We start from the raw sequence: 57,671 nt of genomic DNA on the forward strand, positions 1-57,671 counted from the left end.
TGCGGGAAGGGACGTTCAAGAGCGCGCGCGTCCGCGCCTTCGGCCTCGACGGCAGCCCGTTCGGCGCGGACCCGGCGCGCCGGTCGCAGGTCGTCGTGCACGACTGGGCGGCGCCGCAGGACTTCGTGATCGAGCTCGTCGCGGACGATCCGGACAGCCGCGTCCTCGTCGCGCAGATCGCGCCGGCGGAGACGCTGGCGGCGACGGTGGCCAGCGCGCTGGGCCGGCTCGACCGGTCGAGCGGCGCGGCGCGGCAGCTGGCGCGGGACGAGGCGCTCTCGATCCCGCGGCTGAGGCTCGACCTCGAGGGGCGCTTCGGCGAGCTCACGGGTCGGCCCCTGCTCGGCGAGGCGGTGCGCGGCAAGCGCTTCGACGAGGCGAAGCAGCGGGTGCAGTTCCACCTGAACGAGGGCGGCGCCGGGGCGACGTCGGAGGCGGTGATGGGCTCGTACGGCCTGCCGCCGCCCCGGTCGTTCGAGGTGACGGCGCCGTTCCTGGTCCTGCTCCAGCGGCGTGGGGCGAGCGCGCCCTACCTGGCGGCGTGGGTGGAGAGCACCGCCTGGATGGAGGTGCTCGGCGAGGTGGCCCCGCCGGCGGCGCCGCCGGCGGGGTGGGGACCGCCGGCGGGGTGGGGACCGCCGTCGGGGTGGGGGCCGCCGCCGGGCTTCGGGCCCCCGCCCTCCGGCGCCACGTGACGGCGCGGCCTCAAGCCGCCTTGCGGGCCTCCTCGGCCTCGAGCTCGCGGACGATCGGGAGGACCTTCTTGCCGAAGTGCTCCACGTCCTCGAGGTAGTGCAGGAACCCGCCGAGCACGAGGTCCACGCCGACCGCCTTGTACGCCGCGATCCGCCGCGCGATCTGCTCGGGCGTGCCGACGAGCCCCGTGCGGAACCCGTCGTTGTACTGCACGAGGTCCTCGAAATTCGAGTTCGCCCACATGCCCTCGCGCTCCGGCGACGCCCTGCCCGCCTGCCGCACGGCGTCGCCGAAGCCGTTCACCGCCTCGACGTCCGCGTGCGCGATGATGTCGCGCAGCACCTGCCGCGCCTCCTCCTCGGTGTCCCGGGCGATGATGAAGGCGTTCAGCCCGAACTTCACGCGCCGCCCCTCGCGCGCCGCGAGCTCCCGGATCTCCTCCACCTGGGCGCGGACCCCCTCGATGGAGTTGCCGTTCATGAAGTACCAGTCCGACACCCGCGCCGCCATCTGCCGCGCCGCCTTCGAGTTCCCGCCCTGGAAGATCTCGGGGTGCGGCTTCTGCACGGGCTTCGGCTTCAGCGTGAAGTCGTTGATCCGGTAGAAGTCGCCCCGGAGCGAGAAATGGTCCTCGGACCAGATGCCGCGCAGCGCCCGGATGAACTCCTCCGAGCGCCGGTATCGCTCGTCGTGCTCGAGCCACGGCTCGCCGAGGGCCGTGAACTCCCCCTTGAACCAGCCGCTCACCACGTTGACCGCGAACCGCCCGCCCGACAGATCGTCCGCCGTCGCCCCGAGCTTCGCGAGCACGCCGGGGTGCCACAGCCCCGGGTGCACCGCCGCGATCACCCGCAGCCGCTCGGTCGCGAGCAGCAGCGCGAGGCTGAACGACGTCGACTCGTGCTGGTACTCGGCGCCGTAGCTCGCCATGTACCGCACCTGGCTCAGCGCGTACTCGAACCCGCTCTCCTCCGCGAGCCGCGCGAGCTTGCGGTTGTAATCGACGCCCCAGTGCGTGCGCTGCTCGATCTTGCTCACCACCAGGCCCCCGCTGACGTTCGGCACCCAGTACGCGAACTTCACCGGGGCGCGCCCGGAGGGCGCGGCGGACGCGACCGACGCCGTCGACGTTATCGACGCGATGTTACCGTGATCACTCATGATTTCGTTCCTCCATGCGCCCTCGCGCGCGCTCACTCGCCGCCGGCCTCGAACAGCTCGAGCGGCAGCCCGACGAGCGATCGGGGTCTTTGCCCGCTCCTTACGAATAGAAGCTCGGCTCCGGAATCGCGCCGTTCAGCGCGTAGGCGCCGAGCTCGCGCGACTTGTAATCGACGGGGTCGTGCAGCGTATGGGTGCGCAGGTTCCGCCAGAACCGATCCATCCCGGCGCCGGCGCTCGTCGCGCTCGCCCCCATCACCTCGAACATCCCGTTCGTGATCGCGAGCCCGGCGCGCGTCGTCGCCACCTTCGCCGAGGCCACGGCGATCGCGCACGCGCCGCGCTGCTCCAGGCTCAGCCGGTCGCCCTCGCTCCAGGCCGCCTGGAACGCCGCCCCGGCGCGATCGGCGAGCAGCCGCGCCGACTCGAGGTCGAGCCACATGTCGCCATAACGAAGGAGGATGTACGGATCCTCGATCGCGGGCGCCCCCTTCGCCCCGCCCCACGGGCGCCGCCGCGTGCGCGTGGTGTGCCGGGCCTGCTCGAGGGCCCCCTCGGCGATGCCGAGGTACACGTTCGCGAGCGTGAGCTGGGCGAGGCAGGGGCGCAGCGAGGCGAACGGCGATCCGAGCGGCCCCGGCGTCGTGAGCAGCTCGTCCTCGCGCACCTCCACGTCGTCGAGCTCGACGGTCCCGCTGTCGGTCTGCCGCTGACCCATGTTGTCCCAGTCGCCGAGCACGCGGATCCCTGGCCTGCCGGTCGGGACGGCGGCGACCACGAGCTTCGACGTGGCCTCGTCGATCGCGGACACGATGAGCATGTCCGAGTCGCCGGCCCCGGAGCAGAAGCTCTTGGCGCCGCGCACGACGAGGGACTCTCCGCGGCGCTCGAGGCGCGCGCGCGTATCGAGCGGGTTCAGCGCATTCCCCCAGAACCAGCGCTTCTCGACGGTCTCGGCCTGCAGCCGGCTCGCCTGGTCGGCGCTCCCGAAGAGCCGCAGCGTGGCGAGCATCAGGTGATGAAAGCCGAACACGTGGGCAATGGCGCTGTCCGCGCGCGCGATGCGCCGCACGACCTCGAGCACGACCGGCCAGGGCGCCCCGAGGCCTCCCTGGGACGCCGGCACGGAGAGCGAGAGCAGCCCGCTCCGCCGCAGCCGATCGCGCTCCTCCTTGGGCGTCCCGCCGCGTTTGTCCCGCTCCACGGCGGTCGCGGCGAAGTCGCGCGACAGCTCGTCGGCGACCTCCAGCGCGTCGACCGGCGCCTGATGAGCCGTTGTCTTGCTGAGTTGAGCCACTTCGCCCGGCATGTCTCGGCCTCGATGGATAAGAAACGCGGCGGACGCGCGCGGCGCGGTCTGACGCTCTGGCGCGGAGGTGTTGGCACGAGGCGTGCCAGCGCACGTCCAGCGCGCCCCTGGTCCGCAAAGGCAGGATGTCTGTCCGGGGAGTGCTGCTGGAGCAGCAGCGCGCGTGCAGTCGTTGCTGCTGGAGCAGCAACGTCGGCGCCGGTGGTGCGCGCAGTGGCCGCGACGCCCGCCGAAATCGCGGCGCGCTCGCCGCGGGCGCGCCGCGCCGCGGGCGTGGAACGTGCATTCGGTCGAGCGACCAGCGCGCGACCAACACGCGACCGACGTCTCTGGCCGGCGCGGTCAGCCCGGCGACTCACGGGCGAGGAGCCCATCCACGCATGAACATCTTCTGGTTTCTTCCCACGCACGGCGACGGCCGTTATCTCGGCACGTCCGAGGGGGCGCGCCCCGTCTCGCTCTCCTACCTTCGTCAGATCGCCCAGGCCGCTGACGACCTCGGCTATTACGGCGTGCTGCTGCCCACGGGGCGGTCGTGCGAGGACGCGTGGGCGGTCGCGTCGGCCATGATCCCGCTCACCCGGGACCTCCGGTTCCTCGTCGCGCTGCGGCCGGGCATCGTCTCGCCCACGTGGGCTGCCCGCATGGCGTCCACCGTCGATCGCCTGTCGGGCGGCCGCCTGCTGCTCAACGTCGTCACCGGCGGCGATCCCGCCGAGGCCGAGGGCGACGGCGTCTTCCTCGGGCACGACGAGCGTTACGCCGTGACCGACGAGTTCCTCACCATCTGGCGCCGCGTCATGGCCGGCGAGACGGTCGATTTCGCGGGCGAGCACCTCCGCGTGAAGGGGGCGAAGCTCCTGTATCCGCCGATCCAGGCGCCGCACCCGCCGCTCTACCTCGGCGGGTCGTCGCCCGCGGCGCACGCGCTGGCCGCGCGCCACCTCGACGTCTACCTGACCTGGGGCGAGCCGCCGGCCGCCGTGGCCGAGAAGATCGCGGACGTGCGCCGCCGCGCGGCCGCCGAGGGGCGCACCGTGCGCTTCGGCATCCGCCTGCACGTCATCGTCCGCGAGACCGCCGAGGCCGCGTGGGCGGCCGCGAACGACCTCATCCGGCACCTCGACGACCGCGCCATCGCCGCCGCGCAGCAGGCCTTCGCGCGCTTCGACTCCGAGGGCCAGCGGCGCATGGCCGCGCTGCACAACGGGCGGCGCGAGGCGCTCGAGATCAGCCCGAACCTCTGGGCCGGCGTCGGCCTCGTGCGCGGCGGGGCCGGCACGGCGCTCGTGGGCGATCCGGACACGGTCGCGCTCCGCATGCGCGAGTACGCCGAGCTCGGGATCGAGACGTTCATCCTCTCGGGGTATCCGCACCTCGAGGAGGCCTACCGCTTCGCCGAGCTGCTGTTTCCGCGGCTCTCCGTCGGGCGCAAGGGGCCCGAGGCCCGCACGAACCTCACCGGCCCCTTCGGCGAGGTGATCGCCAACGACATCCTCCCCCAGCGATCGCAGAGCTGAGCGCGAGGGCGGCGCGGTCAGCCGTGCGCGGCCGGGAGGCCTCTGCCCGCCGCGCTCACGTCTCCGCTCCTCATCGAGCCCACGTCTCCGCTCCTCATCGAGCCCACGTCTCCGCTCCTCATCGAGCTCACGTCTCCGCTCCTCATCGAGCCCACGTCTCCGCTCCTCATCGAGCCCACGTCTCCGCTCCTCATCGAGCCCACGTCTCCGCGGACTGGGGGCTCCGACGTGGGCGTCGCGATCTCGCCCGACTGGAGCAGGCGCGCGCGCACCGTCTCGCGGGTGACGCCGAGCACCCGCGCCGTCTGCCCCAGGTTGCGCTCGCAGCGGCGGTACACCGTGCGCGTGACGATCTCCTCGATCCGCTCGTAGGCGTTCGGCACCTCGCTGTCGAAGAGCGCCGCGACGGTGCTCTCGAGGGCCGCCATCAGCCCCTCGACGTTGCCCTGCTGGCCGGACAGCGCGGCCAGCGGCGCCCTCGGCTGCGAGCTCGTGAAGCGCAGATCGCCCCTCGTCACGCGGCCCCCGCGGCAGACGAGGTACGCCTGGTGGATCACGTGATCGAGCTCCCGGATGTTCCCTGGCCACCCGTGCGCGAGCAGGGGCTCCGCCGCGGACGCGGCGAGCACGGCTGGCGTCGTCCCCAGCCGGCGCGCGCACGTCGCGAGGAAATGGCGCGCGAGCGGGATGATGTCACCCGGCCGCTCCCGCAGCGGCGGCACCGCGATCGCGGCGCTGTTCAGCCGGGAGAACAGATCCTCGCGGAACCCGCCGGCGGCGACCACGCTCTCGAGCGGGACGCTCGTCGCGGCCACGACGCGCACGTCGATCGGCACCGCGTGGCGCGACCCCGGCCGGACCACCGCGCGCTCCTGCAGCACGCGCAGCAGCTTGGTCTGCAGGCCGAGCGGCAGGTCCCCGATCTCGTCGAGGAAGAGCGTGCCGCCGTCGGCGAGCTCGAGCAGCCCGCGCTTGAGGGCGAGGGTGCCCGAGAAGGCGAGCTGCTCGTGGCCGAAGAGCTCGCTCTCCGCGCGCGACGCCGCGAGCGCCGCGCAGCTGACCGCGATGAACGGCTGCCCGTGGCGCGGGCTGAGCTCGTGCACGTGCCGCGCCAGGATCTCCTTCCCGGTCCCGGTCTCGCCCCGGAGCAGCACGGGCGCGTCGCCCTGCGCGAGCTGCTTCACGCGCTGGAGCAGCCGTTGCGATTTCGGGTCTTCGAAGACGAGGGCCCTGGCGCGCTCGGTGGGAGGCGTCGTCGAGTCCGGGGTGGGGAGCGTGAGCAAGCGCATGGGTCATTCCTCGGGGCGCCAGGGGACGGCTGGCGGGTGTCCTGTGACGGAATCGAAGGGCGCCGCGCGCGGCCCTCCCCCCACGGCCGGATCTCAGGCGGCCGCCTCGCGCGGGGGGAGCGCGAGTCCGGCGCGGAGCACGCTGTCGACGAAGGGCGCGACGACCTCTTCCAGCTTGCCCCCGAGCTCGTCATCGATCTCGAGCAGCCCGTCCTCGCCGAGGCGGAGCGCCTTGTCGAGGAGGAACAGCCCTGCGAGCACGTGCCGCGCGCCGAGCGACTGGAGCACCGGGCGGAGCCCGTAGTCGATGGCGAGCACGTGGGCGATCGTCCCGCCGGTCGCGAGCGGCAGCACCGCCTTCCCGGCGAGCCCGAACTGCGGCAGGAGGTCGAGGAACGCCTTGAGCGCTCCCGTGTACGAGGCCTTGTAGACGGGGGTCGCGATCACGACCCCATCGGCCTCGGCGACGACCCGCGCCGCCTGGGCGACAGCCGGGGAGTCGACCCGCCCGAAGAGGACATCCTCTGCCGGCAGGTCGCGGACGTGGACGGTGGTGACCCGAAACCCGTCGCGCTCGAGCCGAGCCGCGATGCGGGCCGCGAGCGCGGCGGTCTTCGAACGTGCGGTGACGCTTCCCGTGATGATGGCAATGCCTGACATGCAAGCGTCATAACAAAGCCGACGGCGTTCGTCTACTATAACGGATGCTTCCGGCGTCATGGCGGACGCGGCCGGGCCGGCCGCGCCTGCGGCCGGGCTCCCCGGGAGCCTGTTGTCCCGGGGTAGGCGCGCGGCGCCGAGGGGAGCGCACCTCCGGTCGCCCTGCGCCCGCAGGCCGAGCGAACCTACTTCGAAAATACTACTTCCAAAGAAGCCCACGTGCCGTTCCGCGCTGATCGGATCGTGGTGCATGGCGTCCTGTCTCCTGGATGTCGCGAGCAGGCACGTCCTTCACGCAATCGTCCTCGGAACCACCTTGTGCGTGGCGGAGGCTACACAGGCCAGCTCGGGCCCATCACGGCGCCTGTGCCGCGTGGGGCAGCGCACCCTACACCGGCCAGCTCGGACCTACCGCAGCGCCTCGGCCGTTGCGGGCAGCGCGCCGGCGCTGGCGCGGCCGGCCTCGCGGGGGCTGTCGCCGTGCCAGAAAAGGGAGCAGGGCGCCGGTCGGGGGGAACCGGCGCCCTGCTCTGGAGGTAGTCGTGGGGTGGGCGGTCAGCTTACGAGCCCGAGAGGCGAGCAATGCGGAGGATATCTTTCTGGCTCGTCGTGATCCGTGAGAGGGGCTCCCCCTGCGCTCCGCCTTCCGCCTTCCGTCTTCCGTCTTCCGTCTTTCGTCTTTCGTCTTCCGTCTTCCGTCTTCCGTCTCTCGTCTTTCGTCTGGCCTCCACGTCTTTCGTGATCGTGATCGTGATCGTGATCGTGATCGTGCTCGCTCCTTCCGTCTCATGCTCCCTGTGTTCGGGTCAGATCGATCACGATCACGATCACGATCACGAGAGACGAGAGACGAGAGACGAAAGGTGAGAGAGAGACGAGGGACGAAAGACGAGGGACGAAAGACGAGGGACGAAAGACGAGGGACGAAGGACGAGGGACGAAAGACGAAACACCGGGGCGGGATGAACCGTGCCGGGAGCTCTTTCCGGGCTCCTGATGCCCGCTACCTCGTCGCTAGAGCAAGATCGGGTCGCAATTCGTGAAGTTGAACACCGTCATCGTGATGAACGACCCGGGTGATTCGAAGATCGAATCCGGATTGTGGCGCTGCGCATAGAAGAGATCAAGCTTGTACACGTTCCCGACCACGAGATCGAGCTCCTCGGCCCTCGTGCTGATCGCGTAGGCTTCTCCGACGGTGTCGTGGATCCCGCCGAAGTCCACGGCGAGCTTGCCGTCGATGAACACCCACAGATCGCCGCTGCCGGCGAACACGAGATAATCGTACTTCTCGTACCTGAACTCCATGTGGAGCTCGTACGTGAAGTAGTAATTGTGTCCTTCGGAGCCTTCTGCAAAACCCTTGCCGTCGGCGGGGAAGAACTCCTCATCGCTGTAGAGGCCCTTCCCGAACTCGTTCAGCTCGACGGGGAGCGTGTACTGGAACGACTTGTTCACGCCCTCGACGTCGTGAAACCACTGGTAGAACTGCTCTTCGCCCGCCGTCTGATTCTCGACGCCGCCCGGGTTGTACTCCGGGTTGTAGATCGGCTTCCTGGTGTCGTCGTCGATCTCGTCGAGGACGATTCTCCTGGTGACCTGCTGCCCGTTCGGGAAGGACCCGAAGTCCGGATGCGGGTCGGGTTCGCCAGGTCCCCTGAAATCGCGGATGATCCCCGTGATCTTTGGCGCGCAGATCTCCCCTCCGCCCGCGCCGCCGGAGCCGCCCGCGCCGCCCGCGGCCACGACGGGCTCGCTCCCGCTCACGATGGTGGCGGTCTCGGCCGCACACCCCATGAGCGCGAGCGCGCCCGCCGCGAGGAGGCTCACGCGCGCGCGCGGCGAGCCGCGGCGGCGCCGCGCCTCGCGCGGGGCCATGGCCGCCGACGCTCGCGTCATGCCTCCTGGATGCCGCCGAGCCCGCCGCTCCTTCTCGCCATCACGCGCGGTCGCGTGGTCCTTCATGGGGCCGCGCTCGCGAGCCGGCGGACCCGCTCGGCGTGGGGGCTCGACGGGAACCGGGCGAGGAACGCCTCCGCGCGCGTCCGCGCCTCGTCGGCGCGCCCGAGCCGCGCGAGCACCTGGATCGCGAGGAACTCCCTCTCCGCCACGAGCTGGCCGCGCGGGAACTCGGTCCGGTGCTGGTTCACCGCGGCGAGCGCCGCGGCCGGGTCCTGCGCGAGCGCCGCCCGGGCCTGCTCCAGGAGCTTGGCCTCCCGCCCGACATCGCCCTCGGGCGCCGCCGTCTCCGCCGGCGCAGCAGGCCGGGTGTTCCGCGGCGGCTGCCGGGACGGCTCGGGCGCGCGCGCGGGCTCCTCCGGCGGCGGCGCCGCCGCCGGCGGCGCCGCCGGTTCCGGAGAGCCCACGACGTCGCGCGCGCTCGCGAGCAGGCGCGACGCCGGCAGGTGCTCGAGCGCGGCCGGCTCCGCGGCCGAGGCGGCGCTGCCCTGCGTTCCCCGGATCACGCCGTAGATCGCCATCCCGCCGAGCCCGATGCCCGCCGCGAGGAAGATGCCCTTGACCCACATCGGGAGCATCGACCCTGTGCCCGCCGCCGTGGGCGGACCGAGCGGCCCCACCCGCGCCGCGGTGCGCGTGAACTCGGCGGGCGTCATCGTCCGCGGGCGCGACGCGACGCGGAGGAGCTCGCGAGCCCCCTCCGGGGCGCCCCCGCCGGCCTCGATCCATCGCTTCGGATCGCTCATGTTCCCCCCCGACGCGTTTGCTCAGCCTGGTTCTTCTTCAGCAGCATGGCGAACTCTTTGCGTGCCGCGTGCAGGCGCGAGTAGACGGTCCCGACGGGGACACCGACCAGGGTCGCGATCTCGCTGCAGGGCATCTCCTCGATCTCGAACATCACGAACACCGCCCGCCGGTCGATATCCATCGCCTCGAGGATGGCCTCGAGCTGCAGCTTCGCCTGCTCATGGGAGGTGAGCTCTTCCGGACCCCGCCCGGAGTCCGGGACGTCGTCCACCACCTCGCCGAGCCGCTCGCGCCGCGTGTGCGCGCGGCGGCGGTGGGCCGCGGCGACACGCCGGCAGATCGCGAAGAGCCAGGTCGTAATCGGGCAGGCCCAGTCGAACGACGAGAGCCTCCGCTGGACGACGATGAAGACGTCCTGGAACGCGTCCTCGAGGTCCGGTTGATGGATGCCGAACCGTTGCAAGGTGGCCCAGACGAAGCCGCCGTGCTCGGCATGTAGGGCGACGAGGTCGGTCGGCGGCCGCCGGGCGCCGCCGATGACCTCCGCGTGCAAGCATTGCTCCACGGATCGTTGAATGCTGGCGGCGCCGGTTTCCTTCATCAAAAAGTGACCCCCATGCCCCCGAAGATGGAGCCCGCGACCGGCGGCGGCGAGAACAGCGGATCCGACGGCTTGCCCTCCTGGATCCAGTTGTACCGTTTGGGGATGATGAGGTCGATCCCGGTCTCGAGCCGGAGCGGACCCACGACGCGCACGGCGCAGCGAGCCCCCACCGCGCCGGCGCGCCAGCGGCGCGCACCGGGGTCGCGCGGCTTGAAGGCCGTGGCGTTGTCGTCGGATCCGTACACGACGGTGTGGAGGGCGCCCAGGAACCCCCGGCCGCACACGCCGAGCACCACCGACGGGCCGTGGATCGCCTCCACACACCCGCCGAGCCAGGCCGCGGTCATGCCGGAGCCGAGACTCTGGGTCGGCCCGCGCTGCTCCGGGAGCCACATCATGCCCGCCGACAGCGTGACGGGCGGCAGGAACCACCACCCGCGCGACAGGAACGACCACCCGCGCGGCAGGAACGTCCACTCGCCCGAGACGGCGACGCCGGGCGCGACGTCAGGCAGAACACCGTAGACGGCGAGCCCGCGCACGATGGCCGCGCCCGCGGGCGGCAGGTGCTCGGGCTTTGTCCCCCGCGGGGGCTCGGCCGCGGGCCGGCGGGGGAACGGCGTTTCCCGGGGGCGCGCCCGAGGCGCCGGGCGCGGCGGCTGCTCGGCCGGCGCTGACGGGGGCGCCGGGCGCGGCGGCTGCTCGGCCGGCGCCGGCTCGGGCGCGGCGGGCGGGGAGAGCGCGGCCTCGGGGTCGATCGTCAGGGCGATCGCCAGCGCCGCCGCGTCGGCGATCCCCGCGCAGGTCATCGTGCGGTCGGTGAGGAGGCGCACGCTGGGCGGGGCGCCTTCACACGTGGTCCGGATCTGGACCGACCAGGCGCCGGGCTGCCCCTGCACCACCGTCTCGATCGAGGGACCGCTGCCCGCCGTCACGAGGTCCCGCCCGAGCCGCCGCGCGATGTCGGCCCGGATCTGGGACGCCGTGGGGCAGTGCTCCACCGCGCCTTCCAGGCGCACCCACGACAGATCCACGGTCCCGAAGTCACACGCCGCGCGCGCCGCGGCGGGCGACAGCGCCATGCACGCGCAGACGAGGGCGATCAGGAGACGAGCGGCCCGCGCGCTCACCATCGGCGGCAGCGCCCACGGCTCGCGCGCGACGGAGCGAGCGGGGGGGGTGCGTCGCGTCATGACGTAGAAAATGTTAGAACCATTGCAATTCGGAGCGAGACGTCCGTGTATACCTGCTGCCGCGCAAAATTACAGCACTTCCCGTGCGGGCAAGCGCTCCTGGTGTGGCGTGGAGGGCGGCCCGCGATGACGGTGGTGCACCTCGGCATCGATCTCGGATGGGTGGAGGGCGGCCCGCAATATTACGGAGGGGCGGGCGCTCGTGGGGCGGCGCTGCGCGTGGCAGCGATGCGGTCGCCGCGCCGTGAGCTGGGGTGGACAAAGCGGCGAAGGCCGCCTGGCGTCGAGCCGGCGGCCTTCGCGGGCGCTTCGGCTGCGCTGGATCAGGCGCCTTCGCGCGCGAGCACCGGGGCCGCGGGGGCCGGCACCGACGACGGGGGCGCCTTCTCGACGGCGTGGACGCCGCCCTCGCCGAGCGAGTAAGCCTCCTCGCCGTGGAGGGCGCCGTCGAGGCCCTCGTACTCCGTCTCCTCGTCGACCCGGAAGCCCATGACCGCGTTGATCACCTTCACGAGGACGAACGTCACCACCGCCGCGTAGGCGCCCGCGGCGAGGATCCCGATCACCTGCTCGGTGAGCAGCGCCGAGTTGCCCGCGAGCAGGCCGTCCTGGCCCGCGGGGTTCCACACCTTGGAGGCGAACACGCCGGTGAGCAGGGCGCCGAGCATCCCGCCCACGCCGTGGATGCCGAACGCGTCGAGGCTGTCGTCATACCCCGCCTTGCCCTTGAGCATGACGGCGCCGTAACACACCGCGCCCGCCGCGAGCCCGATGGCGATGGACGCCATCGGCCCGACGAAGCCCGCGGCCGGCGTGATCGCGACCAGGCCCGCGACGAGCCCCGACGCGACGCCGAGCGACGACGGCTTGCCGTAGCGCGCGGCCTCGATCCCGGCCCAGGCGAGCGCGCCGACCGCGGCCGCGATGTGCGTGTTCGCGAACGCCACCGCCGCGAGCCCGTTCGCCCCGAGCGAGGAGCCCGCGTTGAAGCCGAACCAGCCGAACCACAACATGCCGGCGCCGAGCAGCGTCATGGTGAGGTTGTGCGGGACGATCTTGCGCTCCGGGTAGCCCTTGCGCTTGCCGATCGTGATCGCGATGACGAGCGCGCTCGCGCCCGAGGCGAGGTGCACGACGGTGCCGCCGGCGAAGTCGAGCGCGCCGCGCTTGGCGAGCCAGCCGCCCGGCCCCCAGACCCAGTGGCAGACCGGGCTGTAGACCACGAGCGACCAGAGCAGCGTGAACACCACGTAGGACGAGAACTTGATGCGCTCCGCGTACGCGCCGGAGATCAGCGCCGGCGTGATGATCGCGAACATCATCTGGAAGACCATGAACAGGAGGTGCGGCACCGTCGTCCCGCTGCGCGGATCGATGCCAACACCGTTCAGGAACGCGTAATCGAGGCCGCCAATCAACCCGCCCTTGGTTTCGGCGAACGCCATCGAGTAGCCGAGCGTCACCCACGCCACGGTCACTAGACCCATGGCCATGAAGCTGTGCATGAAGGTGCTGAGCGTGTTCTTCGTTCGGACCATGCCCCCGTAAAACAGGGCAAGCGCCGGCGTCATCAGCAGGACCATCGCTGATGAGACCAGGACCCATGTGGTGTCCGCGGCGTTGATTTCGTTCACTGGTTGGCCTCCTCGAGCGCGAGGGTAAGAGGAGGTAGTTTTCTGGAATGTTTCGTCGAGATGTACTTCACGACCTCGCGAAACAGCCCACCATCGCAGTGAATCAGACCACCACCACGCGCCGCGTCGGAGCGCCCTGCGTACAGCGTTCCCGAAATCCTCCGCCGCCGGTTCGCCGCTGCCGGCAGCTCAGCGATCGGTCAGCCGCGCGCGCTGCGCGTCGATCCAGGCGCGCGCCTCGGCTTCCGTGTTGAAGAACTCCGCGATGAACTCGGAGCGCAGCGGGCTCGAGCTCTTGACCGCGGTCGCGATGAGCTTCGTCAGGCTGCGGATCTCGAGGCTGCCCCCGAACGCCGCCAGCGCGGTGACGGCGTGCTGCTTCTCCCATTCCCCGGCCCACTTCCGCGCTTCCGCCCCGAACCCCCCGGCGTCCTTCAGATCGAAGAGCCAGAAGCCCCTGCCGTGCGCGGCGAGCGTGTCCTCCATCGCCTTGCACATCCGCTGCACGTCCCTGAGCTGCGTCTCCCCGGCGCGCTTCACGAAGACGATATCCCCTTCGACACGCACAACGTTCTTCTCGGCCGAGTCGTCCTTTTGCGTCATGCGGCTCCGTCGTCCTCCGATTGACCGTGTGAGTGAATTATTCTACGAGAACGGAGGTCTCCTGGGAAGCCCCATGATCCCGCCGCGGGCCGGTGTCGACGCCGCGCGCGCCTGCGGTCGTGTCGCCGGGAGAGCGCCCGTGCGCGACCATGTGGTCGAAAGGGACTGTGAGTCGGCGCCTGCCGGTTCGACTACTGGTTCGATCGGAGGAAGCGCAGGCAGTGACCGAGCCCGTCCTTGAGGCTGGTGAACGTCGTCACATCGCCGAGATCGATGCCGAGGTGCACCACCGTCTGCGCGATCTGGGCCCTGAAGCCCGTGATGACGCAGTAGGTCCCGAGCAGCTGGGCGGCGCGGATCATCTGGATGAAATGCGACGCGGTCGCGGTGTCGACCGTGGCGACGCCCGTGACGTCGATCACGACGCAGCGGGCGCCCGTGCTCGCGATGCGCGCGAGCAGCGTCTCGGTCATCTGCGCCGACCGCTTGCCGTCGATCGGCCCGACGACGGGGAGCGTGAGCACGTCCTTCCACACCTCGATGATCGGCGTCGACAGCTCGTCGATGGTCATCCGCTGGGACTCGACGGTGGCGACCTTCTCCTCGAGCTCGCGCGTCACCTGCTGCAGCACCGCGATGTGCCGCTCGTTCTCGGCCCGCGACTGCACGAGCTCCTGGATGAAGAGCGACAGGGTCGACTCGATGAGCGAGAACGCGTCTTCTTCGCCCTCCTGCTCGATCTGCAGGTTGTCGGGCGCGAAGTCGCCGACGGCGACGTGGGACAGGAGCTTGACGAGCTTCTGGATCCTGCTCGGGGATATCGGGATGAAATCTGGCTCGGCGGTCACGTTCCCTCCGCGCCTCCGTCTCGTGCGCTCGACGCACGAGACGACGCACCGCACACTGTACTAGAAGCGCAAGGCAGTTCCCATCCCAACCGTGCCGACATCAGCGGGCGAGCTGGGGCGTGGCCCTCGGCGTGGGTGCAGCGCGGAGCTCGCGGCGCATGCGGCGTCGCGCGGCGCGCACGAAGCTGGGCGTGGGCCCGCCGGCGCTGGTCTGCGCGGCGGGGCTCGAAGGTGAGACATCCTGCGCGCGCGGCCGCGCCGGTGCGCCGCGCTGCGGCCTCGGTCGCGAGCGCGCGCGGAGGTGGCCTGATCGGTATCAGAGCTCCACGCGGAGGGATCGCAGCCCGCGGAACCCGAGGTTTGCGTTCCAGTCGAGCTCCTGCGGGACGAGCCGCATGTCGGGCATGCGGTCGAGCAGCGTGGTGAACGCCATCTGCACCTGCACGCGCACGATGGTGGAGCCGATGCACAGGTGGGCTCCTTGCCCGAAGGCCAGGTGCTTGTTCTCCGTGCGGCCGATGTCCAGCCGATCCGGGTCGGGGAACTGCGCCGGATCCCGGTTGGCGGCGCCGACGACCGGCAGGACGACCGAGCCGCGCTGGATCAGGTGTCCCTTGAGCTCGAAGTCCTCCTTCGCCGTGCGCGCGATGAACTGGATCGGGTTATCGTACCGGAGGAACTCCTCGACCGCGGACGCGACGAGCGCCGGGTTCGCCTTCAGCCGCTCCAGCTGGTCCGGGTGCTCGAACAGCGCCAAGAAGCCGTTCCCGATCAGGTAACGGGCCGACTCCAGCCCGGCGAAGAGGAGGAGGATGCACTGCGCGGCGATGTCGTCGTCCGAGAACCGGAGCTCGCCGTCGCGCGCGTTGAGCAGCCGGCCGATGATGGTGTCGCGCGGCTTCTGCCTCGTGTCCTCGACGAGGCGGCGGAGGTAATCGAGCAGCTCGAACGCGCTCTGCTTGGTGCGCCGGACCATCGCCAGCGTCACCTCGCTGGACCCGAACAGGTGCGCGATGTCGTCGGCCCACGTGATCAGCTGCTGGTAGTCCTCCCTGGGCGCGCCGAGCAGGTCCGCGATCAGGAGCGCGGGCAGCGGGTACGCCACGTCCTTGAGGATATCCATCGATCCGCTGCCCGCGACGGGCTCGAGCAGCCCGTCGAGGAGCTCTTGGACGCGCGGGCGCAGGACCTCGGGCGTGAACGGCATGATGCCCTTGCCGAGCAGCCGTCGATACGCCGCGTGGTGGGGCGGATCGAAGAAGGCCACCCACTTGGAGAAGACGTCGATCATGGACGTGAACTCCTTCTTCTCCTCGTCCGAGAGCCTGCTCACCGGGACCGCGGCCCGCCGCGACGACAGGCGCTTGTCGGTGAGCAAGGGGAGCACGTCCGCGTAACGCGTCACGATCCAGGCCCCGCCATACATCTCCGTGAAGAAGATGGGCTGCTCCGCGAGCAGCTCGCGGTAGATGGGGTAGGGGTCCGAGATGATGTCGAGGTTGTTGAAATGGAACGACCGGAGATCGAAATTCTTCATGGCTATTCCCTCCCGAGACAAAGTCGTGTGCGCGACGGGCCGCAGCTGCGCGCCCGTGTGTCGCCGGCGAACGGCGCGCGAGTGGGGGCGCCGGCGCGTCCGCCGCCCGGCGGCGTCGATCGACGCGAGGGCCCGCAGGACCGCGGGCGCGCTCTCCCCGGGCTCTGGCCGCTCGCGGCGTTCGTCAGGCAGCGCCTAGGCGCGTATGGCCATGCGCCTGGGATCGGGCTCCCCCTCCTCGATGGGGAGCGCCGGATCGCGCGACCACTCGTACCACGAGCCGAGATAGACCTTCACGTCCTCGAACCCGGCCTCCTTGAGGGCGACGTAGGTGTTCGAGGCCCTGACCCCGCCGAGGCAGTAGAGGATGATCTTCGAGCCGGGGTGGACGCCCACCTCGCTGCAGATCGTCAGCACCTCTTCCCGCCGTCGGATCCTTGCGATCCCTCCGGCCCGGGTCATCAGGCGGCGCCAGTCGAGCCATACGGCGCCGGGGATCCGGCCCTTGCGAGGGCACGGGACGACGTCCTGCGGCGAGGCCGTCTCTCCCATCCACTCATCGTACTGCCGCACATCCAGCTTCACGACGCCGGGGTCGCTCAAGGAGGCGAGCAGATCGTCCGCGGTGGCCAGGATGGAAGGATTTATCCTGAATGGAAACAGCGCTCGTTTCTGCGACGGGGTATCCGCCGTGGTCGGGAGCCCGGCTGCGTCCCATGCCGCCTTGCCGCCGTGGAGCACGGCGATCCTGGGGTATCCCAGGTAGCTGAGCAGGACGTACCCCCGGCAGGACCGGCCGAAGCCGTTGTCCATGGCGTCCTCGTACACGACGGCGAGCTCCTCGCCCGTGAGCCCCGCCGCGCTGAAGCGCTCGGAGAACACGGCCTTCAGCTCCTCCTGTCCCGCGGGCGACGAGAGCGCGAAATGCCCGAAGATCTCCGGCACGTGCACCGCGCCGGGCAGGTGCGAGCGCAGGTATTCGTCGGATGATCTTGTGTCGATGGTTACAATCGGTTTCCTGGTGAGCAGCGACGCGAGCTCACGAGGCTCGATAAGCACTTGATGCTGCATTGGATGACCTCCGGTGATCCTGGTTCGGGGTCGATGGCTTGGGCCGGCGATCCTACGCTGCCCAGCGTCCAATCCAGGATATCTGATGGATGCTTCTTGTCCACCCTAAATCGTATCCCGTCAGGAACGGACCTTGTGTGGTCCATAGCAATGTTGACGGTGAGCGAGGTTTCGTATTTCAGATTGGTTATCTCGGTTATCTGAAGAAAGCGCGCCGGACCACATCCGGCGCTCATGAATGCGAGCAAGTCTCGGTTTCGACTGGCGTAATGCGAGAGCGCCGGGTCGATGCACGTTGATGGATGTACGCCGGGACACGCATCCGGCCCGCGATTGCGGCGGTGCGCGCGTACGAATGCCTCCGCAACGATGTGGCGCCCCGCCGTCCGCTGCGTCCCAGGCGCCGGCGCAGCGGGTCGGGTTCATTCAAAGCAAAGGATCACACAAGTTTCCTGGCCGCTCGCCGAGCGGGCCTGGTAAGGATGGGGCGCTCTCTTGCGATCACACCCTGGACGTATGGTAACGATAGTTACGCCCAAATCAAGTAGATTGTGGTGCAGCCTGCGCCGTGCCGCGGCCGGTGTGATGGCTTTGTTCAGCAGCAGTACAGCGGCATGACAATCCAGCCGTCGCGGTGCGCTCAGGGCAACGTGTCGGCTTCGAACTGTGGCTTGTAATAGGTCTTTACTTACAACCTATGTAGATGTCGTTCTTCGGCGACGCGCCCGCTGCCGCCGCGGGTGCCCCTGCGTCACGGCGGCTGAACGTCCCCTGTCTCCCGCCTGACGTAGCCCTGGGCGCGCCGTATCGACCCCGTTGGGGGCCCAGCGTGTCCGGCCCGTGGCAGTACCGTGTCGTCCACGAGCCAACCCCGTGTCTGTATGTCGGCAGGTCCAGCGTTCTAGCCGTCGGCGCCCTGGCCGTCAGCGCCCTGGCCGTCAGCGCCCTGGCCGTCAGCGCCCTGGCCGTCAGCGCCCTGGCCACGCGCGGTCGCGGCCATGCGGCGGCCTCTTGGCCATGCGGCGGCCTCTTGGCCATGCGTCGGCCTCTTGGCCATGCGTCGGCCTCTTGGCCACACGGTAGGCCCGGCGTGTCGGCTACGCGGTAGGCCCAAGGAGGGGGTGTTCGTCGCGCGGTGCGGGGGAGGGCCGATGTTTGAGCCTGGGCCATGGGTTATCCGGCGAAGCCGGGTAGCCCATGGCCCAGGCGAGTTCGGCGGGGCCCCCGCACCGCGCGACGAACACCCCCTCCTTGGGCCGGTCAGCTCAGTTTCCCGCCGTTGCCGCCGTTGCCGCCGTTGCCGCCGCTGCCGCCGCTGCCGCCGCTGCCGCCGCTGCCGCCGCGGCCCCCCCGCCGCTCCCGTTATCCGCGCCCGCTGGCCAGGATGCTCTCCCGCACCCGCTCGAGCGCCCCTCGCACCTCGGGATCCCGCTCGAGCTCCGCCGGCGGCGCCGCCAGCCGGAGCGTCCAGTTCTCCGGCCCCACGGTCCCCGGCGTGTTGATCCGCTCCCGCGTCGCGAGCACGTCCTGGAGGAGCAGCAGCACGAGCTCGCTCCCCGCCCCGTGGATCAGGTCGAGCAGCGCCCGGTGCGTCTCCTTCGTGAACTCCTTGCCGAACTCCTGCCGCCGCGGCGCGAGCTGCGGAAGATCCAGCACCCCGTTCCGCTCCCGCTCGTCCAGCGACTCCCACCACGAGACGACCGACGAGGTGTCGTGCGTCCCGAAACACGCCACCGAGAGCGCCGGGTAGTCCGCCGGGTTGCGGAACACCACGTCATCCTTCTCCCAGATCAGCACCTTGTAGCCCGGCACCCCGAGCTCCGTCAGCGACGCCCGCACCCACGGGGGCACCGCGCCGAGATCCTCCGCGATGAGCTGCGCGCCGGTCTCCGCCGCCCCCTCGATCATCGCGCGTACGACCCGCGGGCCGTGCTCGCGCTGCGCCGGCTCCTCCGCGGGATCGAACGTCGGCTTCGGGCCGTCGCTCCCCTGGCCCCGCTTCCACCCCTCCGGGAAGATGTAGGTGCGATAAAAACCCACCAGGTGATCGATCCGGAACCGATCGTAGAGCAGCCCCGTGTAGCGGCACCGCCGCCTGAGCCACGCGAAGTCGTTCTCCCGCATCCGGTCCCAGAAGTACGGCGGAAGACCCCAGTTCTGGCCGTCGCGATCGAACTGGTCGGGCGGCGCGCCGACCGACATGTCGTGCCGGAACTCGCCCTGGTGCGCCCAGACATCGGCGCTGTCGCGCGACACCATGAACGGGAGATCGCCCATGATCTCCATCCCCTTGCCCCGGAGATCCGCGCGCGTCTCCTCCCACTGCGTGTGCGCGAGCCACTGGATGTACTCGTAATAGAGGATGTCCCGCGCGCGCTCGCGGCGGAGCGCCTCGAGCGCCTCAGGCTTCCGGTCGCGGATCTCGTCGGGCCACTGCCACCACGCGGCGCCGTTGAACCCGTCCTTGAACGCGCGGTACTGCGCGTAGTCGGGCAGCCAGTCCGCCTGCCGCTTCACGAAGGCGGCCATCTCGGCGGCGCGCGGCGTCTTCTGCGCGTGGTGCTCGCGCTCGAACCGGTCGAAGGCGAAGCGGAGCGCCCTCGTCTTCAGGCGGCGCACGGCCTCGTAGTCGACGCGCTCGCTCTTCCGCGCGCGCTCGAGCGCCCCGGCCTCGTCGCCGAGCGCCTCGCCGATCGCCTCGGCCGGGAGCTCCGGCACGGCCGAGAGCGAGATGTAGATCGGATCGATGCCGAAGGCGGAGAGCGCCGAGTAGGGCGACGTCTCGCCGCCCGACATCTCGTTGAGCGGGAGCAGCTGTACGAGGCGCAGACCCGCCTTGCTCGCCCACGCGGCGAACTCGGGGAGATCGCCGATCTCACCGATGCCCCACGAGCGATCGCTGCGCAGCGAGAAGAGCGGCACCGTCACGCCGGAGATGCGGCGGTGCTTGTCGGAAGGAGGCGGGCTCTCGGACGAGCCCTGGGACTGTTGTTCGGCAGAGGAAGAAGACATGGGCTTTTTTGGCTTGGCTCCAGGCGTTCGGGGGCGGAGTCTATCCCGGCTCGTGCGCCTTCGCGATGCTCCTTCCACTCTCCGCAGCGCCGCCCGCGCCGTCGCCGCGCGCGCGGCGGGCCTCCCTCCGACGAGGACCCGGCGCCACGCGGGCGACGCCCGACGCGCGCCCGGGCGCTGCCTGAGCGCGCCGCCCCCGCGCCGCCCGATCGCGGCGGCCAGGCCCCGGCGGACGCCTCGCCGGGACGAAAAATCGAGCCGGCGGCGCTTGAGCCTCGACAGCGGCGCCGATCTCGCGAATAGGGCGGCTCCACAGGTTTTCCGATGACCAGACGCATATGGCCCGGCACACAGGCCCCCCTCGGCGCCGTTTATGACGGCGAGGGGGTGAACTTCACGCTCTTCTCCCAGTCGGCCACGAAGGTCGAGCTGTGCCTCTTCGAGGCCGTCGACGACGTCGTGGAGCGCGAGCGGATCGAGCTCCCCGAGCGCACGGCGCACGTCTTCCACGGGTACGTGCCGGGGCTCAAGCCTGGCCAGCTCTACGGCTACCGGGTGCACGGCCCCTACGATCCGCGCGCGGGGCTGCGCTTCAACCCGGCGAAGCTCCTCGTCGATCCGTACGCGCACGCGATCGCCAACGAGCCGGACTGGAAGGCGCCGCTGTTCGCCTACGACCGCGGGACCCACGAGCGCGAGGAGGGCGCGCGCAGCAAGTCGGTGAGGCCGGAGCCGCTGCGGGACGGCGACAAGGCCGAGGCGGCGCGCGGCGGCAAGACGCCGGCCGAGCGCCGCGCCGCCGAGGCGCGCGCGCGGGAGTGCCCCCCGGCGCCCGCGCACCCGCCCGACGACCTCGTGATCTGCCACCGCGACAGCGCGTCGGGCGCGCCGAAGTCCGTGGTGGTCGACCACCGCTTCGCGTGGGACGGCGACCGGCCGCCGGGGACGCCCTGGCAGGACACGATCATCTACGAGGTGCATGTCAAGGGCTTCACCCAGCGGCACCCCGGCGTGCCCGCGCACCTGCGCGGCACCTACGCGGGGCTCGCCTCCGAGGCGGCGATCGCCCACTTCAAGAAGCTCGGCGTCACCGCCCTCGAGCTGCTCCCCGTGCACGAGATGGCCAGCGAGCGGGAGATCTGGGAGCGCGGCCTCGTGAACTACTGGGGCTACAACACGCTCTCGTTCTTCGCGCCCGCCGGCCGCTACGCCGCGACCGGGCGGCTCGGCCAGCAGGTCACCGAGTTCAAGGCGATGGTGAAGGCGCTCCACGCGGCCGGCATCGAGGTGATCCTCGACGTGGTCTACAACCACACCGCGGAGGGGAACCACCTCGGCCCGACGCTCTCCCTGAAGGGGATCGACAACTGGGGCTACTACCGCCTCGTCTCGAACAACCCGCGCTACTACATGGACTACACGGGCTGCGGGAACACCGTCAACACGCGCCACTACCAGACGCTCCAGCTCGTGATGGACAGCCTCCGGTACTGGGTGACCGAGATGCACGTCGACGGGTTCCGGTTCGATCTCGCGTCGGCGCTCGCCCGCGGGCTGCACGACTTCGACCGCCTGAGCTCGTTCTTCGACATCATGCATCAGGACCCCGTCCTCTCGCGCGTGAAGCTCATCGCGGAGCCCTGGGACGTGGGCGAGGGCGGCTACCAGGTCGGCAACTTCCCCGTCCTCTGGACGGAGTGGAACGATCGCTACCGCGACTCGGTCCGCCGCTTCTGGAAGGGGGATCTGCTCGCGGCCGACCTCGGCTACCGGCTCACCGGGTCGAGCGATCTGTACGGGTCGAGCGGGCGCCGGCCGTACGCGAGCGTCAACTTCGTGACGGCGCACGACGGCTTCACGCTGAACGACCTCGTCTCGTACAACGAGAAGCACAACGAGGCGAACGGCGAGGGCAACCGGGACGGCACGAACAACAACCACAGCTACAACCACGGCGTCGAGGGCCCCACCTGCGATCCCGTGGTCGTCGAGCTGCGCGAGCGACAGAAGCGCAACATGCTCGCGACGCTCCTCCTCTCGCAGGGGGTGCCGATGATCAACGCCGGAGACGAGATCGGCAAGACGCAGCTCGGCAACAACAACGCCTACTGCCAGGACAACGAGATCTCGTGGCACGACTGGGATCTCGACGAGCGGCGGCGGAAGCTCTTCGAGTTCACCTGCCGCCTCGTCGCGCTCCGGCGCACCCAGCCCGTGCTGAGGCGGCGGCGCTTCTTCTCGGGCGGCTCCGTGCACGGCAGCGGGCTCAAGGACATCGTGTGGTTCCGGCCCGACGGCGGCGAGATGACGTCGGACGACTGGACCCACCCGAGCGCGAGGGCGATCGGCTTCCTGCTGGGCGGCGACGCGATCTGGTCGCTCAGCCCGCGAGGCGAGCAGATCGTGGGCGACACGCTGCTCGTCCTCATCAACGCGAACCCGGTGCCGCTCGAGTTCGTGCTGCCGGCGATCGAGTTCGGCGAGCGGTGGGAGGTGCTCATCGACACCCGCACGGCCGAGGAGCCGGCGCGCACGGTGCCGGCGAGGGCAGGAGGGGAGCGGTACCTGCTCATCGACCGATCCCTGGCGGTGCTGCGGCTCCTGGAGCGGAAGGGGCCCAAGAAGAAGAGCAAGGCGCCGAAGTCGCGGAGAACGTAGGTCGCCCTCGGCTCAGACGGCGGCGCGCGCGGGCTCGGGGGGGGACGCGGACGCCATGAGGCTGTCGACCACGGCGCGGTTCGAGCCCTCCGTGTGGCGGCAGTTGTCGCAGCGGCCGCAGGCGGGCACGTTCTGCTCTCCCTCGGTGCCGTCGAGCTCCTCGAAATAGGCCTTGAGGAGCGCCATCCGGCACTCGGGGCTCTCGGCATAACGCATCACCGCCTCCAGGCGCTCGCGGTCGCCGGCGCGCCGGTCCTCGTAGGCCTTGAGGAAGCCGTCGAGCTCCGCCTCGTCCGCGAAATCGCGCAGCCTGCGCACGCCGCGGCTCCGGTCGACGATGCCGGCGGCCTCGAGCAGCGCCACGACGACCTTCACCTTGCGCTCTGGCAGGTCCGCGATCTCCGCGAGGGCCTTCAGGGGGATTCCCGCCTTCCTCTTCGCCTCCGCCGGCTGCGCCTCGAGGCGGACCAGCGCCTCGTAGATACGATAACTCTCGTCGGGGCGCGGGTACTTGCCCCCCAGGAAGAACGACTGGATGCGGCGGTCCTCCACCCGATAGAGCAGGATGCCTCGGGCCGGGAGGCCGTCGCGGCCGGCGCGGCCGGCCTCTTGGTAGTAGCTCTCCAGCGAATCGGGGAAGTTGTAGTGGACGACGAAGCGGATGTCGGGCTTGTCGATGCCCAGGCCGAACGCCTTGGTGGCCACGATGAGGCGGTACTCGTCGTTCATGAACCGCTGCTGGGCTTCCTCGCGCTCCTTCTTGCCCATCTGCCCGTTGTAGCGGCCCACCGGCACGCCGCGATCCGAGAGCCAGCGGAAGAGGTCGTTCGCGATCCGGACCGTCGCCGCGTACACGATGCCGACGCCGCCCTCCTCCTCGAAGAGGCGCGCGAGCAGGTCGCGCTTCTTCTCCTCGTTCGGGGTGCGGAACACCTCCAGCGCGAGCTTCGGGCGGTCGATCCCGGTGTTCACGACCGCCGCGCCCCGCAGGCCGAGCTGCTCCACGATGTCCGCCGCCACCTCGGGCGTCGCGGTCGCCGTGAGCGCCAGCACCGGCGGCCGCCCGAGCGCGGCGATGGCGTCGCGGAGGCCGAGGTACGCGGGGCGGAAGTCGTGGCCCCACTGCGAGATGCAGTGCGCCTCGTCGACCACGAAGAGCGACACGCCGGAGCGCCGGAGCAGCTCGACGTACTCGGGGTTCTCGAGCCGCTCCGGCGTCACGTAGATGAGCGGGAGCTCGCCGTGGCGTATCCCCTCCACGGCCTCGCGCTCCTCGGTCGCGCTCAGCGTGGAGTTGAGGCGGGCAGCAGGGATGTCCGCCTGCGCCAGCTTCTCCTGTTGATCCTGCATCAGCGAGATGAGCGGAGAGACGACCACCGCCGGGCCCGGCAGCAGCAGCGCGGGGAGCTGGTAACAGAGCGACTTGCCCGCTCCCGTCGGCAAGAGCCCCAGCGCGTCCCGACCGGCGAGCACCGCCTCGATGAGCTCCCGCTGGCCCGGCCGGAACTTCTTCACGCCGAACCGCTCGCGCGCCTCGTGCCGGATTTCATGCCAGCTCGGCGCTGCTCTCTCCTGATCCATGGGCGCGGGAGCATGGCGCGTAAGGCTCGCCCGCGCCACGCTCTCGCGCCTTGATCGTCGCGCCGCCGCGGCGGCGGTCCAGGGCGGGAATCGAGACGAAATGCCACACGCCGTAGGGCGGCCTCGCCACGGCAAACCGGGTCGGGAGTTCGCAACGAGCCTGATGTCGAGAGCGCAGCGCAATTCGTCGCTCCAGCCATTGCGCTTCCTCCGGCGCATGTGCATGAACCGCCGCGGGCGCGCCGGCGCCGCGAGGACATCGCGCGCGGACGGGCGGCCAAGGCATGTCTTTGCCGCGATTCCCGATTCCTATCAGGATATTCCTTCTCACCGCTTCAGGGCGCCTTCGGGGCGGGCGCCTCGACGGATCCCTTCATATTCGAGCCGTGTTCGAAGTAGATTCTGCCCGGAGGCATACAACGGATGACCGACACGCTGACGTTGGATGAGCAGAGGACGAGCGGCGAGGCGGAGGGCGCGGGGCAAGAGGCCGCGGCGGCGCGGCTCGTGGAGGCCGCGTGCGACGGCGTGGCGCCGCGGCTGCCGCGCGCCACGTACCGCGTGCAGCTCAACAAGGACTTCACCTTCGAGCAGGCGCGGCGCGTCGTCGCCTACCTCGACGCGCTCGGCGTCAGCGATCTCTACTCGTCGCCGTTCTTCAAGGCGCGCCCCGAGAGCCTGCACGGCTACGACCTCGTCGATCACAACGCGCTGAACCCGGCCATCGGCTCCCGCGACGAGCTCGACCGGCTCACGGACGAGCTCGCGAAGCACGGCATGGGGCTCTTGCTCGACTTCGTGCCGAACCACATGGGCGTCGGCACCTCGGACAACGCGTGGTGGAACGACGTCCTCGAGAACGGCCCGAGCTCGCTGTACGCGCCGTTCTTCGACATCGACTGGGCGCCGCTCAAGTCCGAGCTCAAGCACAAGGTGCTGCTCCCCGTGCTCGGCGACCACTACGGGCGCGTGCTCGAGCGGGGCGAGCTCAAGATCGAGCACGAGGGCGGGGCGTTCGTGCTCCGCTACTTCGATCACGTCTTCCCGGTGAACCCGCGGATGTTCGGGATGATCATCGGGCCGTTCGTGCCCGCGCTCACCGCCGCGCTCGGCGACGAGCACGACGCGCTGCTCGAGCTGCAGAGCATCCTCACCGGGCTCCGCAACCTGCCGCCGCGCACGGAGACGCAGCGGGGCAAGGTGATGGAGCGGCGGCGCGAGAAGGAGATCCTGAAGCGGCGGCTCGCGGCGCTCGTGGCGGAGACGCCCGAGGTCGCCGAGGCGGTGCGGGAGGGGGTCGAGCGCATCAACGGCAAGGTGGGCGACCCGCGGAGCTTCGACCAGCTCGAGGCGCTGCTCGAGGAGCAGGCCTACCGCCTCAGCTTCTGGCGCACGGCCGCGGAGGAGATCAACTACCGCCGGTTCTTCGACATCAACGAGCTCGCGGCCATCAAGATGGAGAACCCGGCGGTGTTCGCCGAGGCGCACCGGCTCGTCTTCGAGCTCTGCGTGCGCGGGCAGGTGACGGGGCTGCGCATCGACCACCCCGACGGCCTCTGGGACCCGATCGGCTACTTCGAGGACCTGCAGCAGGGCTACCTGATCGAGCGCTGCCGCCGCCGGTTCCTCGCCGAGGCCGCCGGCCGGGAGGCGACGCCGCGGAGCTTGCAGGACGTGCGCCGCCGCGCCTCACCCGAAGCGCGCTTCGCCAGGCTGGAGCCGGCGATCCGGGCGGCGCTCGCGGAGCGCGCGCGCGCCGCCGGAGCCGACGGCGCGCCCTTCGCGCGACCCCTCTACGTCGTGGTCGAGAAGATCCTCGCCCGCGGCGAGACGCTGCCCGAGGCGTGGCCCATCCACGGGACGAGCGGCTACGACTTCGCCGCGTCCGTGGGCGAGCTCTTCGTCGACGCCGCGAGCGAGCGGCCGATGACCGAGATCTACGAGCGGTTCCTCGGCGACGAGGTGGAGTTCGATCAGCTCGTCTACGAGAAGAAGAAGGTCATCCTGCGCACGGCGCTGGCCAGCGAGCTCAACGTGCTCACCCACGTCCTGAACCGGCTCACCGAGCGCGACCGCCGCTTCCGCGACTTCACGCTCGGCTCGCTCAACGAGGCCCTGCGCGAGGTGATCGCGTGCTTCCCGGTGTACCGCACGTACGTCAACGAGCGGACGCCGGAGATCACCGCCCACGACCGGGGCGCGATCAACCGCGCCGTGGCGCTCGCGCGCCGCCGCAACCCGACGATGGAGGCGTCGATCTTCGCCTTCCTGCGCGCGGTCCTGGTGCTCGACGGCGCGGATCTCTTCCGCGAGGAGGACCGACAGCTCTTCTGCGACTTCGTGATGAAGTTCCAGCAGCTCACCGGCCCGGTGATGGCCAAGGGGCTCGAGGACACGTCGTTCTACATCTACAACCGGCTCGTGTCGCTGAACGAGGTCGGGGGCGAGCCCGAGCGCTACGGCGCGAGCGTGGCCACGTTCCACCGCGCCAACGCGCAGCGGCAGGCGGTGTGGCCGCACTCGATGCTCGCGACGTCCACGCACGACACGAAGCGGAGCGAGGACGTGCGCGCGCGGATCAGCGTGCTCTCGGAGCTGCCGTCGCGCTGGGACGAGGCGCTCGGCCGCGCCGCCGAGGCGGCGGCGCCGCTCAAGACCGAGGTGGAGGGCCGGCTCGCGCCGGACCGCAACGAGGAGTACCTCTTCTACCAGACGCTCCTCGGGAGCCTGCCGATCGAGCGGCTGCTCGACTTCTCCGACCCGCGCCCGCGCGCGCCCGAGGGCGCCGCGCTCGCCGCGTACACGGGCCGCCTCGTGGACTACATGCGCAAGGCCACGAAGGAGGCGAAGGTCAACACGTCCTGGATCGACGCGCAGCCCGACTACGACGGGGCGGTCGAGGCGTTCGTGCGCAAGGCGCTCGGGTGCCAGGAGCTGCTCGGGGCGCTCCTGCCGCTCGCGCGCGTGGTCGCGTACCACGGCATGTGGGGCTCGATCTCGCAGACGCTCCTGAAGCTCACGTCGCCGGGCGTGCCCGACATCTACCAGGGCAACGAGATGTGGGACTTCAGCCTCGTCGACCCCGACAACCGCCGGGCCGTCGACTACACGACGCGCGAGGAGGCGCTCGCCGACCTCCGCGCGCGGCTCCGCGGCGGCGGCGCTTCGCTCGCGCGCGAGCTCTGCGCGGAGGCGCGCGACGGCCGCATCAAGCTCTTCGTCACGCACGTCGCCCTCGAGCTGCGCCGGCGGCACCCGGCGCTCTTCGGCGCCGCGGGCGCCTACGCGCCGCGCGCCGCGATCGGCGAGCGCCAGGCGCACGTGGTCGCCTTCTCGCGCCGCTCGCAGGCGGACGGGCGCTCGGTCGTCGTGGTCGCGCCCCGGTTCAGCGCGCGGCTGCTCGGCGGCGAGTGCGCGCCGCCGATCGGCAAGGCGTGGTCGGGCGCCTTCATCGACGTGGAGCCCGGCCTCTACACGGATCTCTTCACCGGCGCCGAGATCGAGGCGACGCCCTCGCCCTCGCCGCGCGACGCGGCCGGGGCGCCCGAGCCGCTGGGCGGCGCGGCGCTCCCGCTCGAGCGCGTGCTCTCCGATTTCCCGGTCGCCCTGCTCCTCGGGGCGCCGCAGCGAGGCCAGTGACATGAAACCGATTCCCAAGATGGGCGCATGGATCGAGGGCGGCGCGGTCCGCTTCCGCGTCTGGGCGCCGGACCATGACCGGATCGAGATCGTCCTCTACGGCAAGGACGGCAAGGAGGTCGCCGGCACCCTGCAGGCGACGGCCGCGGGCGACGGCTACTTCGAGGCGTCCGCGCCGGGCCTCGGGGCGGGCGCGCTCTACAAGGTGCGCATCGACGGCGAGGGGCCCTACCCGGATCCGTACGCGCGCGCCCAGCCGTTCGGCGTGCACGGCCCGTCCGCGGTCGACGATCCCACGTTCGCGTGGACCGACGCCGGGTGGAAGGGCGTCGCGCTCGAGGACCTCGCGATCTACGAGCTGCACGTCGGCACCGCGACCCCGGAGGGGACGTTCGACGCGCTCATCGGTCGGCTCGAGGATCTCCGGTCGCTCGGGATCACGGCGATCGAGATCATGCCGGTCGCGAGCTTCCCGGGCGAGCGCGGGTGGGGCTACGACGGCGTCGACCTCTTCGCCCCGGCCGCGGCCTACGGCGGCCCGGCGGGCCTCCGCCGGCTGGTCGACGCGGCCCACGCCGCCGGCCTCGCCGTGGTGCTCGACTGCGTCTACAACCACTTCGGCCCCGACGGGAACTACCTCCGCGCCTACACGAAGCGCTACTTCACCGATCGCCACAAGACGCCGTGGGGCGACGCCGTGAACTACGACGGCAAGGGCGCCGAGCAGGTGCGCGCGCTCGCGCTCGGCAACGTCGAGATGTGGATCCGCGACTACCACATCGACGGCCTCCGCCTCGACGCGACGCACGCGATCATCGACGACTCCGAGCCCCACCTGCTCCGGGAGATCGCCGAGCGCGCGCGGGCGGCCGGCGGGGGCCGGCGCGTCGTGGTGATCGCCGAGGACAGCCTCAACGACGCGCGCCTCGTCACGCCCGCGGAGCAGGGCGGGTACGGCCTCGACGCCGTGTGGGCCGACGACTTCCACCACGAGCTCCGCGTCTGCTTCGCCGGGGATCGCGACGGCTACTTCGAGGACCACCGCGGCACGGCCGAGGACATCGCCGCGGCGATCCGCAAGGGGTGGGTCTACGAGGGGCAGGTCTCGAAGCACATGGGCAAGCCGCGGGGCACGCCGGCGGAGCCGGTGCCGCCGCCGCGCTTCGTGCACTGCATCCAGAACCACGACCAGATCGGCAACCGCGCGCTCGGCGATCGGCTCGGCGACAAGGTGAGCCCCGCGGCGTTCCGGGCGATGACGGGGCTCCTCCTGCTCACCCCGTACACGCCGATGCTGTTCATGGGCCAGGAGTGGAACGCGCGGACGCCCTTCCAGTACTTCACGGATCACAACGCCGAGCTCGGCCGGCTCGTGACCGAGGGCCGGCGGCGCGAGTTCCAGTACTTCACGTCGTTCAGCGGCGCGGAGGTGCCGGACCCGCAGGACCCGCGCACCTTCGAGCGCTCGAAGCTCGACTGGAGCGAGCGGCAGCGGCCGGAGCACGCCGGCGTGCTCGCGTGGTACCGCGAGCTCCTCGCCCTCCGCGCGTCGCACCCCGCCCTGCAGAACCGCGCGCGCGGCTCGTTCTCGGCGGACGCGCTCTCCGACGACGCGGTCCGCATCGAGCGGCGCGGCGAGGGCGCCGCGGTGATCGCGCTGGTCGCGCTCCGCGGCCGGCTCGCGCTCGACCTCGGCCGCCCGGAGGCGCGGGCGCTCGCGTTCAGCGAGGATCCGCGGTTCGGCGGCGCTGCGCAGCGGACGCCGCTCGCTCGCGGCCGGGTGGAGCTCGAGGGCCCGGCGGTCCTGGTCGTCGAGGTGCCCCTGTTGTAACGCACCCGTCCGGACGAGATGATCCTGACGCCGGTCACGTTCACGCCCATCGGCGTGGTGCACACGCCGTTCATCGACAAGGTGAGCGCGCCGCGGCAGCCCCACGCCGCGGCGGGCGCGGAGGGGACGATCGAGCTCGCCCCCGGCCGCGGGCTGGAGCACGCGCTCTGCGACATCGAGGGGTGGGACTACCTGTGGGTGGTCTTCTGGTTCCACCTCAACGAGGGGTGGCGCCCGAAGGTCCTGCCGCCGCGGAGCGCCGGCAAGCGGCGCGGCGTGCTGTCGACGCGCTCGCCGCACCGCCCGAACCCGATTGGCCTCAGCGTGGTCAAGCTGCTCGGGGTGGACGGGCTCTCCCTGCGCGTCGCCGGGGTCGACATGATCGACGGGACCCCGGTGCTCGACCTCAAGCCCTACGTGCCGTACGCGGACGCGTACCCGCACGCGCGCACCGGCTGGGTGGCGCCGCTCGCGCCGGGCGAGGCCCCGCCCGATCCGGAGCCGGGCTTCGAGGTGGTGTGGAGCGAGCGCGCCGCCGAGCAGGCCGCGTGGCTCGCGGAGGCGCACGGGGTGGCGCTGCGCGCGCGCGTCGACCAGGCGCTCGCGCTTGGCCCGCAGCCCCACCCCTACCGGCGGATCCGCGCCGACGGGGACGCGATGCGCCTCGCCGTGACCTCGTGGCGCGTGCGGTTCCGGGCGGAGGGGCGGCGCATCGAGGTGCTGTCGGTGGCGACCGGCTACCGCGAGAAGGAGCTCTGGGGTGGAGACGCGCCCGAGCTCGCGGCGCACCGGCAGTTCGTGGAGCGGTTCGGCCGCGGCTAGCCCTCACCGCACCTCGCGCCGCCAGGCCCCGGCGCCGCGCAGCGCGCGCCAGGAAAATTCAACCGCCTTGTCGCGCGCCGGATGCATCGGTGAAATTCTCTGTTGTTCCCTGGAGATCCCCGTGATTGTCGCGGTGTTACATCCAGGGTCGCGGCGGCGCGGCCGCGGACGAAGGTTCGACGCCCGCCGCGCCGGTGCGCGGTGAGGAGATTCGACGCCCGCCGCGGCGATGCGGCGAAAGACGAAACCTGATAGAAACAGCGCTGGGGGATGTGTCGTGGGCTCTCGGCCGCGTCCGGCACCCCAGCTGTCCACTCCGGCGGCGGAAGGCGAGCGCGCTGACCTGCTCGGGAGAAAAGTTTTGCTCCGGGAGCTCTGTCGCTTCAGACCGAGGACCTCGCCGCGGCGTCGCGCGTCGGAGACATCGAGTCACCGAGGGCCTGCCCACGCGATCTGGAGGCCCCACGGGGGCGGTGATTCGACGAAGGTTGCACAGCGGAGGCCAAAGCCGAGCCCTCCGGTGCGGCCCGGCAGCATTCATGGTAATTGAGACCAACGTGCAAATCTCGACGTGCGGGCGCTGCGCCGAGGAGCGCGGGATCGATCCACAGTTCGCGTGGAGGCGGCCAGCTCCTTCCGGCCGGAGGTCATCCTGTGTGACCTCGGCCTCCCGGGCGGGATGGACGGCTACGGCGTGGCGAGGGCCCTGAGGGGGAGCCTGGACGTCTGCCCCTCGCTGATGATCGCGCTGACCGGCTACGGGCAGGAGGAGGATCAGCGCCGTGTCCGGGAGGCCGGCTTCGACATGCACTTCCTCAAGCCGATCGATCCGCGCTCCTTGCAGGCGCTGCTGGCGTCGTTCACGGCGCGGGCGTGATGAGGCCGCCCGCGCGGGCGGTCACCAGGCGGCCCACCCGCCGTCCACGGCCATCGCGTGCCCGGTCATGAACGACGCGCGATCCGAGAGGAGGAAGGCGGCGGCCTCGGCCACCTCCTCGGGGGAGCCGAGGCGGCGCATCGGCTCCATCGAGAGCATGTCCTCTTCCTTGACGAGCCCGGCGCGGAGCGCGTGGTCCATCATCGGGGTGCGGATCGGCCCCGGGCACACCGCGTTCACGCGGATGCCCTGGGTCGCCACCTCGAGCGCGGCGGCCTTGGTCAACCCGACGACGCCGTGTTTGGCGGCCACGTAGGCCGGCAGCGCGGCGACCCCGATCAGGCCCGCGACCGACGCGTTGTTCACGATGGCGCCGCCGCCCTGCTTCAGCATCTGGGCGAGCTCGTGCTTCATGCAGAGGAACACGCCCGTGAGGTTGACCGCGAGGGTGCGGTCCCAGTTCTCCTGGGAGCACTCGGCGACGGTCCCGGGGGCCCCGTCGATCCCTGCGTTGTTGAAGGCGCCGTCGAGGCGGCCGTGGCGCTCGACCGCGCGCGCGACGAGCGCCTCGACCGCGCGCGCGTCGGAGACGTCGGCCCTGACGAACGCCGCGTCGCCGCCGCTGTCCCGGATCTTCCGCGCCGCGGCCTCGCCGTCCTGCTCGTTGACGTCGGCGAGGACGAGCTTCGCCCCGTGGCCCGCGAACACGAACGCGGACGCCTGTCCGATCCCCGAGCTCGCGCCGGTGATGGCGATGATCTTCCCTTCAAGCAAGCGTGTGGTCATCGAGTCCCTCCTTGGGTGGGCGCGCCGAGGCGTCCCCACGAGTTTGCCGGGAAACTCGCACGGAGGTGGCAAGGCGAGAAGCGCGAGGCCGCTTCGCGTCGGGCCCGGAGCTCCCTCAGGCCGAACGCGACGGGGCGCAGGCGCTCAGCCGCGCTCGCGCCGGAGTCGTTCCAGCTCGGCCAGCGCCTCGGCGAGCCGTCGCTCGGCGTCGTCGGCGCGCTGCCGCTCCTCGTCGGTGCGCTGCCGCTCCTCGTCGAGGCGCTGCTCCGTCTCGTCGAGGCGCGCCTCGAGATCGCCCACCATCGCCCCGAGCCTGGTGAGCAGCTCGTGGGTCTCCGGCAGCGGCGCGAGCCCGTGGAAGAAGCGCAGCCGGTCGCCCTCCAGGCCCAGGTCCAGGCCGAGCACGGCGCTCGTGAGCCGCCCCTCCTGCGGGACGATGGGCTGGTAACGCGCGCTGCCCGCGGCGAGGCGGAAGCCGCGCAGCCGGCGGCGCCGGCGGTCGAAGACGAAGTACTCGGGGATGCCGAGCGCGGCGTAGCGGGTGACGTTGTCCTCGAGATCCTTCTTGCTGCTTCCGCTCCAGAGGACCTCCATGGCGAGATCGACGCCCTTGCCCTCGGCGCTCGCGGACCAGACGCTGCGCTCCTTGACCTCGACGTCGAGCACCGCGATGAGGTCGGGCGCGAACATGCGCTCTGCCGGGTAGTAGACCGGCAGCTCGCACGCGAGGTAGACGCGCCGGCCGATGCGCTGGAAGTACCCGCCCAGGGTCTCCTTGGCGGCCGCCTTGGGGTTGAAGTGGAAGTCGCCCTCGGGCGGGCTCGCCTCGGAGACCTCGAACTCCGACGGGAGCGTATCGAGCACGCGCTGCCGCTCGTCCGGCGTCATGCGATCCCAGAGCTCCTGCGGCGGTGCCCGCGGATCGTCGGGGTCGATCACCCAGGATGTGGGCGCGCGCTGCTGCTGCTGCATGGCCCGATCATAGCGGACGCGCGCGGGGGCGACCACGCCCGCGCCGGACGGCCTCGCGCTCCTGTCGCCTCGCCATCGCCGCGGCCGGATGCCCGGCGCCGACAACGGCGCACGGCTGCGCCGGGCATTGCCCTCGGCCGCGAGGATCCGTTCAGCGATCGAGCCAGGCGAGGACCGGGTTGATCACGCGCTCGCCGAACACCTCCTCGTCGAGCGCGGCGCCGAGATCGACGTGGAGGTAGCGGTAGGTGCACGGGCGGCCGCCGGCGTCGAGCTCGTGATCGTTCCCGTCGTAGACGGTGTCTTCCTTCTCGCTCAACGACGACCAGACCTGGTTCCACGACACGTTCGGCGCGGGCGAGCGCATCAGGCTGATCTGCAGCTCGGAGCGCGCCGCGCGCGCGTCGCCGAAGTTGCCCGGATCCGGCTCCTCTCTCTCGAGGCGCGTGAACCCCGTGTCCGACACCGCCTCCAGCGCCACGCCTCGCGACGCCTTGGCGGACGACTGCCAGAGGAGCTGGAGGCGGTACGCGGGCAGGAAATCCCACGCCCAGTACTTGGGCCGGAAGAACTCCGAGCTCGATTTGGCGTGGCGCGAAAACAGCGTCGGGTCCCAGCGCTGGAACTCGACCCCGATGCCCGCGAGCGCGTCGGACAGCGCGGTCAGGCGGTCGAACAGGCGGCGCTGGTACTGGTGGACGAGCCGGTAGCTCTGCCGCACGAGGGCCATGTCGACGGCCCCGCCCGGCGCGGTCGCCTCGAGGAACTGGGGCGTGGCCGGGGCGGGGGGCGGGGCGGTCACCGCGTCAGCGAGGAACACGCGCGGCGCAGGCCGGGGGGGCGGCGGCGGGACGAGCTCCGCGTCGGCGAGGAAGGGCAGGGGCGCGGCCAGGGCGGGGCGCAGGGCGGCCGCCGCCTCGGCGAGCGGCGCCGGGGGAAGCGGGGCGCCCGCGGCGGGGGGCGGCGCCGCGTAGCGCTCCCCGTTCCCGGCGGCCCCGAGGGCCTGCACGAGGGCCACGAGGGGCGCGCCGAAGTCCTCGAACGTGAGGAACTCGATGCAGCTCAGGTCCCTCAGGCGCCGCTGGGTGTCGCGCAGCTCGCGCGCCCGGACGAGCATGTAGTGCGGCCCCGCCGCGCCGCCGAAGGCCTCTTGGACCCACGCGATCTGGTCGCCGAACTGCGCGTCGTCGAGGCTGAAGCCGATGAACAGGAAGGTGCGCGCCGCGAGCAGGTGGCGCAGGGCCTGGAGCGCGGCGCGGTAGCGCACCTCGTCCTCCTGGCTCGGGTAGAGCTCGCGGTAGCCGTCCGGCGTCAGGATCAGCCGCTGCGGCTGCTGGATGAAGCCGTGCAGGTGCCAGACCGTCGGGCGATCGATCTCGTCGCGCAGCATGGCCGACAGCTCCGCCGTCGCGTCCACGCTGAGCTGCACCAGATCGTTCGGGTCGTCGAGCGCGTGGCGGAGGACCTGGTCGTAGTTGGTCGTGATCACCAGCTTGCTCGGCAGCTGCCAGACGGCGCGCGCGAGCGACAGAGAGCCGGCGTCGATGCGGTGGCCCGGCGGATCCAGCACCTGGCGGAGGTAGCGGTACCACCCCGGCCCCAGGCCCTCGCGCGCGTGCCGGGCCGCCTCGAAGTAGTCGGGCGTCCGCTTCTCCAGCAGCCCTTCCACGACGTTGGCCTCGGGCCGCTTGCCGTCCTCGCGCAGGCGCGCGGCTGCGCCGAGGAGCAGCTCCCCCCAGCTGGGGAACACCGGCTTGCCGTTGCGATCCCTCGCCGCCATGGACACGCCGGCGCCGACGAAGGGCACGATGAACCGGTCTCGCAGCGCGTCTTCGAGGGTCTTGGGAATCGCGATCACGGCGCGCGAGGTTGCCAGCTCTGACACCGAGCGACAAGGCGCTGGGCGCGGCGCTTCCGGGGTGTCATCCGGCGCCGGGGCGGAGCGCGCCGTAGAGAGAGATTGCGCCCATCACGACGAGCAGGGCGCCGGCGAGCCCCTGGGTCCAGCGCGGGTTCACCCGCGAGGCGACCACCTCGGCCAGCGCGACGGCGATGAGGGTGCTCAGCACCAGGGCGGCAGAGGCGCCGATGAACACCGACACGCGGCTCTTGCCGGCCGCGCCGAGCGTGAAGACCGCGAGCTGCGTCTTGTCGCCGAGCTCGGCGAGGAACACCGTCCAGAAGGTGGCCAGAAGGACTTTCAGATCCATGGCCCAGAAAGAAGCACACTCCGTCCGCGCACGCCCCCCCGGCGTCGGCCGGTCCGGCGAAGGCGAGGCCGGCGAACCACCCCCCGATTCCGGCGCCGCTCTCGGGCCAGCGGGGAGCCCTGCGAGCCGCACAGCGGGGGCCCTGCGAGCCGCACAGCGGGGGCCCTGCGAGCCGCACAGCGGGGGCCCTGCGAGCCGGGGCCAGTGGGGAGCCCTGCGAGCCGGGGCCAGTGGGGAGCCCTGCGAGCCGGCCAGCGGGAAAACGCGGAGCGAATGCATTCCCATGACGAGGCCCGTTTTGTCGGAGTGCCCCTCATCTGGCGGCGGATACCCCGGATCTGTCCGGAAAAATCGACAAGAAGGAAGGAAAACAGAGGGGTAGCCGTGGGGTTTTCTCGGACATGAAACGTCGATCGCCGACGGGAGGCGCACGCGGGGCGTTCACCTCGACCCCGACGTAAAACGACGAACCCTCGCAATCGCTCGGGAAGAGATTGAACCTTGCCGGGATGCCGCGTACCTTCGTGCAGCGGATGTAAGCCCCGGAAGCAGAGGGGGACACGTTGATGGCGCGATTGCAATTTTCCTCGTGGCTTGCCCTGGCCTTAGCGTCGGTGGTCCTGTCACCCGCCTGCAGCTGCGGCGATGAAGACCCGGCGTACCGGGAGAGCGCGACGGGCGCCGGGGGAGCCGGTGGCGCCGGGGGCAATGAGGTCACCGCGCACGCGAGCGGCGGCAGCGGGGCTGGGGGCGAGGGGGGATCGCCGGGCGATCACGGGGCCCGGGGCGTCGCGGTGGGCGACGTCGTCAGCGCGGGCCAGGTGGTGAAGAGCCCGCGTTACCGCATGGTCTTCACGCTGGGTCAGCCGACTCAGAACCAGGGAAAGACGACCTCACCTAGCTTCCGCATGCAAGGCGGTCTGGTCGGGGCGAACGGGAGCTTGCCATGAACGGGATGGGACCGCGTGTCCTAGCGATCTGTGTCCTTCTCGCCGCCTCTGCCGGCCTCACGCGCAGCGCGGCCGCCGCCGTGCCCACGCGGATCGCGCATCAGGGGCGGCTCTTCTCCAGCAATGGTGACGAGCCGGTCAATGACGTGCTCGAGGTGAAGTTCGCCGTCTACGGCGCCGAGGACGCGGACGAGCCGCTCTGGAGCGAGACGTACGCGATCGCGTTCGAGGACGGCTATTTCTCCACGGTGCTGGAGTTCGATCCCGAGGTCGCCGCGAAGGTCTTCGACGGCTCGGTCCGGTACCTCGGAATCACGATCGGGACCGATCGCGAGATGGAGCCCCGCTCCCCGATCGGGAGTGTTCCCTACGCGCTGGTCGCGAACAACGCCGTCGGCGACATCACGCCCACGTCGGTGAAGATCGGCGACCGGGTGGTCATCGACAAGTCGGGCAACTGGGTGGGCGAGCCGACCGGGCTCGTGGGCCCGACGGGACCGGCCGGCCCGCAGGGGGTGCCAGGACTGCAGGGCGAGCGGGGACCACAGGGCGCGCCAGGACCTCAAGGCGAGCAGGGACCGCAGGGCCCGCCGGGGCTCGATGGAGCGCCGGGGCTCCAGGGGCCGACCGGGGAGGCGGGGCCGCAGGGAGACCAAGGTCCCCCGGGGGAGCCGGGTCCCGAGGGCCCGCCGGGGATCCAGGGGGAGCCGGGGCCGCAGGGGCCGACCGGGCCCGCGGGGGTGATCGCGACCATCGCGGTGGCAGGGACGATCGGCTCCAACTTCACCGGCAACAACCCCACCTACATGTTCGTCGGTCCGACGGGCTCGGTGACGATCACCGGGCCAGAGCAGCGCGTGACCGGCTCGGCGTCCGCGCCGCTCAGCCTGTCGTTGATCACGGCGCTGCCACAGAACGCGATGCTCGGCCTCTGCTACCAGCCGGCCGAGGGAGGCACCATCACGAACTTCTTCGGGGGAAGCTTCGCGCACCACTATTTCACGCCGACCCCCGTGACCTACTCGGTCTCGGCGACGACGGTGCTCCCCGAGGGCACGTACAACGTCGGCATGTGCATCCGCAACGACGGCTCGAACACGATCTCCGGATCCCGCGTGACGAGCAGCGGCAGCACGGTGAACGGCTGGTTCATCGTCACGAACGACACCTGAGGGCGCGCGCCCGCGCCCCTGCTCGCCGCGGGCGAGGCCGCCGCCCCTGGGCGGATCGCGCTCGCGCGCCGCTGTCGTGTGCGTCGCGCGTCGGACGGACCCCGCCCGCGTGTTCACATGCGCATGTGAATCCGTTCACGTGCGCACGTGAACGCGGGCGTGCCCGCTGCTCCTGAGCGGGTCGCGCCCGCGCGCCCCTCCTCCCGAGGGGGGCGCGCGGGTCCTTCGTCAGCGGAGCGCCACCGGGCTGCGCGCGAGGTACTCGTCGTAGGAGAGGGTGCGCAGATCCCCGATCCGCTTCGCCCGCATCGCGCCGATGACCGCGCGCGCGAGCTGGAGATCCGTGATCAGCGGGATGTTGGCGTCGACCGCGCGCCGCCGGATCAGGTACCCGTCCGGCCGACCGAGCTGATCGTACTCGCGGGGGATGTTGATCACGAGATCGACCTTCCCCTGCTCGATCGCGCTCATCGCCGTCTCCCCCTCGTCGGGCTGCTTCGCGAGGCTCGTGCACTCGAGCCCGAGCGCGCGGAGCGCCTCGGCCGTGCCGGGGGTCGCGAAGATCGGGAGCTTGAGGTGCTCGGCGATCACGCGCGCCTCGTCGGCGAACCAGTACTTGTCCTCGAGCGGCCCGAGCGAGAGCAGGACGCCCTTCTTGGGGAACCGGAACCCGGTCGCGAGCAGCGAGTGGAGCAGCGCCTCGTGCATGTCGTCCCCGAAGCACCCGACCTCGCCGGTGCTCGCCATCTCCACGCCGAGCATCGGATCGGCCCCCACGAGGCGCGAGAACGAGAACATCGGCGCCTTCACGGCGACGTAATCGAGGTCGAGCCCGCGGTTCTCGACCGGCTGCGACGCGCCGAGCATCCGGCGCATCGCCTCCCGGACGAAGTTGTTCCCCGTGACCTTCGAGACGAAGGGGAAGCTCCGCGACGCGCGCAGGTTGCACTCGATCACCTTCACGGTGTTGTGCTTCGCGAGGAACTGCATGTTGAACGGCCCGGTGATCGAGAGCGCCCGCGCGAGCTGCTGGGCGATCTGCTTGATCCTGCGGATCGTCGCGATGTAGAGCGACTGCGGCGGCAGGACGAGCGTCGCGTCGCCGCTGTGCACGCCGGCGTTCTCGACGTGCTCGCTGATCGCCCAGAGGATGATCTCCCCGCCGTCGGCGACCGCGTCGATCTCCACCTCGCGGGCGTGGGTCTCGAACTTCGAGACGACCACGGGGTACGTCGGGGAGACGGCCTTGGCGCGCGCGAGGATCCGGTCGAGCTCGTTCGGCTCGTGCGCCACGCTCATCGCCGCGCCGCTGAGCACGTAGCTCGGCCGCACGAGCACGGGGAACCCGCCGAGCTTCTTCACGATCTCGCCCGCCTCGGCCGCGTCGGTGACGTGGGCCCAGCGGGGCTGGTCGATCTCCAGCCGGTCGAGCAGGTCGCTGAACTTCTTCCGGTCCTCGGCGGTGTCGATGCTCCCCGGGCTCGTTCCCAGGATGCGCACGCCGGCCTGGTGCAGCCGGAGCGCCAGGTTGTTCGGCACCTGCCCGCCCATGCTGACCACGACCCCGTACGGCTGCTCCCGCTCGTAGATGTCGAGCACCGTCTCGAAGCTGATCTCGTCGAAGACCAGCTTGTCGCAGGTGTCGTAGTCGGTGCTGACCGTCTCCGGGTTGTAGTTCAGCATCATGGTCTCGTAGCCGAGCTCCGAGGCCGCGCGGATCGCGTTCACGCAGCACCAGTCGAACTCGACGCTCGATCCGATGCGGTAGGCGCCGGAGCCGAGCACCATGATCTTCTTCCGCCACGACGGCGCCACGTCCGTGGCCGACGCGTGGTAGCTCGAATAGAGGTAGTTCGTCTCGGCCGGGAACTCGGCCGCGAGCGTGTCGATCTGGGCGAGGTGCGGCACGATGCCGTGCTTCTTCCTGAGCTCCCGGATCGAGCCCCGCGGCGCGCCCGTCAGCGTGCCGATCATCCGGTCGCTGAACCCGAGCTGCTTCGCCTCCCGGAGCGTCGCCTCGTCGATCGCGGGCTTCTGAGCGGCCTGGGCCTTGTCGCCCTGCGCCGCGGCGGCGCTCCCGCTCGCCTTGAGCTCCCGCTGCACCCGCACGATCGGCTCGATCTGGTTGAGGAACCACCGGTCGATCTTGGTGAGGTCGTGGATCTCGTCGACCGACATCCCCTCCTGGAGCGCGCGGGCGACGGCGAAGATCCGGTGCGGCGTCGCGTTCTTCAGCTCGTCGTGGAGGTCCTTGAAGGTGAACGCGTCCGGGTCGAGCCCCTTCACCCCGATGTCGAGCATCCGGAGCGCCTTCTGGATGACCTCGGGGAACGTCCTGCCGATGGCCATGACCTCGCCGACGCTCTTCATCTCGCTGCCGATGCGCAGCGAGGCGCCGCGGAACTTCCCGAGGTCCCAGCGCGGGACCTTGCAGACGAGGTAGTCGAGCGCCGGCTCGAAGAACGCGGTCGTCCTGCGGGTGATCGCGTTCGCGATCTCCGGCATCGTGTAGCCGACCGCGATCTTCGCGGCGACGTAGGCGAGCGGGTAGCCCGTCGCCTTGCTGGCGAGGGCGCTCGACCGGGAGAGGCGCGCGTTCACCTCGATGACCCGGTAGTCGGCGCTGTGCGGGTCGAGCGCGTACTGGATGTTGCACTCGCCCACGATGCCGAGGTGGCGGATGGTCTTCAGCGCGACCGAGCGGAGGAGCTGGTACTCCTCGTCGTTCAGCGTCTGCGACGGGGCGACGACGATCGACTCCCCCGTGTGGATCCCCATCGGATCGAGGTTCTCCATGTTGCAGACGGTGATGCAGTTGTCGCGCCCGTCGCGCACGATCTCGTACTCGATCTCCTTCCAGCCGCGGAGGCACTCCTCGACGAGCACCTGGGGCACGCCGCCGGCGAACCCGCGCCGCACGGCGTCCTCGAGGTCGCGCTCGCTCTCGACGATGCCGCTGCCCTTGCCGCCGAGCGCGTAGCCGCCGCGCATCATCACGGGGAACCCGATCTCGCGCGCCGCGGCGATCGCCTCCTCGGGCGTGCGGCAGGCGCGGCTCCGCGCCGTCTTCACGCCGATCTCGTCGAGGCGGTCGATGAACAGCCGCCGGTCCTCGGTGTCGCGGATGGCCTTGATCGGCGTGCCGAGCACCCGCACCCCGTACTTGTCGAGGATCCCGGCGTCGTGGAGCTCGAGCCCGCAGTTGAGCGCGGTCTGCCCGCCGAACGAGAGGGCGATCGCGTCGACCTCCTCCTTGACGATGATCCGCTCGACGAACTCCGGGGTGACCGCGCAGAGGTGGATGCGGTCGGCGAGCCCCTCGCTCGTCTGGATGGTGGCGATGTTGGGGTTCACGAGGACGGTGGCGATGCCCTCTTCCTTGAGGGCCTTGATCGCCTGCGACCCCGAGTAGTCGAACTCGCCGGCCTGACCGATCTGGAGCGCGCCGGAGCCGAGCACGAGCACGCGCCGGGGTTTCTTGGGGAGATAGGCGCCGTACATGACTCAGCTCCTTCCTGTGGACGCGGCGTGGGGGGCCGCGGCCCCTGCCGAGGTGAATCGAGAATCCGAGGGCCCCTTCATCGCGCCGCAGAGGCGCAGGAAGTCATCGAAGAGGTAGGCGGCGTCCTTGGGCCCGGGCGTCGCCTCGGGGTGGAACTGGACGCTGAAGAAGGGCCGCAGCCGCGAGCGGATGCCCTCGTTCGTGCCGTCGTTGATGTTCACGAACCAGGGCTCCCACTCCGCGGGGAGCGACTCGTGCCTCACCGCGTACCCGTGGTTCTGGCTCGTCACGTAACAGCGGCGGCTCAGGAGGTCCTGCACCGGCTGGTTCACGCCGCGGTGCCCGTACGGCAGCTTGTAGGTGTCGCCGCCGGCGGCCAGCGCGAGGATCTGGTTGCCGAGGCAGATGCCGAAGATCGGCTTGTTGTACGTGGCGAGCAGGCCGCGCACGGCGGCGACCAGCTGGCCGAGGTCCTTGGGATCACCGGGGCCGTTGCCGATGAGCACGCCGTCGCAGGTCGCGGCGAGCTCGCCGATGCGCGCGTGCGCGTGGTACGGCACGCGCAGGACGGAGACCCCGCGCTCCAGGAGCGAGCGGACGATGTTGTCCTTCGCGCCCACGTCGATCAGCATCACCTTGAGCGGGCCGCCCTCGTACGTGATCGGCTCGCGGGGCGACACGAGGCGGAACACCTCGTCGCGCATGTCCACGGCCTCGGCCGAGCGCTTCACCCGCTCCAGGTCCATCTCGGCCGGGAACAGCCAGCCCTTCATGGTGCCGGCCTCGCGGAGCCGGCGCGTCAGCGTCCGGGTGTCGATCCCGGTGATCGCGGGGATGCCCTCGCTCGCGAGCCAGGCGCCGAGCGAGCGGACCGCCGCGTGGTGGCTGTACCGCTCGACGTAGCTCTGGACCACGAGCCCCTGCACCTGGATCCGGTCGGCCTCGTAGGGCGCGTCGATGCTGCCGGCCGGCCTCGGCGCGGGCACGCCGTAGTTGCCCACGAGCGGGTACGTGAGCGTGAGGATCTGGCCTCTGTACGAGGGATCCGTGAGCGTCTCGACGTACCCCGTCATCCCGGTGTTGAAGACGACCTCGCCGCTCACGGCGCGGGGGGCGCCGAAGCACCGGCCCGTCATGGTCGTGCCGTCCTCGAGTACGAGCTTCATTCGATTCGCATCCATCCTCTTTGACCGCCTGGGCCGCCGCGGCGCGGACCCTTACGCAGGAGGGGCCGCGGGCGCGTCGAGCGCCGTGAGCCCATGGGGAACCAGGTCCGCGCGCGTTCGCCGCGCGGCGGGCCGGCATCATGCTCGAGGCTGGGCCCCCAAGCACCTCCGGTCTCCGGAGCCGATCGCTCCGGCATCGCCGGCGAGGTGGGCGGGGGGCCCGCCGTCCCGTTCTTCCACATGACCGGGGACGCCCATTTGCCGTCCCCACGCTCCACGTCAACCACGAACTTCGTTTCGGCGCGCCGCGGCCGTTTCCCGAGCAATTTCGGGAGGCGGCCGGGCGTCCTCGCGCGTGGCGGGGGACCTAGGTCCGCTCGAGGTAGGCCTGCTCGAGCACGAGCACGTCCATCTTCGTCCGGAGGAAGCAGTCGAGCGCCTCCTTCGGGGTGCAGACGATGGGCTCGCTCGCGTTGAACGAGGTGTTCAGGAGCACGGGCGTGCCCGTCTGCCGCCCGAACTCCTGGAGGAGCGCGTAGTAGCGCGGGTTCTCCTGCGAGGCGACCGTCTGGACGCGGCCCGTGCCGTCGACGTGGGTCACCGCGGGGATCTCGGCGCGGCGCTCGGGCTTCACCTTGTAGACCTTGACCATGAACGGGTCGGGCGCGGTCTGCTCGAAGTAGTCGCCCACGCGCTCGACCGGCAGCGCCGGGGCGAAGGGCCGGAACATCTCGCGGCGCTTGATCCGCTCGTTCATGATGTCCTTGATGTCCTCGCGCCGCGGGTCGCAGAGGATGCTGCGGTTGCCGAGGGCGCGGGGGCCCCACTCCATCCGCCCCTGGAACCAGCCGACCACCTTGCCCTCGCTGATCGCCCTGGCGACGCGGGGGATCAGGTCCGCGTCGGCGAGGGGCTCGAACGGCACCTGCTCCTTGCGGAGCAGCTCCTCGATCGCCGCCTGCGAGAACGCCGGGCCGAAGTAGCTGTGCGTCTGGTGGAAGCGGCGGGGGTTGCCGAGCTCGTGGTGGTAGACGTAGAGCGCCGCGCCGAACGCGGTGCCGGCGTCGCCGGCCGCGGGCTGGATGAACACGTCGTCGAACAGCCCCTTCGGCCGGATCTTGCCGGCGGCCACGCTGTTGTAGGCGCAGCCGCCGGCGAGGGCGAGGCGCGGCGCGCCGGTGAGGTGCTTCGCCGTCGTGAGCAGCTCGAAGTAGACCTCCTCGAACACGGCCTGCACCGAGGCGGCGACCGCCTTGAAGCGGTCCTCCATCCGGCTCTTCGGGCTGCGGGCGGGGCCGAGCAGGTCGACGAGGCGCTCGGAGTTGATCGTCCCGTACCGGGGCTCGCCCTCCCACGTCATCGCGATGCCCTTCGTGTGGTGCTGGAAGTACTCGAGCCCGAGCTCGAACGCCCCGTCCTTGACGCGCACCACCTGCCGGAGCTTGTCGGCGAGCTCCGGCTGGCCGTAGGCCGCGAGCCCCATGACCTTGTACTCGTCGCCGAACTTCGGGAAGCCGAGGTACTGCGTCAGGCCCGAGTAGAACAGCCCGAGCGAGTGGGGGAAGCTGACGCGCCGGAGGATCTCGAGCTGGTTCCCGCGGCCGCGCGCCCACATCGTGCTCACGAAGTCGCCGAAGCCGTCGATCGACACGACCGCCGCCTCGTCGAAGCCGGAGGGGAAGAACGCCGACGCGAGGTGCGCCCGGTGGTGCTCGACGTTGTGCGAGGCCGCGCGGATCCGCTTCGGGTCGACGCCGAGCGCGGCGCCGAGGTGCACCTTCGGGTCGCGCGAGCCCAGCGTGCCCTTGAGGATCCCCGCGGGAGAGCGCCGCGTCAGCGCGTAGAGGAGCTTGTCGCCGAGGTGCGCCCGGGGATCGCGCCCCAGCGCGATGTGGTCGATGTCCTCGACCCGCGCGCCGGCGGCCTCGAGGCAGTACTCGACCGCGAGCCGCGGGAAGCCCGCGCAGTGCTTGATCCTGCTGAACCGCTCCTCCTCCGCCGCCGCGACGAGCTGACCGTCCACGAGCAGCGCGGCCGACGCGTCGGCATGGTAGGCGTTGATCCCCAGGACAAGCATGCGCCCGCCATCTTCTCGGGCCCTCGCGCGACGGTCAAGGTGAGCCCTCCGCGCGAGCGCGCGCGAGCCGGGAGAAGGGCGAGCCTATTGACGGAATGCCCGCGCTGCGCCTCAGATCTCCGCGAGGCGGATGGCCTCGAGGCGATCGCCCTCGTCGATGTGATCCCGGTCGGCGGGCACGACGACGAGCGCGTCGGCCTCGGCGAAGCTCGTGACCGCGCCGGACGCCTGGTTCGCGGCGATGCGCGCGACGAGCTCGCCGCCCGACACCTCGAGGCGGGCGCGGAGGAACTCGGCGCGCCCGGCCTGCCGCCGCAGCGCGCCGGCCGCGCGCACGACGATCCGAGGCGGCAGCGGCGCCGCGTCGCCCTGGAGCGCGCGGAGCAGCGGCACGCCGAAGAGGACGAACGTGAGCGACGCCGAGGCCGGGTTGCCCGGCAGCCCGAGCACGTGCACGGCGCCGGCCCGCGAGAGGTCGGCCCGGCCCACGGCGAGCGGCTTGCCCGGCTTGATCGCGACGCGCCAGAAATCGAGCGTCACGCCCGCGGCCTCGAGCGCGGGGCGCACCACGTCGCGGTCGCCGACGCTCACGCCCCCGACGGTCACCACGAGATCCGACCCGCGCAGCGCGGTCGACACCGCCTCGGCCGCGCGGGCCGCGTCGTCGGGGACGAACGGCGCGACGCGGACGGCCGCGCCCGCGGCGCGCGCGGCCGCCGCGACGAAGTAGCTGTTCGACTCCGGGACGGTGCCGGCGGGCCCGGGCGCGCCGGGCGCGCGCAGCTCGTCGCCGGAGCAGAGCACCGAGACCACGGGGCGGCGCGCGACGAAGAGGCTCGGGCGATCGAGCGCGGCCGCGAGCGCGACCTTCCCCGGCGTGAGGCGCGCGCCCCTCCGCAGCGCGACCGCGCCAGCCGCGAGGTCCGCGCCGCGGCGCCGCACCCAGGCCCCGGCCCGCGGCGCCTCCGACAGCGCGATCTCGTCGCCGCTCCGCGCCGCGTCTTCCTGCGGCACGACCGCGTCGGCGCCGGGCGGCAGCCGCGCGCCCGTGAAGATCCGGCACGCCGTGCCCGGCTCCAGCGCCGGCAGCGGGCCGCCCGCCGCGCTCTCGCCGCGCACGGGGAGCTTGAAGGGCCCGCTGCCCCCGAGCTCGGCCGACGCGACGGCGTAGCCGTCCATCGCGCTGTAATCGAAGGCGGGCATCGGCTCCGCCGCCGCGATGTCCTCGGCGAGCACGCGCCCGACCGCGTCCTCGAGCGGCACCCGCTCCGCGCCGACGGGGGCCGCGGCCGCGAGCAGCCGCGCGAGCGCCTCCTCGAAGGGGATCATCCGCGCTTCTCCTTGTCGCCGTCGCGGTGGTGGTGGTGGCCGCCCTTGCCGGACGCGAGCGCGACCGCGTGGCCGAGGACGGGCCCGATGAGCTGCGCCACCGCGAGCTCCACCGCCTTCGGGCTGCCCGGCAGCGCGATCACCACGAGCCCGCGCACGACGCCCGCGGCGGCGCGCGACAGGATCGCGTTCGGCCCGATCGCGTCCCAGCTGAGACGCCGGAACGCCTCGCCGAAGCCGTCGAGCGTCTTGTCGAAGAGCGGCGCGAGCGCCTCGATCGTCCGATCGCGCGGGGCGATCCCGGTCCCGCCGGTCGTGACGATCGCGTCGGCCGAGCCCGCGCTCGCGATCTTCGCGATCGCCTCCTGGAGGAGCTTGGGCTCCTCGCGGAGGACGGCGTGGGAGACCACGGCGAAGCCTGCGCGCTGCAGGAGATCGCCGAGGAGCTTTCCGCCCTCATCGTCGTCGAGGGAGCGGGTGTCGCTGAGCGTCAGCGTGGCGACGCGCACCGGGGAACGGCTCATGCCGCATGATGTACGCCGGTCGCCGTCGGATGGCGAACTCTTGATGACGCCGGCCGATCCGCCGTGGTGGCCTCCGTCGCCGCCTCCGTCGTCGCCTCCGTCGTCGGTAGATGGCTTTTGCAGCCCCGTTGCGCTACGTGAGCGGCGTGTCCGGCCCTCTGATCCCTTACATCGACATCCCCGAGCTCCCGCTCGCGTTCCTGGAGCACGTCCCGCTCCTGGGTCAGCTCGTCGATCCGGCCAAGCCGCCGTCGATCAAGCCGTTCGGCGTGCTGGTGGCGCTCGGGGTCTACATCGGCGCCGTGGTCGCCACGCGGCACGCGCGCGAGCGGCGGCTCGACGAGCGGAAGATGAGCGATTTCATCTTCTGGATCGTGGCGGCCGGCTTCATCGGCGGGCATGTCTTCGACGCGATCTTCTACCACCCGCAGCGGGTCGCCCGCGATCCCCTGTACCTCTTCAAGCTCTGGGACGGCCTGTCGAGCTTCGGCGGCTTCACCGGCGCCCTGATCGGCGCCGCCTCGTGGCGCTTCTACCGCCGCGAGAAGATCCTGCCCTACTGTGAGGTCGTGAACAGCGCGTTCCCGCTCGCGTGGGTCTTCGGGCGCGCGGGCTGCGCGTCGGTGCACGATCACCCGGGCCGCCTCTCCGACGTGTGGTTCGCGGTCCGGTATCCGGTCGGAAGCGGCGGCGATTTCGTCGGCCGCTTCGATCTCGGCCTCTACGAGTGTTTGCTGACGATCCCGCTCGCGATCGCGTTCGCGGTGCTCTGGCGCCGGAACCCCTTTCGTCCGCTCGGTTTCTATACCGGCCTCATGTGCACGGCGTACGCCCCCGTGCGGTTCGCGCTCGACTTCCTGCGCGAGCGCGAGGGCACGGTCGTGGGCGGCGATCCGCGCTACGGCGGCCTCACCCCGGCGCAGTGGGCCTGCTTCGGCCTGCTCGCGCTGGGCATCTACTTCCTGCGCATGGCCGCTCGCGGCGTGCCGTCGAGCGCCGGGGTAGGCCCGCTGGGCGGGGCGCCGCGGGTCGCGGACGACGACGCGGCCGCCGACGCGGACGACGAGGACGACCGCGACGAGGGGGCCGCGGCGCCTCGGGCGCCTCGCGCCAGGGCGAACCGGTAATCGTCCGAGGCGGCGGGCGCCGGCCACCCCGCCCAGCGCCTGCCGGAGACGGAGCGCTGCGAGGAGCCCCTCTCCCTCGTGGATCGGCGTTCTCCCCCGTGGATCGGCGCCTGGAACGCGGCGCGCTGGGGTGGGCGAGGGGTGGGCAGGGGGTCGAGCGAGGGGGGCGGACGCGCGGCGACGGGCGTCGACGACGCTCGACAGCGAGGATCGCTGGAGAGCGGGCCTGCTTTTTGGCTCGCCCGCCCGCGGCGGGTCCCTTGACGCGCCAGAGGCGCTAGATATCGTGGGGTGGAGTTTGCACCAGAGGGTCGGCCCGCCGACCTTCGCTCGATTGAGCTCGGTTGCCCCTTCCGCCGATCGGAGGGATCGATCGAGGCGCGCTCGCGACAGGCTCCGCATCGTCGATCACACGGAGCCAGTGGACCACAAAGAGGGAACGCAGGGGCCAACCCCAGGTTTTTCTACAATGGCTGAAGATTCGCGTAAGTTGTTCGTGGCGGGCTTGCCCGACTCCATCACCGAAGACGTTTTGCGGCAGCTCTTCGAGGCCACCGGCGGCAACGTCGTCGAGGTCAGTCTTCCGAAAGATCGCGCGACGGGTCGTCCGCGCGGGTTCGGCTTCGTCACGCTCTCGACGACCGGCGAAGCCAACGCCGCGCGCGAGTCGCTCGACGGTTCCTTTCAGGGCGGCAAGTCGATCTCGGTGCGGCCCTTCCAGGCCGAGCCGCCGCGGCGCGAGGGGCGCCCGATGGGCCCCGGCGGTCCCGGCGGTCCCGGCGGCGGTGGCCCGGGCGGCCCGGGCGGCCCCGGCGGCGGGCCGGCCGCGGCGCCGGATCGGACCCTCTACGTCGGCAACCTGCCCTATGACGCGAGCGTCGAGGAGGTCGAGGGGCTCATCGGCTCGACGGGCGCCGGGCCGGTGGTGCGGGTCCATCTCCCCATGGATCCCGACGGTCGCAAGCGCGGGTTCGGCTTCGTGACGATGGCCAGCGCCGAGGCGGCGCGCGCCGCGATCGATGCGCTGCGCGGCGTGGACGTGCGCGGACGGCGCCTCGTCGTCAACCTCGCTCACCCGAAGGGCGAGCGGCCGGCGCGCGAGGAGCGCCCGGGCGGCTTCGGCGGGGGCGGCGGCGGCTTCGGCGGGGGCGGCGGCGGCTTCGGCGGGGGCGGCGGCGGCTTCGGCGGGGGCGGCGGCGGCTTCGGCGGGGGCGGCGGCGGCGCGGGCGGCGGCGCGCCTCCGCCCGCGCGCAAGACCTTCGACGATCGCCGGCGGCGCGGCGGTCACGACGGGGACGGCCCTCCCGGCGGCGGCGGCGGTGGCGGCGGCGGCGGTGGCGGCGGCCGGCGTAACAACAACAAGAACTGGGATCGCGGTCGCGGCGGTGACGACTGGGACGATGAATGAGCTCTCCCGGTTGACAACTGCGACATTTCCCGTAGGGTAGGCGCCCTCCAGACGGGCGGTCGGGCGTCGCTGACCCGGATCCTGTCCTCTGGTGCTCCCGCCGGTGGCGGTTCCAGCGCCTCCCGTGCTGCCCGTACCTAGGTTCAACCAGGGCCGTCTGTGGAAACAGGCCGGCCCTGTCTTCGGAGATCTCCGATGCGCGACATCATCAAGCTGACGTGCGGCAACTGCGGCCGCGCGAACTACCACACGACGAAGAACAAGCGGACGATGACGGACAAGTTCGTCATCAAGAAGTTCTGCCCGACCGAGCGCAAGCACACCGAGCACAAAGAGGGCAAGATCTCGAAGGGCTAGGCCACGCCGCGCGCGGCTGGCTGGTGCCGCCGGGGGCCTGCAACCACGGGCCTCCTGGCTTCTGCGCTTCGCGGTGCTCGGCTCAACCTTGTCCATTTCTAGGGCGATGCGATGATCTTCGACTGGCTCTACGGCCTGTTCTCGAACGATCTCGCGATCGATCTCGGCACCGCCACCACGCTCATCTACGTGAAGGGCAAGGGCATCGTGTCATGCGAGCCCTCGGTGGTCGCCGTCCAGCGCGATGCTCGCGGCGGCAAGAAGGTGCTCGCCGTCGGCCGCGAGGCGAAGGAGATGCTCGGGCGCACCCCGGGCAACATCCAGGCGGTGAGGCCGCTGCGCGACGGCGTCATCGCCGACTTCGAGATCACCGAGGCGATGCTCCGGTACTTCATCGCGCGCGCGCACAACCGCCGCACGCTCGTCAAGCCGCGCATCATCATCTGCGTCCCCTTCGGCATCACCGAGGTCGAGAAGCGCGCGGTGAAGGAGAGCGCCGAGGGCGCCGGCGCGCGCGAGGTCTACCTGATCGAGGAGCCCATGGCGGCGGCGATCGGCGCGGGGCTGCCGATCACCGAGCCGAGCGGCAACATGGTCGTCGACATCGGCGGCGGCACGACCGAGGTCGCCGTCATCTCCCTCGCCGGCATCGTCTACTCGCAGAGCGTGCGCGTCGGCGGCGACAAGATGGACGAGTCGATCATGGCCTACATGAAGCGCAAGTACAACATGGCCATCGGCGAGCAGACCGCGGAGCGCATCAAGATCACGGTGGGCAACGCCTACCCGCTCGAGCAGCAGCTCACGATGGAGGTGAAGGGGCGCGACATGGTCGCGGGCATCCCCAAGACCGTCGTCGTCAACTCCGACGAGATCCGCGACTCGCTGAGCGAGCCGACGAACGCCATCGTGGACGCCGTGCTGATCGCGCTCGAGCGCACGCCGCCCGAGCTCGCGGCTGACATTGTCGACAAGGGGATCGTGCTCACCGGGGGCGGCTCGCTCCTCAAGAACCTCGACGTGCTCCTCCGCGAGGAGACGGGGCTGCCGGTCATGGTGTGCGACGACCCGATCAGCGCCGTGGTGCTCGGCAGCGGCAAGGCGCTGGATCACCTCGAGCTCTTGAAAGAGGTCACGATCAGCTGAGCTCGTGCTTCATCCCCCGCCCGTGAGCATGCCGGCGGGGCGCTACGACGGCGCGCGACGAGGCACCTCCGCGCGCCGCGCGCGGCATAACAGGGGTGGCCTCGCGGCGCGCCTCGTACTACCTGGGGTTCGGGAGCCACGGTGAACCTGAAACGCTACCGCGACTTCGTGATCGTGCTGCTGGCGCTCGCGGTGCCGTTCTGGTTCCTGCGCGCGAGCATGCGCGACCCCAAGCAGAACACGGGGGCCGACCGGATCATCATCGGCATCGCGGCCCCGATCCAGTACGCGGCCGCGACGCTGGCGCGTGGCCTCTCGAACCTCTGGGGCGACTACATCTACCTGGTGGACGTCAAGGAGGACAACGCCAGGCAGGCCTCCCAGATCGCCCGCCTGCGGGAGCGCGTGCGCAAGCTCGAGGCGCTCGAGGAGGAGAACCGGCGGCTGCGCCGGCTGCTCGATCTGCGCCAGAGCCTCCGGACCGACGTGGTGAGCGCCCAGGTCGTCGGCAAGAGCACGAACGATTTCTTCCGCGTCGTGCGCGTCACGCTGGACCGCGAGGCGCGGGACATCGGCTCGAACCTGCCGGTCCTCTCGGCGGACGGCGTGGTCGGCACGACGCTCAAGAGCTCCGGCGACACGGTCGACGTGCGGCTCGTCGTCGACGGGGGCAGCGGCGTCGACGTGGTCGTCGAGCGCACGGGCGCGCGCGGCTTCGTCCGCGGCACGGGCGACGAGAGCAAGTACTCGTGCAGCGTGGAGTACGTGCAGCGCACCGACGAGATCGAGGTCGGCGACCTCCTCGTCACGAGCGGCGTCGGGCGGCGCTTCCCGAAGGGGATCCCGGTCGGCACGGTGACGCAGGTCATCCGCCGCGACTTCGGCATCTACCAGCAGGTGTACGTCACCCCGTCGGTGGACTTCTCCCGGCTCGAGGAGGTGCTCATCGTGACGACGACGCCGCCGGAGGAGGCCCCGCCGCAGGCGCAGCGGAGGTGACGGGATGAGGAATTCCGCGTTCCTGGCCATGGGGGCCGCGCTGCTGATCCTGCAGTCGAACCTGTTCCGGCTCATCGGCAAGCTGAACATCCCCGGCTCCACGCCGAGCCTGCTCCTGCCGCTCGTCGTGTTCATGGGCGTGCACGAGTACTCGATCGCGCGCGGCGCCGCGCTCGCGTTCCTGCTCGGCTACCTGCTCGATCTCTTCGCCGGCGCGCCCGTCGGCCTGTTCACCTTCATCACCGTCGCGACCTTCGTCGTGTCGCGGGCGGCCGGCGTGCGGCTCGCCGCGCAGACGCTGCTCACGAAGATCGCGCTGGCCTTCGTCTTCGGCCTCGTCGAGGGGGTGCTCATCGTGATCCTGACCGCCATCTTCGGGGGCGACGCGGCGCGCCCCCGCGCGCTCGCGCTGCTCGTCGCGCCGCACGCGGTGTCGACGGCGATCTTCGCGCCGTTCGTCTTCCGGCTGGCCGAGCGCGTGCACCAGGCGACGATCACCGTGCCGCGGCCCGGGGAGAGCCCGCGGTGAGCCTGCTCGTCCAGCGCTCCGACGTGAGCGAGTTCCGCCGGCGTTTCCGGTGGATCGCGCTCGGCATGCTGCTCGGCTTCATGGCGCTCATCGGGCGCCTGTTCTACCTCCAGCTCCTCGAGGCGGACGAGAACAAGGCCATCGCCCGGGAGAACATCGTGCGGCGGGTGACGCTCGCGACCACGCGCGGCATCATCCGGGACCGCAACGGCAAGGTGCTCGCGGCGAGCCGGCCCTCGTACAACGTGTACGTCGTCCCGCGGCGGCTCGACATGGAGACGATCTGGCCGAAGCTCGTCGAGTACCTCGGCGTCGGGGTCGAGGAGCGCGCCCGGCTGGAGGCGCTGATCACCGCCATCCGCGCCGACGAGGGGCCGCGCAAGAACCAGCAGATCCTGCTCAAGGAGGACATCTCGCGCGACGCCGTGGCGACGCTGGCGACGCACGACGCGGAGCTGCCGGGCGTCGACGTGGTGCCGGTGCCGGTGCGCTACTACCCCTACGAGGAGGTCGGCTCGCACGTCCTCGGCTACATGGCCGAGGTGGACGCGGAGCGGCTCGCGTCGCTCCGGAGCGTCGGCTACATCGAGGGCGACCGCATCGGCGTCACGGGCATCGAGCGCGCGTGGGAGAGCTACCTCCGCGGCACGCGCGGCTGGGAGAAGGTGCTCGTCGACGCCAAGGGGCGGCGCCGGTCGGGCGGCGAGGGGATCATCGAGGAGCCGCGGCGGGTCGATCCGATCCCCGGCCGCGATCTCCGGCTGACGCTCGACGCCGACATCCAGAAGGCGATCGACAAGGCGATGCGCGGCGAGCTCGCCGGCGGCGTCGCGGTGATCGACGTGCGGACCGGGCGGATCCTCGGGCTCTACTCGAAGCCCGGCTACGACCCCAACGCCCTCTCGGGCGGCTCGGGCAAGCAGGTGATCCGCGACGCGTTCCGGAGGCTCTACTCCGATCCGCTCAAGCCCGCGCTCGACAAGACCCTCTCCGGCGCGTATCCGCCCGGCTCGACGTTCAAGCCGTTCACCGCGCTCGCGGCGCTCGAGAAGGGGCTCATCGACCCGCGCCAGTCCTCGCAGTGCCGCGGCGCCCTGACGTTCGGCAAGCGCACCTTCCGGTGCACGCACGTGCACGGGCCGGTCGCGATGCAGAAGGCGATCGCCGAGTCGTGCAACGTCTACTTCTACCGGCTGGCGGCGGAGTACGGCGTCGGCATGGACGTCATCGCCGAGATGGGCCAGCGCTACGGCCTCGGCGCGCGGACGGGGCTCGGGATCAACGCCGAGGCGGGCGGCAGGATGCCGACGCGCGCGTGGATGACGCTCCGGAACAAGGGCCAGTTCCGCCTCGGCTTCGGCCTCAACGCGGCGATCGGCCAGGGCGCGACGACGGTCAGCGTCCTCCAGCTCGCGCTCGCGTACGCGGCGCTCGCGAACGGGGGCACGCTCTACCAGCCGCAGATCGTGCGGGCCGTCGAGACGAGCGCCGGCACGGTCGTCCAGGAGTTCACGCCGCGCGTGCGCCGCCAGATCGACATCCGCCCGGAGAACCTCACGCTCGTGCACCGGGCGATGGTCGCCGGCGTGAACGAGGAGGGCGGCACGGCGTTCAAGGCGCGCGTCGCCGGCGTCGAGATGGCGGGCAAGACCGGGACCGCGCAGGTCTCGCACCGGCTCACGCGCGGGGTCGAGGCCGAGCGGGTCTGGTACTTCAACCGCGAGCACGCGTGGTTCGCCGGGTACGCGCCGGCGCGCTCGCCCGAGGTCGCCGTGGTCGTGCTCGTCGAGCACGGCGGCACCGGCGGCAAGCACGCCGCGCCGGTCGCCTTCGAGGTCGTCCGCGCCTACCAGGAGCTCGCGAAGGAGCGGCGCGCCGGGCCGAACGAGGGCCCGCGCGCGGGCAAGAGCAACGCGGGCCGCGCGCCCGCCGCGTCGGGGCGCGCGCCATGATCCGGGGCGACTCGCTCTCCCGCGACCGCGACCACTTCGACTGGCCGCTCTTCATCGCCGCGGTCGCCATCGCGGTGCTCGGCGTCGTCAACCTCTACAGCGCGACGAGCGTTTACTCCGGGGCGCGCGCGGAGCTCTACATCAGCCAGGTCTACTGGCTCTTCATGGGCGGCATCATCGGCGGCGTCCTGGTCGCGATCGACTACCGGCACATCGAGCGCCTCGGCTACGTGCTCTACACGTTCGGTGTCTTCTCGCTGGCGCTCGTCTTCGTGCTCGCGCGCGACGTGCGCGGCTCCGCGCGGTGGATCGAGTTCGGCGCGTTCCGCTTCCAGCCCAGCGAGTTCATGAAGGTCTTCCTGGTCATCGCGCTGGCGAAATTCCTGCATGACGACCCGCGCAACGAGGGCCGCACCCTGCGCGATCTGGCCATCCCCGCGGCCCTGACCGCGGTGCCCGCGCTCCTCGTGCTCAAGCAGCCCGATCTCGGGACGGCGCTCATCCTCGTGTTCGTCTTCCTGACGATCGCGGCGCTCACGCGCGTGCGGTGGCGGAGCGCGGTGCTGTTCGTGATGTCGGTCGCCATCGCGGCGCCGATCCTCTGGCATTACGTGCTGCTCGACTACCAGCGCGCCCGCGTGCTGGTGTTCCTGAACCCCGAGGAGGACATCCTGCACCGCGGCTGGCACGCCCACCACTCGCGCGTGGCGATCGGCAACGGCGGCCTGTTCGGCAACGGGTACCTGAGGGGCACCCAGAACCAGTTCCTCTTCCTGCCGGATCAGTTCACCGACTTCCCGTTCCCGGTCTTCGCCGAGGAGTGGGGGTTCGTCGGGTGCGTGGTCCTCGTGTGCCTGTACGCGTTCCTGGTCGTGTGGGGGATCCGGATCGCGTCGCAGGCGAAGGATCGCTTCGGCGCGGTGCTCGGCGTCGGCGCCGCGGCGATCATCTTCTGGCACGCGGTCATCAACCTCGGCATGACGTCGGGCCTGCTGCCGGTCGTCGGCGTGACGCTGCCGCTCTTCTCCTACGGCGGATCGAGCGTGACCACGGTCATGGTCGCGATCGCGCTCCTCATGAGCGTGTCCATGCGCCGCTACTCCGGCGTGGCCTCGCTCGATCGGCTCTGACCCCCTGCCCCTGCGCGCGGCGGACGCCGGCGCCCGCCTCCTGGCGCGGCGGCCGCCGCGTCAGATCGCGCTCTCTGCCAGCCGCGCCTCGATCGCGAACGCGAAGGCCCTGAGCGCGTCGCGCTCGGTGACCTCGCCGCCGGCGCGCGCCCGCCGGACCGCGGCGCGGAAGCCGAGGTAGCGGCGCCCGTCCAGGCCGAGCAGCGCCGGCATGGTCGCGGGGTCGCGCGGCGCCTCGGTCGAGCCCGCGAGCTCCGCGGCCTTCGCGAAGATCCCCGCGACGAGCGCCTCGCAGCGCTCGAGCGCCACGGCGTACCGCTCCGCGGCGATCGCCGCCTCGATCTCCGCGACGCCCTCGCGCTCGGCGGTCGGCCACAGCGCGACGAACGAGAGGCCCGGCTGGGCGAGGTGCCTCGTCGCCGCGGACGGGCCGTCCGCGCGCGCCGTCGCCGGGGCTTCTCCCGGCGCGCCGCTCCTCCGGGCGGCCGCGGCGAGCCGCAGGGACGACGCGAGATCGCGGCTCGCCGGAGCCCTCGGGCCGGCGCTGCGCGGCGCGCGCTCGCGGCCCGGGGCCTCGGTCGCCACGGGCGCGTCCTCGCCCTCGCTCGGCTCGCCGATCGTCGAGTCCGGCGGCATGGACGACCACGGCCTGCTGGCCGGAGCGAGCCGCGAGATCACGGCGTCGAGCGGCGCGGACGGCGGCGGCGAGGCGTCGCGCAGCGCCCTGGCGAGCCCTCCCTCGATGGCGTCGAAGCCGCCGAGCCCGCTGCCCATCGCGTCGGGCAGCCGGCTCTCGAAGGCGCGCAGGACGATGGCGCTGATCTCCTCGAGCCCCTCGTAGAGGCCGAGCCCCGTCTTCGCCGACGTGCCCACCGAGAAGGCGCGGAACGGGTTCAGCATGTCGTCGAGCTCCTCCAGCGGCAGGAGATCGGGCAGGTCGCGCTTGTTGTGCTGGAAGATGAGCGGGATCTGCTGGAGCTGCCGCCCCTGCTCGGCGAGGTTATCGCGCAGGTTCTCGAGGCTCTCCAGGTTGGCGTCGGCGCGGACCACCTGCGAGTCGCTGACGAACACGAGCCCGTCGGCGCCCGTGAGCACGAGCTTGCGCGTCGCGTTGAAGTAGACCTGCCCCGGCACCGTGAAGAGCTGGAGCCGCACGTTCATCCCCCGCAGCTGGGGCAGCCGCACCGGCAGGAAATCGAAGTAGAGCGTCCGATCGACGGGCGTCGCGAGCGACACGAGCTTGCCGCGGTACTCCGGCTTCGCCGTGGCGTGCAGGTACTCCAGCGTGGTCGTCTTGCCGCCCAGACCGGGCCCGTAATAGACGATCTTGAATACGAGCTCGCGCGACAGTGGGTTCACCGACGCCATGGGCGGGGGCGACGATACACTGAAACGGGGAACGGGGGCGCCGCGGCGGCGCGCGCCGCGGCGTTCTCGCGCGCCGGCCCCGCTCCGCCCGCGCTCCGGGCGGCGAGCGGCGGCCGCGCGTCAGCGGCTGCCGACGAGCGGCTCGAGCTTGTCCTTCTGTCCGATGAGGACGCTGAGCGCGACCTGGCCCCGCTCGGCCTGGAAGTAGTCGAGCTGCAGCCGATGTGTCCCCTCGGAGAGCCGGACCTCGCCGTCCGCGCTCTTCGCGGTGTGGACGCCGTCGTTGGCGACGACGAGCTTGTCGTCGATGTGGAGGTTGGCGCCGTCGTCCGAGGTGACCCGGAACTGGTACACGCCGTCGCTCGGCACCTTGAACTCGCCCTCGAAGCGGATCGCGAACCACTCGTTCTGCAGGAGCGCGCCAGGGAAGCCGCCGGAGAACTCCTGCGGTTTGACCTCGAACCTGTCCGTGTAGAGCTTCGCGAACGGCGGGCGGTCGTCGAAGCTCGGGAGCTTCTTGCTGTTCTCGGGGATCACGTACACGAGGCCCCGGAAGGCGCCGGTCTCCCCGCTGCCGAACACGGTCTTGCCGGTGATCGTGGGCGCGTTGCTCGCGGGCAGGCGCCACTTCGGGAGCTTGCTGCGCGTCGGCTCCGGATCGGGCTTCGCCGGCTTGCGGGGCTTGGATGTGGTCTTGGACGCGGTCTTGGCGGGGCGCGCAGCGGGCGGCGGCGTGGCCTCCGCCGGGGAGTCGCTGCTCTGGATGGTGACGTGGCAGCCGCTGAGAAGCGCCGCGGCGAGCACACACGAGGCGATGCGCGATGAGGTTCGGACCATGACGTCTCCTGGAAGGGAACGGACGGGCGGCCCGCCGCCCACGTGAAAGCGAGGTTCGGCGCTTAGACGGTCGACAGGGGCGCGGCAATCACGGGTTCAGCGGCGCGTCACGAGCCGGCCGGGCCGAGCCGGCGCGCCTGGAGCGACTGGAGCGCCTGGAGCGCCGGCGCCGGGCGCGGGCGCCCCTCCGGGCGCTCCGCTCGCGGCGGCGCTTCCAGCTGCGAGAGCCTCCCGCGCGGCTCGGCCTCGCGCCACGCCGGCGAGCGCTGGGCGAGGGCGAGCACGGCGACGCAGGCGAGCACGCTGGCGAGCGCGCCGAGGTTGACCATCCCCTCGTACCGCCCCCGCGCCGGCCCCGCGTAGCTCAGCCCGAACAGCACGCCGCTGACCAGGCCGCCGAGGTGCGCGGCGTTGTTGATGCGGATCTCGTTGGAGAACGCGTTCACCACGAAGCCGAAGAGCACGATGTAGAAGGCGGCCTGGAGGGCGAGATCCTTCCAGCGCGGATCGCGGCGGCGGAGCAGCCACCCGAGCAGGAGGCCCAGCACGCCGAACACCGCGCCGCTCGCGCCCGCGGTGTACATCAGCTCGGGCTGCACGAGGAGGTTCCAGGCCGCGCTCGCGGTGAAGCCGAACAGGCCCGTGAGCACGTAGGCGATCGCGAAGCGCGCCGAGCCGACGGCGGGCTCGGCGGCGCGGGCGAGCAGCCCCAGCGACAGCATGTTCATGCCGAAGTGGAGGACGTCGATGTGGACGAACACCGCGGAGAGCAGCCGGAACGGCTCGAACGGCTCGCCGGGATCGATGCGGAGCGCGCCGAAGCGGAGGTAGTTCGACCGATCCCACCGCGCCAGGGGGCCGAAGCCCTGGGCCCGCGCG

Annotated in this window: 44 protein-coding genes (2 of these 44 only partly in view); 17 read left to right on the forward strand and 27 right to left on the reverse strand. The window is 71.4% G+C overall.

Annotated features, from left to right (window positions below; translation table 11 throughout):
• Nucleotides 1–695 carry the 3' portion of a hypothetical protein gene (locus tag WMF43_RS13185; RefSeq protein WP_437680303.1) on the forward strand. It extends 370 nt beyond the left edge of the window, so the window shows 695 of its 1,065 coding nt (coding positions 371–1,065); its start codon lies off the left edge, out of view; it ends in the stop codon at nucleotides 693–695.
• 10 nt (nucleotides 696–705) lie between these two features.
• Here the strand turns inward: WMF43_RS13185 and sfnG are convergent, their stop codons facing one another.
• Together sfnG and WMF43_RS13195 are read right to left on the reverse strand one after the other, a co-directional pair.
• Entirely contained in the window at nucleotides 706–1,857 is a 1,152-nt protein-coding gene (gene sfnG / locus WMF43_RS13190; protein WP_437680305.1) for a dimethylsulfone monooxygenase SfnG, read from the reverse strand.
• A gap of 100 nt (nucleotides 1,858–1,957) precedes the next feature.
• Nucleotides 1,958–3,166, reverse strand: coding sequence for an acyl-CoA dehydrogenase family protein (locus WMF43_RS13195; RefSeq protein WP_437680307.1), 1,209 nt, complete (start codon nucleotides 3,164–3,166; stop codon nucleotides 1,958–1,960).
• 380 nt (nucleotides 3,167–3,546) lie between these two features.
• On the opposite strand from WMF43_RS13195, the gene ssuD reads away from it, so the two are divergent.
• Nucleotides 3,547–4,686, forward strand: a complete 1,140-nt coding sequence (gene ssuD / locus WMF43_RS13200) for an FMNH2-dependent alkanesulfonate monooxygenase (RefSeq protein WP_437680309.1) — start codon at nucleotides 3,547–3,549, stop codon at nucleotides 4,684–4,686.
• Between the two features lie 17 nt (nucleotides 4,687–4,703).
• On the opposite strand, the gene WMF43_RS13205 is transcribed toward ssuD, so the two are convergent.
• The 12 genes from WMF43_RS13205 to WMF43_RS13260 all read right to left on the reverse strand — a co-directional run bounded on the left by WMF43_RS13205 (nucleotide 4,704) and on the right by WMF43_RS13260 (nucleotide 19,843).
• Nucleotides 4,704–5,975, reverse strand: a complete 1,272-nt coding sequence (locus WMF43_RS13205; RefSeq protein ID WP_437680311.1) for a sigma 54-interacting transcriptional regulator — start codon at nucleotides 5,973–5,975, stop codon at nucleotides 4,704–4,706.
• Between the two features lie 93 nt (nucleotides 5,976–6,068).
• Nucleotides 6,069–6,635, reverse strand: a complete 567-nt coding sequence (gene ssuE, locus WMF43_RS13210; protein ID WP_437680313.1) for an NADPH-dependent FMN reductase — start codon at nucleotides 6,633–6,635, stop codon at nucleotides 6,069–6,071.
• Nucleotides 6,636–7,649: 1,014 nt separating this feature from the next.
• Entirely contained in the window at nucleotides 7,650–8,534 is an 885-nt protein-coding gene (locus tag WMF43_RS13215) for a fibro-slime domain-containing protein (protein WP_437680315.1), read from the reverse strand.
• 62 nt (nucleotides 8,535–8,596) lie between these two features.
• Entirely contained in the window at nucleotides 8,597–9,340 is a 744-nt protein-coding gene (locus tag WMF43_RS13220) for a tetratricopeptide repeat protein (RefSeq protein ID WP_437680317.1), read from the reverse strand.
• Complete coding sequence (locus tag WMF43_RS13225; protein WP_437680319.1) at nucleotides 9,337–9,906, reverse strand: RNA polymerase sigma factor; 570 nt, start codon at nucleotides 9,904–9,906, stop codon at nucleotides 9,337–9,339. The genes WMF43_RS13220 and WMF43_RS13225 overlap by 4 nt, the downstream gene beginning before the upstream one ends.
• Before the next feature lie 35 nt (nucleotides 9,907–9,941).
• Nucleotides 9,942–11,138 carry a hypothetical protein gene (locus WMF43_RS13230; RefSeq protein ID WP_437680320.1) on the reverse strand — a complete coding sequence of 399 codons (1,197 nt, stop codon included), beginning with the start codon at nucleotides 11,136–11,138 and terminating at the stop codon, nucleotides 9,942–9,944.
• A 323-nt stretch (nucleotides 11,139–11,461) separates the two neighbouring features.
• Nucleotides 11,462–12,772 (reverse strand): ammonium transporter, encoded by a 1,311-nt coding sequence (locus tag WMF43_RS13235; protein ID WP_437680322.1) that lies wholly within the window; start codon nucleotides 12,770–12,772, stop codon nucleotides 11,462–11,464.
• A 189-nt stretch (nucleotides 12,773–12,961) separates the two neighbouring features.
• Complete coding sequence (locus tag WMF43_RS13240) at nucleotides 12,962–13,375, reverse strand: STAS/SEC14 domain-containing protein (RefSeq protein ID WP_437680324.1); 414 nt, start codon at nucleotides 13,373–13,375, stop codon at nucleotides 12,962–12,964.
• Between the two features lie 191 nt (nucleotides 13,376–13,566).
• Nucleotides 13,567–14,223, reverse strand: a complete 657-nt coding sequence (locus WMF43_RS13245) for an STAS domain-containing protein (RefSeq protein ID WP_437680326.1) — start codon at nucleotides 14,221–14,223, stop codon at nucleotides 13,567–13,569.
• Nucleotides 14,224–14,539: 316 nt separating this feature from the next.
• Nucleotides 14,540–15,760, reverse strand: coding sequence for a cytochrome P450 (locus WMF43_RS13250; RefSeq protein ID WP_437680327.1), 1,221 nt, complete (start codon nucleotides 15,758–15,760; stop codon nucleotides 14,540–14,542).
• A 195-nt stretch (nucleotides 15,761–15,955) separates the two neighbouring features.
• Nucleotides 15,956–16,831, reverse strand: a complete 876-nt coding sequence (locus tag WMF43_RS13255) for a sulfurtransferase (RefSeq protein WP_437680329.1) — start codon at nucleotides 16,829–16,831, stop codon at nucleotides 15,956–15,958.
• A 1,362-nt stretch (nucleotides 16,832–18,193) separates the two neighbouring features.
• Nucleotides 18,194–19,843, reverse strand: coding sequence for a 4-alpha-glucanotransferase (locus WMF43_RS13260; RefSeq protein ID WP_437680331.1), 1,650 nt, complete (start codon nucleotides 19,841–19,843; stop codon nucleotides 18,194–18,196).
• A gap of 324 nt (nucleotides 19,844–20,167) precedes the next feature.
• On the opposite strand from WMF43_RS13260, the gene glgX reads away from it, so the two are divergent.
• On the forward strand, nucleotides 20,168–22,501 hold the full coding sequence (glgX, locus tag WMF43_RS13265; protein ID WP_437680333.1) for a glycogen debranching protein GlgX: 2,334 nt from the start codon (nucleotides 20,168–20,170) through the stop codon (nucleotides 22,499–22,501).
• A 12-nt stretch (nucleotides 22,502–22,513) separates the two neighbouring features.
• On the opposite strand, the gene WMF43_RS13270 is transcribed toward glgX, so the two are convergent.
• Nucleotides 22,514–24,082, reverse strand: a complete 1,569-nt coding sequence (locus WMF43_RS13270; RefSeq protein ID WP_437680335.1) for a RecQ family ATP-dependent DNA helicase — start codon at nucleotides 24,080–24,082, stop codon at nucleotides 22,514–22,516.
• A gap of 423 nt (nucleotides 24,083–24,505) precedes the next feature.
• Here WMF43_RS13270 and treY point away from each other — a divergent pair, with 423 nt between their 5' ends.
• The 4 genes from treY to WMF43_RS13290 all read left to right on the forward strand — a co-directional run bounded on the left by treY (nucleotide 24,506) and on the right by WMF43_RS13290 (nucleotide 31,251).
• A complete protein-coding gene (gene treY / locus WMF43_RS13275; protein ID WP_437680336.1) occupies nucleotides 24,506–27,721 on the forward strand; it encodes a malto-oligosyltrehalose synthase in 3,216 nt (1,071 codons plus the stop codon).
• A 1-nt stretch (nucleotide 27,722) separates the two neighbouring features.
• Nucleotides 27,723–29,552 carry a malto-oligosyltrehalose trehalohydrolase gene (gene treZ, locus WMF43_RS13280; RefSeq protein WP_437680338.1) on the forward strand — a complete coding sequence of 610 codons (1,830 nt, stop codon included), beginning with the start codon at nucleotides 27,723–27,725 and terminating at the stop codon, nucleotides 29,550–29,552.
• Nucleotides 29,553–29,570: 18 nt separating this feature from the next.
• Complete coding sequence (tsaA, locus tag WMF43_RS13285) at nucleotides 29,571–30,374, forward strand: tRNA (N6-threonylcarbamoyladenosine(37)-N6)-methyltransferase TrmO (protein WP_437680340.1); 804 nt, start codon at nucleotides 29,571–29,573, stop codon at nucleotides 30,372–30,374.
• A 616-nt stretch (nucleotides 30,375–30,990) separates the two neighbouring features.
• Nucleotides 30,991–31,251: a response regulator gene (locus WMF43_RS13290; protein WP_437680342.1), complete on the forward strand. Its 261-nt coding sequence runs from the start codon at nucleotides 30,991–30,993 to the stop codon at nucleotides 31,249–31,251.
• A 21-nt stretch (nucleotides 31,252–31,272) separates the two neighbouring features.
• Here WMF43_RS13290 and WMF43_RS13295 read toward each other — a convergent pair whose 3' ends face one another.
• The 4 genes from WMF43_RS13295 to WMF43_RS13310 form a co-directional block, all read right to left on the reverse strand.
• Nucleotides 31,273–32,037 carry a glucose 1-dehydrogenase gene (locus tag WMF43_RS13295; RefSeq protein WP_437680344.1) on the reverse strand — a complete coding sequence of 255 codons (765 nt, stop codon included), beginning with the start codon at nucleotides 32,035–32,037 and terminating at the stop codon, nucleotides 31,273–31,275.
• A 144-nt stretch (nucleotides 32,038–32,181) separates the two neighbouring features.
• On the reverse strand, nucleotides 32,182–33,009 hold the full coding sequence (locus tag WMF43_RS13300) for a Uma2 family endonuclease (protein WP_437680346.1): 828 nt from the start codon (nucleotides 33,007–33,009) through the stop codon (nucleotides 32,182–32,184).
• A 151-nt stretch (nucleotides 33,010–33,160) separates the two neighbouring features.
• On the reverse strand, nucleotides 33,161–34,867 hold the full coding sequence (locus WMF43_RS13305; RefSeq protein ID WP_437680348.1) for an SIR2 family NAD-dependent protein deacylase: 1,707 nt from the start codon (nucleotides 34,865–34,867) through the stop codon (nucleotides 33,161–33,163).
• Between the two features lie 64 nt (nucleotides 34,868–34,931).
• Nucleotides 34,932–35,219 carry a TMEM165/GDT1 family protein gene (locus WMF43_RS13310; RefSeq protein WP_437680349.1) on the reverse strand — a complete coding sequence of 96 codons (288 nt, stop codon included), beginning with the start codon at nucleotides 35,217–35,219 and terminating at the stop codon, nucleotides 34,932–34,934.
• Between the two features lie 614 nt (nucleotides 35,220–35,833).
• On the opposite strand from WMF43_RS13310, the gene WMF43_RS13315 reads away from it, so the two are divergent.
• Together WMF43_RS13315 and WMF43_RS13320 are read left to right on the forward strand one after the other, a co-directional pair.
• A complete protein-coding gene (locus WMF43_RS13315; RefSeq protein WP_437680351.1) occupies nucleotides 35,834–36,169 on the forward strand; it encodes a hypothetical protein in 336 nt (111 codons plus the stop codon).
• An 80-nt stretch (nucleotides 36,170–36,249) separates the two neighbouring features.
• Nucleotides 36,250–37,341 carry a collagen-like protein gene (locus tag WMF43_RS13320; protein WP_437680353.1) on the forward strand — a complete coding sequence of 364 codons (1,092 nt, stop codon included), beginning with the start codon at nucleotides 36,250–36,252 and terminating at the stop codon, nucleotides 37,339–37,341.
• Nucleotides 37,342–37,569: 228 nt separating this feature from the next.
• Here WMF43_RS13320 and carB read toward each other — a convergent pair whose 3' ends face one another.
• The 5 genes from carB to WMF43_RS13345 all read right to left on the reverse strand — a co-directional run bounded on the left by carB (nucleotide 37,570) and on the right by WMF43_RS13345 (nucleotide 45,939).
• The gene (gene carB, locus WMF43_RS13325; RefSeq protein ID WP_437680355.1) at nucleotides 37,570–40,842 is read right to left on the reverse strand and encodes a carbamoyl-phosphate synthase (glutamine-hydrolyzing) large subunit; all 3,273 of its coding nucleotides are present in this window, start codon (nucleotides 40,840–40,842) and stop codon (nucleotides 37,570–37,572) included.
• 3 nt (nucleotides 40,843–40,845) lie between these two features.
• Nucleotides 40,846–42,009 carry a glutamine-hydrolyzing carbamoyl-phosphate synthase small subunit gene (gene carA / locus WMF43_RS13330; RefSeq protein WP_437680357.1) on the reverse strand — a complete coding sequence of 388 codons (1,164 nt, stop codon included), beginning with the start codon at nucleotides 42,007–42,009 and terminating at the stop codon, nucleotides 40,846–40,848.
• Nucleotides 42,010–42,376: 367 nt separating this feature from the next.
• Nucleotides 42,377–44,086 carry a carbamoyltransferase family protein gene (locus WMF43_RS13335; RefSeq protein ID WP_437680358.1) on the reverse strand — a complete coding sequence of 570 codons (1,710 nt, stop codon included), beginning with the start codon at nucleotides 44,084–44,086 and terminating at the stop codon, nucleotides 42,377–42,379.
• 111 nt (nucleotides 44,087–44,197) lie between these two features.
• On the reverse strand, nucleotides 44,198–45,415 hold the full coding sequence (locus WMF43_RS13340; protein ID WP_437680360.1) for a molybdopterin molybdotransferase MoeA: 1,218 nt from the start codon (nucleotides 45,413–45,415) through the stop codon (nucleotides 44,198–44,200).
• On the reverse strand, nucleotides 45,412–45,939 hold the full coding sequence (locus WMF43_RS13345) for a MogA/MoaB family molybdenum cofactor biosynthesis protein (RefSeq protein ID WP_437680362.1): 528 nt from the start codon (nucleotides 45,937–45,939) through the stop codon (nucleotides 45,412–45,414). The genes WMF43_RS13340 and WMF43_RS13345 overlap by 4 nt, the downstream gene beginning before the upstream one ends.
• Before the next feature lie 146 nt (nucleotides 45,940–46,085).
• Here WMF43_RS13345 and WMF43_RS13350 point away from each other — a divergent pair, with 146 nt between their 5' ends.
• The 8 genes from WMF43_RS13350 (at nucleotide 46,086) to rodA (ending at nucleotide 54,587) form a co-directional block, all read left to right on the forward strand.
• Nucleotides 46,086–47,066, forward strand: a complete 981-nt coding sequence (locus WMF43_RS13350) for a prolipoprotein diacylglyceryl transferase (RefSeq protein ID WP_437680364.1) — start codon at nucleotides 46,086–46,088, stop codon at nucleotides 47,064–47,066.
• Nucleotides 47,067–47,535: 469 nt separating this feature from the next.
• Nucleotides 47,536–48,474, forward strand: coding sequence for an RNA recognition motif domain-containing protein (locus tag WMF43_RS13355; RefSeq protein ID WP_437680366.1), 939 nt, complete (start codon nucleotides 47,536–47,538; stop codon nucleotides 48,472–48,474).
• Nucleotides 48,475–48,669: 195 nt separating this feature from the next.
• Entirely contained in the window at nucleotides 48,670–48,831 is a 162-nt protein-coding gene (gene rpmG, locus WMF43_RS13360) for a 50S ribosomal protein L33 (protein WP_012235039.1), read from the forward strand.
• 111 nt (nucleotides 48,832–48,942) lie between these two features.
• Nucleotides 48,943–49,977, forward strand: a complete 1,035-nt coding sequence (locus WMF43_RS13365) for a rod shape-determining protein (protein WP_061616521.1) — start codon at nucleotides 48,943–48,945, stop codon at nucleotides 49,975–49,977.
• Between the two features lie 141 nt (nucleotides 49,978–50,118).
• Nucleotides 50,119–50,976, forward strand: coding sequence for a rod shape-determining protein MreC (gene mreC / locus WMF43_RS13370; RefSeq protein WP_437680367.1), 858 nt, complete (start codon nucleotides 50,119–50,121; stop codon nucleotides 50,974–50,976).
• Nucleotides 50,977–50,980: 4 nt separating this feature from the next.
• Nucleotides 50,981–51,505: a hypothetical protein gene (locus WMF43_RS13375; RefSeq protein ID WP_104979473.1), complete on the forward strand. Its 525-nt coding sequence runs from the start codon at nucleotides 50,981–50,983 to the stop codon at nucleotides 51,503–51,505.
• Complete coding sequence (gene mrdA / locus WMF43_RS13380) at nucleotides 51,502–53,457, forward strand: penicillin-binding protein 2 (RefSeq protein WP_437680369.1); 1,956 nt, start codon at nucleotides 51,502–51,504, stop codon at nucleotides 53,455–53,457. Before WMF43_RS13375 ends, mrdA begins: the two co-directional genes overlap by 4 nt.
• Entirely contained in the window at nucleotides 53,454–54,587 is a 1,134-nt protein-coding gene (gene rodA, locus WMF43_RS13385; protein WP_437680371.1) for a rod shape-determining protein RodA, read from the forward strand. The genes mrdA and rodA overlap by 4 nt, the downstream gene beginning before the upstream one ends.
• Nucleotides 54,588–54,647: 60 nt before the next feature.
• Here rodA and WMF43_RS13390 read toward each other — a convergent pair whose 3' ends face one another.
• The 3 genes from WMF43_RS13390 to WMF43_RS13400 form a co-directional block, all read right to left on the reverse strand.
• Nucleotides 54,648–55,955: a GTP-binding protein gene (locus WMF43_RS13390; RefSeq protein ID WP_437680373.1), complete on the reverse strand. Its 1,308-nt coding sequence runs from the start codon at nucleotides 55,953–55,955 to the stop codon at nucleotides 54,648–54,650.
• Between the two features lie 120 nt (nucleotides 55,956–56,075).
• Nucleotides 56,076–56,792: a PA14 domain-containing protein gene (locus WMF43_RS13395; RefSeq protein WP_437680374.1), complete on the reverse strand. Its 717-nt coding sequence runs from the start codon at nucleotides 56,790–56,792 to the stop codon at nucleotides 56,076–56,078.
• A gap of 107 nt (nucleotides 56,793–56,899) precedes the next feature.
• Nucleotides 56,900–57,671: the 3' portion of a rhomboid family intramembrane serine protease gene (locus WMF43_RS13400; RefSeq protein WP_437680376.1), read on the reverse strand. The gene runs 224 nt beyond the window's last position; only the last 772 of its 996 coding nucleotides appear in the window; its start codon lies beyond the right edge, outside the window; its stop codon occupies nucleotides 56,900–56,902.

Origin of the sequence: Sorangium sp. So ce131, from assembly GCF_051519095.1 — a bacterium.
GTDB lineage: Bacteria > Myxococcota_A > Polyangia > Polyangiales > Polyangiaceae > Sorangium.

What these genes read in the sequence shown, in the direction of transcription:
- WMF43_RS13390 (WP_437680373.1), bottom strand. Translation starts at nt 55,955, where the DNA reads ATGGCGTCGGTGAACCCACTGTCGCGCGAGCTCGTATTCAAGATCGTC.
- carB (WP_437680355.1), bottom strand. Translation starts at nt 40,842, where the DNA reads ATGTACGGCGCCTATCTCCCCAAGAAACCCCGGCGCGTGCTCGTGCTC.
- WMF43_RS13240 (WP_437680324.1), bottom strand. Translation starts at nt 13,375, where the DNA reads ATGACGCAAAAGGACGACTCGGCCGAGAAGAACGTTGTGCGTGTCGAA.
- WMF43_RS13310 (WP_437680349.1), bottom strand. Translation starts at nt 35,219, where the DNA reads ATGGATCTGAAAGTCCTTCTGGCCACCTTCTGGACGGTGTTCCTCGCC.
- WMF43_RS13220 (WP_437680317.1), bottom strand. Translation starts at nt 9,340, where the DNA reads ATGAGCGATCCGAAGCGATGGATCGAGGCCGGCGGGGGCGCCCCGGAG.
- WMF43_RS13335 (WP_437680358.1), bottom strand. Translation starts at nt 44,086, where the DNA reads ATGCTTGTCCTGGGGATCAACGCCTACCATGCCGACGCGTCGGCCGCG.
- treY (WP_437680336.1), top strand. Translation starts at nt 24,506, where the DNA reads ATGACCGACACGCTGACGTTGGATGAGCAGAGGACGAGCGGCGAGGCG.
- WMF43_RS13195 (WP_437680307.1), bottom strand. Translation starts at nt 3,166, where the DNA reads ATGCCGGGCGAAGTGGCTCAACTCAGCAAGACAACGGCTCATCAGGCG.
- WMF43_RS13215 (WP_437680315.1), bottom strand. Translation starts at nt 8,534, where the DNA reads ATGACGCGAGCGTCGGCGGCCATGGCCCCGCGCGAGGCGCGGCGCCGC.
- WMF43_RS13345 (WP_437680362.1), bottom strand. Translation starts at nt 45,939, where the DNA reads ATGAGCCGTTCCCCGGTGCGCGTCGCCACGCTGACGCTCAGCGACACC.
- WMF43_RS13375 (WP_104979473.1), top strand. Translation starts at nt 50,981, where the DNA reads ATGAGGAATTCCGCGTTCCTGGCCATGGGGGCCGCGCTGCTGATCCTG.
- sfnG (WP_437680305.1), bottom strand. Translation starts at nt 1,857, where the DNA reads ATGAGTGATCACGGTAACATCGCGTCGATAACGTCGACGGCGTCGGTC.
- WMF43_RS13260 (WP_437680331.1), bottom strand. Translation starts at nt 19,843, where the DNA reads ATGTCTTCTTCCTCTGCCGAACAACAGTCCCAGGGCTCGTCCGAGAGC.
- WMF43_RS13205 (WP_437680311.1), bottom strand. Translation starts at nt 5,975, where the DNA reads ATGCGCTTGCTCACGCTCCCCACCCCGGACTCGACGACGCCTCCCACC.
- tsaA (WP_437680340.1), top strand. Translation starts at nt 29,571, where the DNA reads ATGATCCTGACGCCGGTCACGTTCACGCCCATCGGCGTGGTGCACACG.
- WMF43_RS13300 (WP_437680346.1), bottom strand. Translation starts at nt 33,009, where the DNA reads ATGCAGCAGCAGCAGCGCGCGCCCACATCCTGGGTGATCGACCCCGAC.
- treZ (WP_437680338.1), top strand. Translation starts at nt 27,723, where the DNA reads ATGAAACCGATTCCCAAGATGGGCGCATGGATCGAGGGCGGCGCGGTC.
- WMF43_RS13270 (WP_437680335.1), bottom strand. Translation starts at nt 24,082, where the DNA reads ATGGATCAGGAGAGAGCAGCGCCGAGCTGGCATGAAATCCGGCACGAG.
- WMF43_RS13340 (WP_437680360.1), bottom strand. Translation starts at nt 45,415, where the DNA reads ATGATCCCCTTCGAGGAGGCGCTCGCGCGGCTGCTCGCGGCCGCGGCC.
- WMF43_RS13395 (WP_437680374.1), bottom strand. Translation starts at nt 56,792, where the DNA reads ATGGTCCGAACCTCATCGCGCATCGCCTCGTGTGTGCTCGCCGCGGCG.
- WMF43_RS13250 (WP_437680327.1), bottom strand. Translation starts at nt 15,760, where the DNA reads ATGAAGAATTTCGATCTCCGGTCGTTCCATTTCAACAACCTCGACATC.
- WMF43_RS13295 (WP_437680344.1), bottom strand. Translation starts at nt 32,037, where the DNA reads ATGACCACACGCTTGCTTGAAGGGAAGATCATCGCCATCACCGGCGCG.
- glgX (WP_437680333.1), top strand. Translation starts at nt 20,168, where the DNA reads ATGACCAGACGCATATGGCCCGGCACACAGGCCCCCCTCGGCGCCGTT.
- WMF43_RS13255 (WP_437680329.1), bottom strand. Translation starts at nt 16,831, where the DNA reads ATGCAGCATCAAGTGCTTATCGAGCCTCGTGAGCTCGCGTCGCTGCTC.
- rpmG (WP_012235039.1), top strand. Translation starts at nt 48,670, where the DNA reads ATGCGCGACATCATCAAGCTGACGTGCGGCAACTGCGGCCGCGCGAAC.
- ssuD (WP_437680309.1), top strand. Translation starts at nt 3,547, where the DNA reads ATGAACATCTTCTGGTTTCTTCCCACGCACGGCGACGGCCGTTATCTC.
- rodA (WP_437680371.1), top strand. Translation starts at nt 53,454, where the DNA reads ATGATCCGGGGCGACTCGCTCTCCCGCGACCGCGACCACTTCGACTGG.
- WMF43_RS13365 (WP_061616521.1), top strand. Translation starts at nt 48,943, where the DNA reads ATGATCTTCGACTGGCTCTACGGCCTGTTCTCGAACGATCTCGCGATC.
- carA (WP_437680357.1), bottom strand. Translation starts at nt 42,009, where the DNA reads ATGAAGCTCGTACTCGAGGACGGCACGACCATGACGGGCCGGTGCTTC.
- ssuE (WP_437680313.1), bottom strand. Translation starts at nt 6,635, where the DNA reads ATGTCAGGCATTGCCATCATCACGGGAAGCGTCACCGCACGTTCGAAG.
- WMF43_RS13355 (WP_437680366.1), top strand. Translation starts at nt 47,536, where the DNA reads ATGGCTGAAGATTCGCGTAAGTTGTTCGTGGCGGGCTTGCCCGACTCC.
- WMF43_RS13230 (WP_437680320.1), bottom strand. Translation starts at nt 11,138, where the DNA reads ATGACGCGACGCACCCCCCCCGCTCGCTCCGTCGCGCGCGAGCCGTGG.